The sequence below is a fragment of the Agrobacterium sp. LAD9 genome, from assembly GCF_003031125.1.
GTDB lineage: Bacteria > Pseudomonadota > Alphaproteobacteria > Rhizobiales > Rhizobiaceae > Agrobacterium > Agrobacterium radiobacter.
The window spans coordinates 1-57,671 of record NZ_PHGS01000014.1 but is presented as its reverse complement, the minus strand read 5'-3'; the positions used below and the strand labels follow the sequence as shown (position 1 = coordinate 57,671).

Sequence of the window (57,671 nt, the reverse complement as noted above, 5' to 3'; positions counted from 1 at the left end):
GTTGTCACACTCGGAGTAAGCTTCGTTCTCGGTGGAATGAATTTGTTCATAACGGGCGGCTATCAAGTCGCCGTCGATTACAGTGAGACTGCTTTCCGGTTCATCGGTCAGGGTCGAGTGGGCTGGATCGCTTTTCCCGTCATCATCATGCTTATACTCGCAGCCTTCGGCCATCTGCTGGCGACGAAGACGCGCGCGGGATATTACATCACTGCAGTGGGCGACAATCCGATGGCGGCTTATTATTCCGGTATCAAGGTCTATTTCTGGATCATCACCGCCTTCATTCTGTCTGCTGTTTTTGCCGGTATGGGCGGTGTTTTGCTCACGTCGATCTCCTCCTCGGCACAGCCTGTCGGTGGACAAGGATATCTGCTTGAATCCTTTGCAGCAGTCTATCTGGGCGCGACGATTTACGGAAAGGGCAAACCTCACATTCTTGGAACTTTGATCGGCGTTTTCTTCCTCTACATGCTGAGCGCCGGCATGAATATGCTGGGCATACCCTTCGCAACGCGCCAGCTTGCCAACGGCCTGATTCTGATCCTGGCGGTCGGTGCCAACGCTCTTCTCAACCGTGAAGAAATCCATCTCAAGTTTATCTGAGGGAGCACTGTGATGTCTGCAACGCAGAGCAACGCGATTGTCGAAATTCGGCAATTGACCAAGGACTTCAGCGGAGTTCCAGTTCTAAAAGGTGTCGATCTAAGTTTCGAAAGAGCTGAAGTGCACGGCCTTCTGGGCGAAAACGGAGCTGGAAAATCGACGCTTATCAAAATCTTGACGGGCATTTATTCCCAGACAGCCGGAACAATCATGGTCGACGGGGAGGTGGCGTCCATTCGCGGCCCCATTGATGCCCACGGATATGGTCTGGGCGCGGTCTATCAGGATGCGGAAATGGTCACCGGTCTGACCGTTGCCGAAAACATCCTGCTCGGCAACGAGCCGGGCGGGGTGTTCATCGATCGCCCCGGCATATTCCGCAAGGCACAGGAGATCGTCGATACGATCGGTCTTGATCTGGATGTTCACGAGATGGCGCGCAATCTGACCGCCGCCCAGATGCAGCTCGTCACGCTGGCGATGCTTTTTCACCGGCGATACAAACTCATTATTCTTGATGAACCTACAGCGCGGCTTTCTGGTAACGAGGTCGATCTTCTGTTTACGCTGATTGAGCGGTTCAAGGCGCAAGGCATCACGATCGTCTACATTTCACACAGGTTGGACGAGGTGAAAAAAATCTGCGACCGCGCCACAATCCTTCGTGGCGGGAGAGTTTCTGCGACACTCGGTCGATCAGAGATTACCGAAGAGCGTGTGACCGAACTCATGGTGGATCGGTCGAAGAAAAATCTGGAAGTTCGAAACAAAGGACTGGCCCGGCAAACTGTCGCTCTCGAGGTTCGGAATCTATCCAATGCGCGATTGTCGTCTCTGTCTTTTTCCATTCGTGCTGGAGAAGTGCTGGGCATCACCGGTCCTGTCGGCGGGGGCATGGAGCAGGTCGAAAAAATTCTGGGCGGATTGACCGGCTATGCTGGCGAGGTTCTGGTCTCGGGCGCTCTACGTAAACTTGGTTCGCCCGCTCTTGCACAACAGAGCGGCATCGCTCTCATCCCGGAAGATCGCCGCAAGCAGGCGCTGTTTCCGAACCTGAGCGTCGCGGATAACATCGCGATGCCGGTGCTAAGGCGTTTCGGTCGCCTTTCCTGGGTCCGGTCAGGTCACAAACTGGCGTTTGCACAGGCAACCATGAACCAGCTCAATATCAATCCGCGCGTGCCCGAACGCACAATGAAGTTCTTGTCCGGCGGCAATCAGCAGAAGGCCGTGATCGGGAAATGGATGTCGTCGAAATCCGGTATTTATATCTTCGTCGAGCCGACTTCCGGTGTGGACGTCGGAGCAATCCCGGAGATTTATGCGACGATTCTGGGGCTCTCGGAGCATGGGGCTGCAATCATCGTCATATCGTCCTCGCTCAACGAAATTCTGTCCCTGAGCGAAACCACGATGGTTATCCGCAAAGGGCAGAGGATTTTTGAAGGGCCGACGCGTGACTGCACCTACGATCAGGTGCTCTCGCTTGTCATGTCCGGGCAGGCCATCAGGAAAGCGATCGCATAACAACTATAAAATAAACACAGAGGAGGTGTGTAGCATGACGAAGATTCCACATATTCAAGAGATTTTTGAACACGTTGAATTCAGCCGGCGTTCGTTGATACAGTCGTTGGCACTGGGTGGCGCAGTGCTTGCCGCAGGTGCCGGTGTCGCGTCGATCGCCAGTGCGGAAAACATTCCGGTATCTAGCGGCGGGAAGAAGGTGAAAGTCGGCATTCCTCTGACCTACGGCCCGTTCAACCAGCCTTGGCGGCGCGGCATGGGTACGATGGTAAAGACCGTTCTCGATAATGGCGGCGAAGTGGTCACCATTCGCGGCGAGCCGACAAAACAGAGCGAACTCGACGCTATGCGCCAGCTTCTCGATCGTGGAATCGACGTGCTTTGCATGGGCAATTACGCGACAGAGTCCGAGACCGCTTACATCGCCGAGGACGCTCATCGCCGCGGCATCAAGACGGTTGGATTTCAGGTGACCGTGAAAGATTCTCCGTCTGTTGTCGAAGACACATGGGGCTTGGCCACCGCGCTTGGCTATTTTGTGCAGAATGCGCTGAAACGACAGGGCAATATCGTTCAAACCGCCGAGGATAAGGGCTTTTTCCAACCGTTCGATATGGAAGCAGCCCAACTCGAGATGATGACCAGCTTCGAGCCGCGCATGAAGGTTCTCCCGTTCATGTCGGGCAGCACGTCCGGCAGCGACCAGATATCGAAAGGGCGCGAAAACGTCCTGTCGCTTTTGCAGGCAAACCCGGACCCTGCAAGCATCAATGCCATTATCTCCTGGTGGTGGCCCCTGTCCATCGGTGCGGTTCAGGGTTTGAACCAGATGAACCGCACCAATATCATGATTGCCAATCACTATTTCTCTGAGCAACTGCTGGAGGAAATGGCTCGTCCGGAAACTCCGATCGCATTCAGCACGGATACTCCCTGGGACATTGTCGGTGAAAAAACCGCTCAGTTAGCATTGGCGTTGGGCCGTGGAGAAAACGTCCCTAACGACGTTTTCCGAACGCCGGTTCGTGCCATCACACGCGACCAGGCAGCAGAGACACTGGCGAAGCTTCGCAAGGACGATGCCGACGCGATTGCGATCCTCAAGCAATATGGCGGCTGACGCTGCTTTTCGGGAAGGGCAACCCGCCCTTCTTAACTCTACTCGGGAGGATGGGAATGAGTGTACTGATACCAGTGGACAAAGTGCCTGGGCGGGTTATCGCGACGGGATTGAAATTTCCTGAAGGCCCCACGCTGATGAAAGATGGTTCGATTGCCATCGTGGAAATCGAACGCGAGACGGTGAGCCGGGTCGACATGAACGGACATGTCAGCGTTATCGCAAAGGTGCCGGGCGGCCCCAACGGGCTTGCCGTTGGTCCGGACGGCGCATTTTATGTGTGTAACAACGGCGGGTTCACATGGGAGGAGCGTGACGGCATTCTCCATCCGACAGGCCAGGCGACAAGCTATGCGACCGGGAGCATCGACCGTGTCGATCCAGAAACGGGTGAGGTCATCCGCCTTTATGATCGTTGCGGCGATCATCGTTTGAGCGGACCCAACGATATCGTCTTCGATTCCGCCGGCGGCTTCTATTTCACCGATCTCGGCAAGACCAGAGAAAAAGATCGCGACCACGGAGGTGTTTTCTATGCGCGGGCCGACGGATCGTCTATTTTCGAGATAGCATTTCCCGTACTGACGCCAAATGGCATCGGCCTGTCTCCGGACGAGAAAATACTCTACGTCGCTGACATGGAACCCTCGCGGCTCATTGCCTTCGATATCGTTGAACCCGGAGTCGTCCGTAAGGAATCGTTCCCCTCGCCTTATGGGGGGCGTTGCATTTGCGGTCTCCCTGGTTACCAAGGATTCGATAGCCTTGCGGTGGATGCAGAGGGCAACATCCATGTTGCGGCTACGATGACCGGTGAAGTGGTTGTCATCAGGTCAACCGGGGAGGTCAAACGCCGTGTTGCGTTCGGCGACCCTTTCACCACCAATCTTTGCTTCGGCGGCAGTGACCTGAAAACGGCCTTCGTGACCCTTTCAGGGACCGGTGTGCTCGTTGCGGTAGATTGGGAGGAGGGGGGCTTTCACCTACCCTTCGAAATTTGACCGGAAAAGGGACTCCGCTTAACGAGTCAAGCGTTTACGTTTTCCTTCACGGCGAGCGTGGAGGTCAGCACCCTTTGACTGATCTCCGCGGATGCTCGGTAGAGCGATCTTCCGCTCGGCCCTGTGCCAATGACAACGCATGTGCCTATGCGGCACCATGGGCCCGCAACTTGTCGACTTGCCCACGGATGTTCGGGCCGAGGTCGATAAATTCGCCGCCGTGAACGTCGTTGGCTTCCCAAGGTGTTCTCGCAAGGCAAAGCGGCTAGGCACCGGTTGCGTCTTGACGATCAGCGTCTCGCCGGTCGCCAGGCGCCCGCGCACCAGCCCGCCGTAAGGCGCGACAAAGCGGGCCGCCGCGCCGAGCTGCGTCGCGGCGATGTCGTCGAAGCCATCGGCCGGAACCACCGCCGAAGCAGGCAGCAGCGTATATTCGGCCAGTCGGCCTGGATTTTCTCGCTGTCGGGCCCGATGGACGTAACGCCGACGCAGTTTCCGGCCGGCGTGAATGCGCCTTCCGGCGCATGTGCATGATAGGGCGGCAGCTTACCCTCAACATATGGCTTGATGTAGGACATGAGGGTCGAGGCTTCGAACTTCACGAGAATGCCCCGGGCGAACCTCGGGCACCGGAACGGTGTCGAATGTGAGCTCGCCGCCAAGACGGCTCAGCCGCCACGCTTTCATTGTCGTTGGAATGGAATGAGTCATCACGATCTCCTTTGGCTACCCAAATGATAGCAGCGGAGATGCAGTTTCAATGGACGCCTCGGCTCGAAGCGTCTGCAATGCGTATCCGATCGTCCACGTTTGCGTTGGGGGCGGTATCAGGCCAGCGCTGGCACCCCGTCTTCCCACTCACCGACCCCTTCCCGGCCGACGCTCAGCAAGGCTCCCGGCGTATAACCAGCCTGTTACTTTGCGGATCTGTGCCGAGCGACGGATCGTTGCAGGCCGAAGGCAATACCTTTGATGCTTTGAGATTTGAGCCTAGATCGCATAGTGCATCACATGCTGATTTGGTTGGAATTCTGACGGACCATTGTGGAAGCGCAGGGCGTCATTGCCTGCTCCAACCTGTCCCGCCGTATAGAGCTTCCTGTTCGTGACACGGTCATCGTCGCGTCTCGCCGTAGTTGTGAGTGTCGACTTCCGGAACGTGATATCCGGTCGAACCCCGTTTCTCGACTGCCCTAAAAATGAACTATCTTGCCAGCCACTCGGCAAAGACCTTCGCCAATCTCCTTTGGCTTCCGGTTTTCGGATAGGCAAGATAGTGGCCGATGTAGCGATTGTCTCGACAGGCTCCAGCAAACGTTGGGACCAACCGTCTGCTCTCCAGATCAGGACGCGCCAATACATGAGACTCCAGGGCGATGCCTAGACCATTTGCTGCAGCGTCCAGGGCCATAAAGCTCCGATCGAAGCTCATCGTCGGCACAGGAGGACTTCCGAGGTTGTTCGCTTCGAACCAGTCGATCCATTGAATTCGCTTCAGATCGCTGCGGATCAGTGGGAATCTGAAGATGTCCCGGATGGTCCTCAGCGACGAAGCCATCTCCGGGGAGCAGAGAGGCGACACGATCTCTTCCGCAAGCGGAATCACGATGAGATCCTCTCGGTTATGCGGTTCCCCGTAAATGATATCCACGTCGAAGAGACCGTCGGTGAAGCGTGCATAGGTGGTGCTGGACGCGACCCGCACCTCCACCTCAGGATTTTCCTTCAGGAACGCAGGGAGGCGTGGCGAAAGAATCTTGGCTGCGTAGCTGGGGGCGCAATGAACACGAAGCAAATGCGTCTTGTTGGATGAAATCATCTCAACACCCCGCCGCAATTCCTCGAACGCGTTGGACGCGTGGTTGAGAAGCGTCTGGCCCGCCAGGGTCAATGTGACGTTTCTCGTGTTTCGTTCGAACAGGGCGGTGCCCAGATCTCGCTCCAGCTTGGAGATCGCATGACTTATCGCACTTGGAGAGAGATTCAGCTCCTCCGCTGCGGCCCGGAACGAGCCGAGGCGGGCGGCCGATTCAAATATCCGCATCGTAGAAAGGGAGGTCAGGTGCAGCATCGGATTAGTGAACCAGATTCACCTACCGTTGTAAACTTCGCGTTTGTCGCCTCGGCGGTCTTCGGTCACAAATTCGGCCAGGGATGTCTCGTCCCTTCACGGAAATTGCCAGATGCCGGGAGAGCATCGGGAGGAGATTTTATGCTATTGCAGGGAAAGACTGCGGTCATATCGGGCGCGGCGAGCAAGCGTGGCATTGGCCGCTCCACGGCCGAACTATTCGCTCAGCACGGCGCCAGGGTCGCGATCCTCGATATCGATGCCGGGGCTGCCGACGAGGCTGCGGCCGAGCTTCCGACGCCCGGGCAGGTTCCCCACATCGGGCTTGGCTGCAACGTATCCGACCGGGCTTCCTGTCAGGCTGCCGCGGCTGCCGTCGTGACCGCCTTCGGCTCGGTGAATGTGCTGATCAACAACGCGGGCATCACGCAGCCCGTGAAGACGCTCGAAATTAGCGAGTCCGACTGGCATCGCATCGTCGACGTCAACATGACGGGCGTTCTCTTTCTCAGCCAGGCCTTCATTCCGAACATGCGCCAAAACGGCGGCGGATCGATTGCCTGCATGTCCTCGGTGTCGGCGCAGCGCGGCGGCGGGATCTTCGGCGGCCCGCATTATTCGGCCGCGAAGGCCGGTGTGCTCGGGCTCGCCAAGGCTATGGCGCGCGAGTTCGGTCCTGCCGGCATCCGGGTCAATTCGGTGACGCCAGGTCTGATCCAGACCGACATCACCGCGGGCAAGCTCAGCGACGATGCGCGTGCCGAGATCATCAGGGGAATTCCCCTCAGCCGCCTGGGCGAGGCGCGCGATGTGGCGAATATTTATCTGTTCCTTGCATCGGATCTCTCCGCCTATGTCACCGGAGCCGTGATCGACGTCAATGGCGGCATGCTGATCCATTGACCGTCAAAATTAGGGGAGATCTCTCGTCAATGGTCCAGATTGGTCACAATGTCAGCCTTTCCGAGCGCGCCCGGCGCATACGCCGCCACGCGCTGCGGATGGGGGAGGTGCAGGGCCAGGGCTATATCGCCCAGGCGCTCGGAATTGCTGATGTCCTTGCGGTTTCTTATTTCTATGCGACCAACTTCCGGTCGGAAGACCCTGAATGGGAAGGGCGCGACCGTTTCCTTCTGTCGATCGGGCACTATGCGATCGCCCTCTACGCCGCCTTGATCGAGGCCAAGATCATTCCCGAGGATGAACTGGAGACCTATGGGTTCGACGACAGCCGGCTGCCGATGTCAGGCATGGCGGCGTACACGCCGGGCATGGAGATAACCGGCGGATCGCTCGGTCACGGGCTCGGCATCGCAGTTGGAATGTCGCTCGCACTGAAGCGAAAGAAATCCACCTCATTCGTCTACAACCTTTTCTCGGACGGAGAGCTGGACGAGGGATCGACCTGGGAGGCCGCGATGTCGGCCGGTTCCTACAAGCTGGACAATCTGATCGGTATTGTCGACGTCAACCAGATGCAGGCGGACGGCCCCTCCATGGCCATCCTGAATTTCGAGCCGCTGGGTGCGAAATTCGAAGCTTTCGGCTGGTTCGTCCAGCGCGTCGACGGAAACGACATCGACGCGTTGGTCTCGGCCTTTGACGCGGCGCGCCACCACAGGGGCGAACAGCCGCGCATCATCATCTGCGACACGAAGATGGCCAAGGGCGTGCCTTTCCTGGAGGCGCGTGAGCGCAACCATTTCCTGCGGGTCGAGCCGCACGAATGGGCGGAAGCGATCGGGATCATCGATGCGGGAGTGGTGGCATGAGGCGCTCGAAATATGTCCGGCCGGAACATCTGACCCATGGCGGAGACCGCCCGCGCCTCACGACGTCAGCAATGATTGCGTCGATCGCGGGAGCGGACCAGCCGACGAAGCCCGCGCCGTTCGGCCATGCGCTAGCGGACATCGCCTCGCATGACGAGAGGATCCTCGGTCTTTCCGCCGATCTGGCCAAGTACACCGATCTACATGTCTTCAGGGCGGCCCATCCGGACCGTTTCTACCAGATGGGCATGGCCGAGCAGCTCCTCATGATGTCGGCCGCCGGCATGGCGCGCGAGGGCTTCCAGCCGTGGGTAACGACCTATGCCGTGTTCGCTTCGCGGCGGGCCTATGATTTCGTCTGCCTGGCGATTGCGGAAGAGATGCTGGACGTGAAGATCGTCTGCGCGCTTCCAGGCCTGACGACCGGATACGGCCCGAGCCATCAGGCGACCGAGGACATAGCCATGTTCCGTGGGATGCCGAACCTGACGATCGTCGATCCTTGTGACGCCAGCGAGATCGAACAGGCGGTGCCGGTTTTGTCGGCGCACAGAGGGCCGGTTTATATGCGTCTCCTGCGGGGCAACGTGCCGGTCATTCTGGACGAATACGGCTACAGGTTCGAACTCGGCAAGGCCAAGCTCATCCGCGATGGCAAGGATACCCTGATCATTTCATCAGGCCTCATGACGATGCGCGCGCTCGAAGCCGCCAAACATCTGCAAAAGGACGGCGTGGACGTCGGCGTGCTGCATGTGCCGACCATCAAGCCGCTCGACGAGGAGACCATTCTGGCCGAGTGCCGCAAGCAGAACCGGCTGGTCGTGGTCGCGGAAAATCATATACTGATCGGCGGTCTGGGCGAGGCGGTCGCCGCGACGCTCATGCGTTCCGGCGTCCGGCCGGCTGCCTTTCGGCAGATTGCGCTTCCCGACGAATTCCTCGAGGCCGGAGCCCTGCCGACCTTGCACGAGCGATATGGATTGTCGACGGCAAAGGTGGAGGCGGCGGTCAAGTCTTGGCTGAATGAATAAGCCCTGAGTGCCCGTTAGGGAGAGGCGGGCGGAACAACTGGCGTGAGCACACTACGGAGGAGAATATGAGCTTGCATATCAATCGGCGTGGATTTCTTACTGTTGCGGCAGGTGCTTTGGCCGCGCCCGCTCTGGTGGCCGGCGTGCGGCCGGCCCGGGCCGCGACAACCCTCACTCTCGGTCACGGCGCGGCCCCCGGCAATCCTCGAACGATTGCCGCTGCAAAATTCGCGGAACTTGTGGTGGAAAAGACGTCCGGCCGGGTGAAGATCAATGTCGCCGGCGCGGAGACGCTCGGCAGCGACTCCGCGATGCTGACCAGTCTTCGCACGGGGGCGCTCGATTTCACCGCCAACAGCCAGGGCGCAACATCGGCCCTGGTTCCGGAACTGGCGGCTCTCGGGCTTCCCTTCCTGTTTCCCGATACGGAAAAAGCGATGAAGGTGTTGAGCGGTCCGGTCGGTGCCGAGCTGAGCAAGCGGTTTGAGGCCGTCGGCGTCGTTCCGCTCGACTGGTGGGACAACGGCATTCGTCACCTCACCAATTCCAAGCGCAAAATTACAGCGCCCGGCGATCTGAAGGGGCTCAAGATCCGAACCCCCGCCGATCCGATGACGATCGACATCTTTCAGGCGCTTGGTGCAGGTACGGAACAGATCGCCTTCGGGGAACTCTATATCGCCCTGCAGCAAGGCGTCGTGGACGGCCAGGAAAACCCGCTCACCAATATCGAAAGCTCGAAATTGTTCGAGGTCAACAAGTACATCAGCCTGACGGCCCATAAATGGGAGTCGACCCCGTTCCTCATGTCCAAGATCGCCCAGGCCCGGCTCGGAGCCGATCTCGAGGCTGTCAAGGCCGCCGCCAAGGAAGCGGGCGATCTGCAGCGCAAACTCTCCGCGGAAAAGGATGGGCAGGTTCTCGGCAACTTCAGGAAGAGCGCAGCCGTCGAAGTGGTGGAAGTCGACCGGGCGGCCTTTGTGAAGGCGACCGCCTCTGTGGCCGAAAACTGGAAGAAGAAGCCGTTCGGCGATTTCGTCAGCAAGATCGAAGCGGAAGCAAGGGCCTGATCCCTGTCCATTGAACGGAGGCTTCCATGCAAAGCTTGCTGCAGGGCGTCGACATGGTGTCGCGCGCAATAGTCATCCTGTCCCGTTTCGTCGTCATCGCCAGCGGCATTGCGCTGACGGTGGTGACGACGGCCAATGTCGTCGCCCGCTACGCATCGCAGAGCGGAGGTTTTTCCTTCGCCCAGGAGCTGCCGATGCTGATGTTCCCCTGGTTCATCCTGGCGGGCATCGTCCTTGCAGCCCATGCCGGCGGGCACATGGCGGTCGAGTGGCTCTATGACAAGCTTGGCGGTGGCATGCGGCTCTCGGCCTTCGTCCTGGCGAATGCCATCAGCATCCTCGCCTTCCTCATCCTCGCCTATCAGTCGATCGTAGTGGCCGTGATTGCGGGCATGGAACAGAGCCCCGTCCTGCGGCTGCCGAACAGCATTGGCTACTATGCGCTCGCCGTGGGTGCCTTCCTGGTGTCGATCGTCACCGCCGCTGCGACCGTCCGCGTGCTCCGGTTCGGTTGGGAAGCCCGGATCGAGATCAAGACCGAGGAGATGCCCCTGTGACGCTGATCATGATCATCTCCTTTTGCATTCTGATGGTGTTGGCGGTGCCGGTCGGTTACGGGCTGATCATCGCCGCCGGCCTCGGCATTCTCTTCAATGGATACGTGCCGTTGTCCGTGGTCGCCCAGCAGGTCTACGATCAGACCCAGTCGTTTCCGATGCTCGCCCTGCCATTCTTCATGCTGGCGGGGACGCTGATGCTTGGCGGCGAACTCGGCAAGCAGCTGCTGGAGCTCGCCTCCCGCGCGATGCAGCGGTGGCGCGGAGGGCCGCTCTCGACGACCGTAGTCTCTTCCGTCGTCTTCGGTGGCGTTTCCGGATCCGCCGTAGCCAATGCCAGTGCGCTCGGTTCGGTGCTGATCCCATGGCAGAAGCGGCAGGGATTTCCGCCGGCGCTCTGTGCGGCCAACAACGCGACTTCCGCGGTCATCGACGTTTTGATCCCTCCGTCGATCCCGATGATCCTCTACTCCCTGATCAGTGGGGTCAGCGTCGCCAACCTGTTCATTTCGGGCATCCTGCCGGGCATCATCATGGCAGTGAGCTTCATCTTCGTCTGCTGGTTCATCTCGGTCCGCAGGGGATATGCCGCCGAGGCGGTCAAGATTCGCAAGCGCGATCTGGCAAGGCTTGCGATCCAGAGCCTTCCCGCGATCCTCCTGCCGATCCTGATTATTCTCCTCCTTCGTTTCGGGTTCGCGACGCCCACCGAAGTCGCCGTGCTGTCGGTCGTCTATTCGCTAATGCTCAGCCTGTTCTTCTATCGCGATCTCACCTGGAAACGCTTTTGTGAAAATCTTGTGGAAGCGGGAGTAGCCACCGGCGTCGTCATGCTGGTCATCATGGGCAGCGCCGCAGTCGGCTGGGTTCTCACCTTCGACCAGGCGCCGCAGCAGATGGCGGAATGGGTCGCCGCCAATATTTCCAGCCCGGTCGTCATCATCTTGATGATGAACATCCTGATGCTGATCGTCGGCATGCCACTCGACATGCCGCCTGCCATCCTGTTGCTTGGCCCGATCTTCGTGCCGCTGGCCGATGCGATCGAGCTCGACCGGGTGCAGCTCGGTCTGATGATGGTCATCAACCTCGGCATCGGGCTCTACACGCCGCCGATCGGCACGACGCTGTTCATTTCATCGTCAATCGCCAGAGCGCCGCTCGGAGCGACCACACGTGAACTCTGGCCGTTCTTCGGCATGGCGATGCTGCTGCTGCTTGCGGTGAGTTTCATCCCGGCACTGACGGTCTACTAGGGAGGGGGAGGCGATGGAAGAAGGCCGGCAGTTTGTCGCAAGGGTCAAGGGGCTGACTAAGTCCTACGGCGCCAGCTCGGTTCTCAAAGGCGTGGATTTCTCGGTCGCGCGCGGCGAGGTTCATGCGCTGCTCGGTGGCAACGGCGCCGGAAAATCGACGATGATCCGCATCATCACCGGGTTCGCCGGGAAGGATGGTGGCGACATCGAGTTCAGGGATGCGGTGGGCAATGCGCTGAGCGAGGCTGCGGGCAGGTCGAAAGTGGCCGTCGTCCACTAGGAATTGGCGCTTCTGCCGCATCTGACGGTCCCGAGAACATCGTCCTGCCGCGCTTTCCGAACGGTCTGCGCCTGTTTGACAGCAAGCGATTGTGGCGGCAGTCATCATGACGCCCTGGCGATCATCGACCGGGAATTTGCGGACAGTTCGCTCCACGAACTGGTCGGCAATCTCAGCCTCCACCAAGGGGAGATGGTCGAGATCGCAAGAGCGCTTTCCTCCGGCGCCGAGCTGATCCTTCTCGACGAACCGACCGCCAACCTTACGGCGCACGAGACAGAGCGATGATTCTCGGTGCTGAGACGCTGATATCCGGACGGCGCTTATGATGTATGTGCAAGCGTCGGCATCCCTCATGTGAATGTCGGTCTTCCGGGACCAAAGCTTGCCAGGCGCATTCCGGATTCCGAAGCAACCACTTCGCCGATACGGCGGATCCGCTATGTCGGCATGTCTCGGCCTTCGAACAGGGAAAAGGGCGTCGCAGGTCGGCAACATGTCTCGGAGGCTGATGTTCGTTCGCAAGTCGATCTTGCTCTTTTCTTGTCGTTCCAGGCGAGCAGCAATCCGCAAGCGATGATAATCACCATTCCAACTGCCTTTGCCAAATCGGGGCCCCCTTGCGAAACCGATTGGAAGCCTTGAACGACTGGCCTGAACTTTGACGCAGGGAGTTCGCCGAACCATTTGGGGGCCGACTTCACAGTACGGTTTAAAAGTAATCTTTTTTTCAACCATCTGGCCATGATCTTTCCGCAGCGGCGGCGGATCGCTATTCTTGATGACTAGAACTGATAGAACATGAGAAGTGCCTGAACGCGGTTGCGTGTACAGGTAAAGCCGAGGTACTCATTCAAGTGAAAATCGATCAACAAACGACGCGGGCTATGAACCGTCGGCTGATACTGAACCTGATCAGGCGCGAGGAGCAGCTCAGTCGGGCGGATATAGCGGCGGCGACCGGTTTGAGTCCGGCGGCGGTGACATTCGTGGTCAGCGATCTGATTGCTGAAGGCTATCTCATCGAAGGTGAAACGATACCCGGTGGTGGGGGAAGAAGGCCTATCCCACTGGAAATCAATTACGCCGGACACCTCGCCATAGGCATCAAGATGAATGTCGGCAGTCTGGAGTGCGTGTTGACCGATCTTTCCACCGCGACGCTTTCCTCTCTGACGATCGAATTCAAAGACCCTTCGCTGCAGTGCGTTCTGGATGCCGCTGAAAAAGCGGTGACACGATTGCAGCGGTTGGCGCCGGAAGGGGCTGGGCTGCTGACCGGAGTAGGTTTTTCCATGCCGGGCACGATAGACGCCGATAGAGGTATCTGCATCAAAAGCCATCGCTTTTTCTGGGAGAATGTGCCGTTTGCCAGCATGTTGCAGGAGCGTGTTAATGTTCCGGTCTGGATGGAGGATGACACGTTGGCCTTTGCGCTGGCGCAGCATCTTTTCGGTCTTGGGCGGCAGCACCGGGTGTTTACGGCCGTGGCCATCGGTGTCGGCATTGGCTGCGCGACGGTGGTGGACGGCAAGGTGCAGCGTGGCGCGCATGGGCATGCAGGCAAGATCGGGCATTCGATGCATAAGATTGACGGACCCTTGTGCGAATGCGGGCGCCATGGCTGTCTTCAGGCCTTTTACTCCGAGCCTGCCATTGTCGAACGCTGGCGTGAGGCAAGGGGCATGGGCAAGGATGACGGCGTGGATCGTTACGCGATGAAAGAAGCCGCGCTGCAGGGTGATCCTATTGCCAGAAACATTCTGCAGGAAGCAGGTGCTGCCATTGGCCTGCATCTGGCGCGCATGGTCGATATTGTCGATCCCGAAATAATCATTGTCGGCGGTGAAGCTGTAAGTTTCGGTGACCTGCTGTTCGATCCGATGCGAAGGGCGCTTGAGCTCAATTGCTTCACGCCGCCACCTGCCCTGGTGCCCGATGAGAGAGATAATTTCTGGAGCAGCGGGGCGGCGGCCTTGGCAACGCAAGGCCTGTTCAATTTCGAGATGACGACGCCTGCCTTTCCCGCATAACAAAGCGGCGAAGGTGCTTGTGACACCTTCGCCGCTCGTTTCGGGGGTTTTACACCCCCTCTGGCAGAAACCTTATTGCCTTGGATTAGCCAAGTTCGATGACAAGGCAACCATAGCCTTCGATTGCATGCTCGCCGGAAACATTGCTTCCTGTCAGCAAATTCTTACCTGATGCGAGGTTTGTCAGCTTTTGTTCGGTCTCAAGCGTATTGAGAACGAAAAGGAGCTTGCGATCCTCTGCTGTACGCATCACCACTTCCACACCGGCTGGCAAATCCGCAATCAGCGGCTCGACACCGGCTTTTGCCAGCACGAGGTCATCCAGCGCATCCACCAGATCATCGGTGAGGTAGGTTGCAAGGTAGATGACCTGACCCTTGCCGACCTTGCGCAGCGTGGCTGCCGCACGGTCCTTGGCAAAGCGGTTCGACCATGTGGCGATGGTTTCGACATCGCTGTCTAGTTCCAGCAGCTCGTAAAGATGCTCTGCCTCGATGGTGCGTCCGCCTATGTCGATCGTATATTTGCGGAAGGCCGAGGAAGAGGGAAGGATATGTGGGGGGACGTAATATCCGTCTTCCACGCCCTTTTTCTGGAACAGGCCGTCTCCATCCTTCGCCGTGATGCGACCAAACTCTTCCACCCGAACGCCGCAGAGTTTGGCAAGCGCACCACCCGGAGCCAGCTCCCGGATGATGTGGTTGTTGATGTCGCGTGTGCCGGTCATGGCACCGACGATCAGGGTGCCGCCGCCCTCGACGAAGGCTTCCACCCTGGCGGTCCATTCCTGGTTCCACATGACCCAATGTGGAATATAAAGCGCCTTCAGACGGGAAAGATCGTCTTCCGGGTGGATGAAGCCGCAGGAAATTCCGCGCTCATAGCAATGGCGATGCAGCAATGTCGCATCGTCCTGAGGCGACGGCAGGCCTATCGGATAGGTCTTGTGGGCCTCCTCGTTGTCGAAATCGGCACCGGCAATGCCGAGATCCATATGCACGGAGGTGCCCAGGAGCTTGCTTTTGATCTTGTGAATATCGCTGGCGAACTGTTTGGCTTCGTCAAAGCGGCGGCGGCCGACGTCGTCATGGTCAATCAACCCCATCCAGTAGATTTCGGCACCGAAATGGGCGGGACGCCAGCGGAAGAACATCAGGCCATCGGCCCCGCGCGATACGGATGACAGCGCCATGCGCCGCATCTCGCCTGGCTCCGGCGTCATGGTGGTGAAGGCTGGCTGGCTGCCCATGCCTGACGCCTGTTCCGGCACGATGAAGTTGCCGGTATAGCTGCGGCAAAGATCGAGCTTCAGTGCCTGGGTTGCCCCATGCCCGCCATTGCGGCGGAACTCGTCGTAAAGCATCGGATAGATATCAAAGCCGATGAAATCGAGGTCTTGACCGAACTCGCCCCGGAAGTCGATATCGGTCAAATTGCCCAGATTGTGGAAGATGAACCAGTCGGGATTCGTGGCACGCAGAATTTCAACCTGATCGCGCTGGAATGCTGCCGTCGCCGACGCCAGGAAACGGTGATAGTCCTGCACGTGGCCGGGGCTGAGATAGGAAGGCGCCATCGGAAAAGGCAGAACGACCTGATCGAAATTATCGTAGGACGTCGCCCAGAAATGGCCGCCCCAGGCGAAATTCAGCGCGTCGATGCTCTCATACTTGTTGCGCAGGAAGTTGCGGAAGGCGAGCGTCGCTGAATCGGAGAAGGATTCCGACTCCGTGGTGTTCAACTCATTGTCCGTCTGCCAGCCGATGACGTAGGGATTGTCTCTGTAATGTTCGGCCATCGCCCTGGTGATGCGGCGGCTGTGATGGCGCAGCACCGGACTTGTGGTATCGCCGTGCTGACGCGATCCGTGGCTTGCCCGACGGCCTTTGCGATCCACGCGCAGAATCTCAGGGTAGTTCAACGTCATCCAGCGCGGTGGTGTGGCGGTGGGCGTGCACAGGATGGTATGGATGCCTGTCTTGCCCAGACCTTCGATGGCGCGGTCGAACAGATCGAAATCGAACTTGCCCTCATAGGGCTCCCAGATGTGCCAGGCAAACTCCCCCATGCGCACGGCATTGAACCCGGCTTCTTTCATTCGATCGGCGTCGCGCTGCCAATAGCTTTCATCGACATGCTCTGGATAGTGCGGCACGCCCAGCAAAAAATCGTCAAGGTTAAGGGTGCGCCATGCGGAGAGCGGCGCGGGATTGGTCCGTTCCATCTTGGAAACTCCGGGTTTTATTACTTTTGGGTCACAGGCTTGGGAGGTGTGAGCGTGGTGCCGTCGGGGCCGAACAGGTAGCAATCTTCAAGCGCGAAGCCGACGCGGATGGACGATCCGGCAGAGAAGGGTACGACCTTGCCAAGCTGGATCGTGACATTGTGCGTGCCAGTATCGGAGCCGACAGCCATCAGCGGTGAAGCATCGGCATGCACAATGGTTTCGCGGCCCAGATGCTCGACAAGTCGCACTTTCGCGTCAAAGCCGATGAGTGAAGCCACATCGTCTTGTGTCTGCAGCCGTTCCGGCCGCACACCCAACGTCACCTTTTCACCTGACTTCAACGAAGCGCCGGTAGCCATGGGAACGCGCAACTCTTCAAGCCCGTCAAAGGCAAGAGTTGCGACATTCTGCTCGGAGCGCACAACCTTGCCTTCGAAAAAGTTCATCCGAGGCGCGCCAAGAAAACCCGCAACGAAATGGTTTTTCGGGTTGGCGTAGAGTTCCAGCGGAGAACCAACCTGTTCAATCTCGCCCTTGTTGAGCACGACGATGCGGCTGGCCATGGTCATGGCTTCCACCTGATCGTGGGTCACGTAGATCATCGTCGAGCCGAGTTCGGCATGCAATGTGGACAGTTCCACCCGCATCTGTGTGCGAAGCGCCGCGTCAAGGTTGGACAACGGTTCATCGAACAGGAACACATCCGGAGAACGGGTGATCGCCCGGCCGATTGCGACACGCTGGCGCTGTCCGCCGGACAATTGCTTTGGCAGTTTGTCCAATTGTTCAGTGATGCGCAAAATACCTGCGGCACGTTTGACCGCAGCATCGATTTCGGCCTTGGGCCATTTTGCCATGCGCAGGCCGAAACCCATGTTTTCGGCAACGGTCATGTGCGGATAAAGAGCGTAGGACTGGAACACCATGGCTATGCCTCGATCGCCCGGTTCTTCCTTGGTTACATCCCGGCCATTGATCATCAATTTGCCGGACGAGATAGTCTCCAGACCAGCAATGGTCTTTAGCAGCGTAGACTTGCCGCAGCCGGAGGGGCCGACCATGACGATGAACTCGCCCTTTTCGATGGTCAGGTTGATGTTCTTCAAGGCGTGGAAGCTGGTGTAATGCTTCTGGACGTTGAGGATTTCGACGCTGCTCATGTCAGTCGTATCCTTGCTGTTCGGTGAGAGTTAGTTGGTGCGGCGTGCGGAAGCGGTCATCCTTTGACCGCTCCCATGGTCAGGCCGGAAACGAAATGTTTCTGCATCATGAAGAACATGACGACGGGCGGCACGGCGACGAAGATCGTTGCGGCTGATACGATATTCCACGCAGAGACCCATTCACCCTTGAGGTTGGAAAGACCCGCCGTTACCGGCTTGACGGCATCGCTCTGCGTCAACACCAGCGCCCAGAAATAATCGTTCCAGATGAAGGTGAAGGTCAGGATGGCAAGGGCTGCCAATGCGGGTCGCACAAGTGGCACGACGATGTGGATCAGCGTTTGCCAAGGTGATGCACCCTCTGCACGCGCTGCCTGAAAAAGCTCATCCGGGAGGGCAGCGATGAAGTTGCGCATGAAGAGCGTTGCAAAGCCGGTCTGGAAAGCGATGTGGAACACGATCAGCGCCCAGTAAGTATCATAGAGGCCCGACCAGACCATCAGATCACGGATAGGGATCATCATGACCTGCTGCGGCAGAAAGTTACCACCGACGAACAGCGTGAACAGCACCATCGAACCACGGAAACGGTAGCGCGACAGCACGAAACCGGTCAACGTGGAGAAAACCAGTACCATGATGACTGAAGGGATGGTAATGATCATGCTGTTGGCGAAGTAGCGCAGCATCTTCGTCTGCTGGAAGACGGCGACATAGTTGTCTGTCAGGCTGAATTTTGTCGGCCAGCCCCAGTAGTTGCCCGCCATCACATCATCGAACGACCGGAACGAGGTCATGATCACCGCAAACAGCGGCAGCAGCCAGAGCGCCAGAATCACGCAGACCATTGTCATATAGACTATGCGGGAAACGGGTTTGTTTTCGGGAATAGGACGTGGATACATCAGATCACGCTCCCTTCTCGGCCTTGATGAGGCCGCGCAGATACCATGCGATGAAAATGGACATGATGAGGAAAAGAACCGTCGCAATTGCTGCGCCATAACCGAAACGATAGGAGAAGATCGATTGCTCGTACATCTGGTAGGCAAGCACGGTGGAGGAGCCGAACGGACCGCCAGCAGTCATCACCGAAATCGCATCGAAGGAACGCAGCGCGCCGACCACGGTAATGGCGACAGCGATGAAGGCGACCTGTGTTAACTGCGGTAGCACGATGTGCCGCAGCATCGGCCAACCGCGTGCGCCATCGACCCGACCGGCACCGATCATTTCTTCATCGAGATTGTTGAGGCCGGCCAGGAACAGCACCATGCAGAACGCGACCTGAGGCCAGAGTGCCGCGATGACAACGGCGAAGGTCACGAGATTTTCGTCCGAGAGGAGCGCCGGTGCGGTTGCTCCGAACGCCTGGTAGATGATGGCCAGCAGGCCGAATGTCGGATCGTAGAACCAGCCGAAAATCACACCGACCGTTACCGCTGCCAGCACAAGCGGCATGAAGAACAGCGACTTGACGATGCGCATGCCGGCAATCTTCTGGTTTACCAGCAGGGCGATCGCCAGACCCATGGGCGGTGCCAGCAGGAACATGATCAGCCAGATCGCATTGTTCTTCAAAGAGACGTAAAATTGCGGATCGTCGATCAGCTCTGCGTAGTTGGTTAGGCCAACCCACGTTTTGGCGCCCATTCCGTCCCATTCATGAAAGGAAATCCAGAACGTTTCTATCGACGACGCGATGATGACAATCAGAAAAAGGATAAGGCCTGGCGCAAGAAGCAGCGCAGGCGTCAGCCAGTTGCGATGGCGGCGCCACCAAATAGACATGAGACCATCCTGTCGATGATGAGGGAGGCGTCGCCGCCTCCCGTTGGTGTGGTTCAGCGTAGGCCGTTAGCCGTGGATGCGTTGGCGTGTCCGCTCGACCTGCTGCAGAATCTGGTCACGGCGTTCCGGCTTGACCATGAATTCTTGAAACCCCTTCAGGCCGGCCAGTGCAAGGTCCGGATCGCTGTCGCGGTCGTAATATTGGGCCGTACCTTTGACCTTCTTCATTTCCTCGACCGCCATCTTCAAGATCGGATCGTTCCCTATCGTGCAGTCGCTGCGAGCCGGGACGTTGCCTTCCGGAGACAGGTAGGCGCTGAGGTTTTCCGGCTTGTAGAAGAAGGCGAGGAATTCGCGCGCCAGCTCCTTGTTCTTCGAACCCGACGGCAGGTGGATCGAATCCACCGAAAAATCTTCGAACTGATCCAAGCCCGGCTTGATGGCTGGGAACGGCGCGAAGCGGACATGCTGGAGGTCTTCAGGCGGGAAGGCGTATTTGATGAAGTTGCCGAGATCCATCATCGCGGCCTTTTTCTGCACCAAGGATGCGGCTGCCGGATCCCAGGCAAAGGAGGTGCCGTTCGGCGTAAAGAAATCCGCCTTGATGAGCTGTTCCCACTTGTCGAAAACGTCCTTCAGGGACGGATCGGTGTATTTAACCTTACCTGCCATCAGGTCCATGTGGTGCTGAAGTCCGTTGATACGCAGGTTCATATGGTCGAACCAGCCGCCGCAGGGCCATTGGTCCTTGGTGCCCATGCTCATCGGAATGATGCCGGCTTTTTTGGACTGTTCCGCCAGCGTGAACAAGTCATCGAATGTCTTCGGAACGGTAAGGCCGAACTGGTCGAATGTATCCTGACGATAATAGAGACCCCAGAGAATACCACCTGTCGGCAGACCGTATTGCTTGCCATTGACGGTCACGGAACCAAGCGTCGCTCCAAGAACGTCGGCGTAATTTTCGCGCTGGACCAGATCGGAGATGTCGTCGAACAGGCCCTTTTCAACGAAGCTGCGCATACGGCTGCCGGAAAACCAGAAGCAGATATCGGGTGGGCTGGCGACGAGATAGTTGCGAATTGCCGTCTTATGGGCCTCATGGTCCATGTTGTTAACCGTGACAGTCGTACCGGACGCTTGGCCGAAGGCTTTGGCGATATTCTCCAATGCTTTGCGCTGCTCGGCATTGCCACGGTTCGAAATGATGGTCAGTTGTTTGCTTTGCGCAATGGCTGGCGTGCAGAGCGCAGCAGTGACAATAGCGACGCCGGTGTTCTGAAGAAAGCGACGACGAGACGTCGGCAGAAACTGCAATGTTGAATTCATATGTGATCTCCTCCTGCCAGGGTCCCAAGACCTGACGCAAAGTGAAAAAACCAAAGAATTTACCCGACGTCAATAATTTATTTAATAAATTAAATAATGTCTGGGCAAGCTTGATTGTTTGAGGGCAGCTGCTGCTCCCTGATGTAAGCCAGCACATCACCCAACCGTTTGTTCTTGGTGATCGCCGCGAGTTCAAATGTGGAGGTTGTGTGACACTCCGTTTGGAGGATGGCGACAGGTGGACTGGGGCAGCTTCACCACCTCGTGACGTCGGTAGTCCGACTGAAAATCTCGAACTGTGTCTTGCTAAGCGCGAATTGGATTGTCGCGCGACAAATGCAACAATTTATCAATTGACGCGCGCTAATTGATGTTATTTATTCTGGCCGCCCTTGTCAGGGTATTGGGAGAGATGGGTGTGGAGGAGTGGCACATGCCGCAAGACGCAGTTTTAACGAAACTTGACGCACGTTATTGGAAGTTGGCGATTGCCGGCGGGATGGCATCGTATTTGGACTCTGCCGCTATTATCTCGGTGGGCATCAGCCTTGCGATTTGGAAAAATGCATTCGGGATGGATCCTTGGGCAATCGGCTTTCTCAGTGCCTCACTTACATTGAGTATCGCGATCGGAGCGCTGGTCGGCGGACGTATTGCTGACGTCCTCGGCCGCAGGTTGGTTTTCAACGTAGATATTGCGCTCTATATTGTCGGCGTGGTTATTATCGTTTTGGCTACCAGCCAAAACATGCTTATTGCCGGGGTGGTCATCACCGGCCTTGCAGCAGGGGCAGATCTGCCGACATCGATTGCCGTCATTTCCGAACGTGCGCCGAGGGGTGGACTAGGCAGGATGGTTGCCTTCACACAGGTCATGTGGACGATCGGCATCGTTGTCGCAACGCTGATCGGCTTTCTGGTCGCGCATCTCGATATGCTGGGGGTGAAAATCCTGTTCCTACACCTGATCATTGTGGCAGTGCCGACGCTGCTAGTTCGCATTTTCAGCAAATCGTTCCGCGAACTGGAGGAAGAAACGAAAAGCCGAAACAGTGCGGACGAGAACGACGTTGCGGTTCCGTTGAGAACGCTCCTGACCACGCGGAAATATTTAAACGGGATCATTATCACTGCCGCATTCTATATTTTTTATGGTCTCGTCGCCAATACTTTCGGCCAGTTCAAGACCTACTTCCTCGTAACCGTCGGGGAAGCGACGCAAGCAACCGCCACTGGCTTTTCCTTCGCCGCGACGCTTGTCGGCCTTGCCTGCGCATCACTCTTTACCCGTTCGGCCGATAGCCGTTGGCGCAATTTTTTGTTTTATTTCGGAGCGGTGCTGCTTGTTGTTAGCCTGTCTGTGGCTGCCCTCTCGGGCGGCAAGATCCTGTGGATCATGCTTGTCGTCCTCATCCTCTATAACCTGAGCAACCCGTTTGCCGGAGAAGCGATTTACAAGGTCTGGACGCAGGAGGCTTTTCCGGTCAACGCACGCGCCACTGTACAAGGGATTACTTACGCAATCGCCCGCTTTGTATTTGCCGGGTTCGCGCTTGTTACGCCGACGATTATCGCCTGGAGCCCATCCGGTCTTTTTTGGATGCTGGTGAGTCTTGCGATTGTATCCGCATTGATCGGCTCGCTGATCATCCGTGCCAGTGCGCGGGTTTCGACCAAAGTGGCGCTGACAGCGGCAGAGCAGACGCTGTGAGTGACCATCGCTAAACAGCGCATCACAACCATTGGAAGCACGGATCTGGCAACCTCCGTGCTTCCTGTTTTTGAAGGACTTTTGGGAACACCCAGACAACCACAAGCAGATATTCTCGGATGAAGAACAAAAGCGACTATGACACACCAACTATGGCTGGCAGTGCCTCCATAGGCATCGAGCAAGAGGTGAAAGTTCACAAATCGAACCGACATCGTAAGAATGACGATTTGATGGTTGTGCAACCCGACCCGTTTGAAGGCTGTCATTTCATATCTCCGCGATTGGAGCATGGTCCGGCATCCGGTGCGCCGCGGTTATGGACCCTATTCAGGCTCACCAAGGATGTGCGTACAGCCGTTCTGTCGATTACAGCGCTTGGAGTTTTGAAGGCAAGCATTAACGGCGTGCCTGTCAGTGGAGATGTGCTGGCACCGGGATGGACCGACTACCGTTTCCGACTCTTGTATTCGCAGTACGATGTCACGTCGTTGCTGAAACGGGGCGACAATTTAATTGATGTCCTTTTGGGCAACGGCTGGTATCGCGGACAATTGGGGCGCCCCTCGCGTCGCGATTTTTATGGGGAGCGTCTGGGTCTGCTTGCCTGTCTGCATATTACATTCGTGGATGGGCAGAACCTTACGATTGGAAGTGATGACACATGGCAGGCATCATCCACGTCGATTGCCGCGGATGATCTCTATGACGGCTGTGTTGTCGATTATAGGCGCGAGGAGCGCATTCTTGGTACGGAAATCATCGAGATAGACAAACACATTCTCGAAAAACAATCGTTCCCGGGCATCGCCATAACTGAAACCCTTGAGCCCTGCGATATCAGCAGGCGTCATGACGGGTCGATCATTGTTGATTTCGGGCAGAACATTGCCGGTTGGGTACAGCTGCAGATACACAACCCCGTGCGCGATCAGAAAATCACAGTCCGGCACGCGGAGGTTCTCGAGCATGGTTTCCTGTCGCTGAGGCCGCTCAGGTCGGCAAAGGCTACGGATGTTTACTGTCTGTCGGGGCCGGAAAATACCAAGCTTGAACCCATCTTCACATTTCATGGATTTCGATACATCAGTATCGAGGGACTGAACGAGGCTGATCTGGAATTCGCTCGAGCGTTTGTCGTTGGCTCGCACATGCGGCGAACCGGATGGTTTTCATGCTCGGCATCATTGCTCAATAAGCTCCATGAAAATGTAGTCTGGAGCATGCGAGGCAATTTTGTGGGTATTCCGACCGATTGTCCGCAGCGCGATGAACGGCTGGGTTGGACTGCCGATATTCAGATATTCGCGCCGACGGCAACCTTCTTGTTCGATTGCACCAACCTGCTCGAATCCTGGCTTCGCGATCTCGCAGTTGGTCAATTGCCCGATGGTTCGGTGCCTGTCATCATTCCGGATATTTATCGGCGTGAATCCGTTGCGACTGCAGGCTGGGGCGATGCTGCGGCTGTCGTGCCTTGGGTCTTGTATCGTCAAACCGGACGAACAGACATTTTGCTGCGCCAGTTTGACAGCATGCTTCGCTGGATAGAACGAGCATTAAGTGCCGCCGGACCGGATTTGATTTGGAGCGGCGGGCATCAATATGGAGATTGGCTCGATCCGACCGCGCCACCGGATGATCCGGCCGCTGCCATGACCGATCGCGATATGGTCGCAACCGCCTGCCTATATAGGACGCTCGGGATCGTTGCCGATATCGCGGACGTCTTGGAGCAGTACAATGAGACGAAACGGCTTTCAAGCCTGAAGGATCGTCTGTTTGAACGCTTCCAAGCGGTTTTTGTTACCTCGGATGGTCGCCTGATATCGGAAAGCCAGGCAGCATACGCGATAGCGATCTCCTATGGTTTGCTGCATCCGCGTCAGAAGCAGGTCGCCGGTGATCGCCTGGCGGACCTTGTCCGAAAAGCAGCCTTCACGATTGGTACAGGCTTTCTTGGCACACCTGTCATTCTTGATGCGTTGACGATTACCGGACACCATCATGTCGCCATGCGGCTTATATGTCAAACCGAATGCCCCTCATGGCTTTTCCCGGTGACGATGGGTGCAACGACCATGTGGGAACGATGGGACAGCATGCTTCCCGATGGAAAGGTCAACCCGGGAGAGATGACGAGTTTCAATCACTATGCATTCGGCGCAGTCGCCGATTGGATGCACCGTCATTTGGCTGGCCTTCGTATGGAGTCCGTCGGCTGGAGAAGTTTTTCTGTTACACCAGCCTTGTGGAGCGGGCTTGAATTTGCCGAGGCCCGGTTCGCTAGTCCTTCGGGAATGATAGAGGCGCGCTGGAAGTATCGTGACAACCATCTTGATGTTGTCGTTATAGTGCCGGATGGCGTTACAGCAGAGGTTTGCTTACCGGGGGAAACCATCGAATTCTCCGCAGGCAGGCATAGGTTGTCTCGGATAGTGCCCCCGCCCATCGAAGCAGGCTTGGGACTGCAGCCGATGACCACACGTCAGGCGATCGATCACGAACTTGTATGGAACAGGGTCAAAGGTGCCGTCGGGCATTTCCGGCCTAACTGGGATGAGAAGACGCTGGCGCGGGTCGCCTGGTCATACTTCGATATGCCCCTTGCCGACCTTTCTCGTTGTGTCGGTCTTTCTATTCCGACGACGGACGAAGCCGCCCTGCGCCGGATGCTAGAGGAGATTCAACAGACATGTTCCTAGCTAAGGAACAAGCCAGTCGCGTGAACTTTTAGTTTCGACAATTTTCTTTATGTGGCATGTCAATATCTCAGCCTGAATCCGCCGGGCTTCAGCTAGAGAGATTGTGAGGTAGGCAGTAATGACCGGTAGACGAGTGCCAGGCGCCAACATGGCGACGGTCGCACGCCTTGTCGGAGTTTCGCGTGCGACAGTGTCGAATGTTTTCAATCATCCTGACCGCGTGCATCCTGACACGATTGCTGCGGTCAATGATGCGATCGACCAACTTAAATTTGTCCGAAATGGAGTGGCGAGAACGCTAGCGGCCGGGCGAGCCAACAATATCGGCATTATTGTTTCTGGTTTTGATCATTCCTATTCATCCGAGGTTATTGTCAGCGCGCAGGAGCGGGCTATGGCAGCGGGCATGCATGTGGTGATTACTTGCAGCAGTCATGACGTGGCACTACAGGACGAGCATTTGCGATACTTACATGGCGAAGGCGTTGCGGCCGTTATTCTGGTGCCGATGCCCAACTCTGATGCTTCCATTCGTCGGGCAATTGACCGAGGAACGCGGCTTGTGCTCGTCGACTATGATGGCGAACCCCTGAAATGTCCGAGTGTACGAATAGACAATATCGCCACCGGTCGCTTGGCTGTAACTCACCTCCTGGAGCGCGGAAAGAAACGCCTTCACTTTGTCGGACCAGACGGCCATCGGCTTGTGGTTCAGGACCGATATTCGGGCGCAATCGAGGCGGCGGGATCCGCTAAGGTGACTGTCTCCACTGTAGCGGGCATTTCCAAGGAGGCTGCGACCGCCTGCGGCAGGGAGATCGCCCGTCTTGCTAAGGACGGATTGATAGACGGAATTGTCGCCGCAACGGATGTGATGGGTATGGCGGTAGTTTTGGGGCTGAAGGAGGCTGGACTAAGAGTGCCAGAAGATGTTTCCGTTGTGGGTTGCGACTATAATGCCTTTGCGTGGAACGGAAATGTATCACTGACGAGTATCGATCTGATGAGCGCTATGGTCGGTGCGACCGCCACCCAACTTGCACTCGATTGGATAAACGGTGCTGCTCAGGTACCAGGCAACATCATTCTGCAGCCTCGTCTCGTAAGACGCGAAAGCTAAGGAGCTTTGAAAATACTCCACACGGCTGGAGAGGATTCTTCCTTTGCAGGTCTCACGCAGACATCCGCCGGAGATGGCTTGGTTGGTAAGCCCGCGCCTTCGTGAAGATTTTTCGTAATATGCTCGCCCTCAGCTGATCTTCATGTCGCCTCACGGGAAGACCACAGCCAACGTGGATATCGCCGTGACGCCGATCGGCAATGAGGTCTGCATGATCTTATTGGTCGCGCCGGCCTGGCCAATATGTCGTATATGTCGATGAATTTAGGAACGGTGTCGCATTTACGAACATCTTCCTTCCGGATGGCAAATCAACCAGCGCTCGCGGTACTCTCATCGAGATCAAGTAACACTCATCCTTTCGATCCGGCGAAGCGTATCCCCCGCGCTTCGCTCCATTCCTCGCCAGCGGCTAGTACAGGTTCGCGCTAGACCCAAAATCAGATCACTCGTCAACTCGAAACAACACGATCCGTTAAACCGGAAGCCACCGCACATGGCATGATGTTCCAAACCGAAAATAGACGGATGGTAAATCTCCCTTTGTGCAATCAAAACAGGTCGGCGTCGAGCGCCATGATGTCGGCGGCGCCGGCGCGGATGGCGGCATCCAGCGCTGCGGTCTGCGGCAGCAGTCGGGCCGCAAAGAAACGGGCAAGCGCCAGCTTGCGCTGCTTCAGCGGTGTCGTTGCATCGGTTGCGGCCTTTTCGGCCATGCGCACCCAGAGCCATCCGAAGCTCACCAGCGCGAAGAAGCGCAGGTAGTCGGTGGCGCTCGCTCCTGTTTCCACCGGGTCGGCGCCTTTGGCCAGCAGGTCTTCCGTCAGCTCCTCGAGCAGGGAAAGGGCCTCGACGACCGAGGCCTTCACGGCTTCGAGTTCGGCCGAGCCCGAAGTTGCCGAGAGATCGCTGCGCACCAGCGCGAAGAAACCGCGCGCGACATCGCCGTTTTCCATCGGCAGTTTGCGGCCGACGAGGTCCATTGCCTGCACGCCGTTGGTGCCTTCGTAGATCTGGGCGATGCGGGCATCGCGCACATACTGCTCCATGCCCCATTCGCGGATATAGCCGTGGCCGCCGAAAACCTGCTGCGACTGGACGGCGATCTCGAAACCGAAATCGGTGAAGGCGGCCTTCACCACCGGCGTCAACAGCGCGACGAGGCCATCCGCCCTGCGGCGGGTTTCCTCGTCGGGATGGCGGTCGGCGATGTCCATCTGCAGCGCGGTCCAGACGGCGAGCGCGCGGCCGGCTTCGGTCAGCGACCGGCCGGTCAGGAGCATCTTGCGCACGTCGGCATGCTCGATAATCGCCACGGGGCCGCGCGCGCCGTCGGCGGAACGGCCCTGGAGGCGTTCGCGGGCATAGGTAACGGCCTTCTGGTTGGCGGCTTCGCCGATGCCGAGGCCCTGGATGCCGACGAACAGGCGTTCGGCATTCATCATCGTGAACATGGCGTTGAGGCCGCGGCCGGGTTCGCCGACCAGCCAGCCGATGGCGCCATCATAGTTCATCACGCAGGTCGGCTGGGCGTGGATGCCCATCTTGTGCTCCAGCGAGCCGACCGATATGCGGTTACGGTCTCCGAGCGAGCCATCTTCCTTGACAAGGAACTTGGGCGACAGGAACAGGCTGATGCCCTTCACGCCCTTCGGCGCGTTTGGCAAGCGTGCGAGCACCAGGTGGACAATGTTGCCGCCGAAATCATGGTCGCCGGAGGAGATGAAGATCTTGGTGCCCTTGATGGCGTAGGAGCCGTCCCCGACGGGTTCGGCGCGGGTGGTGAGGAGGCCAAGATCGGTGCCGGCAGAGGATTCCGTGAGCGCCATTGCGCCCGTCCATTCGCCCGTAATCATCTTCGGCAGATACTTCTGCTTCAGTTCGTCGCTCGCATGATGGGCAATCGCCTCGACGGCTCCGCGGGTCAGACCCGTAAACAGGCCGAAGGAGAGGTTGGCGGAAGACAGCATCTCGTCGAGCAGGATCTGCAATACGCGCGGCAGGCCCTGTCCGCCGAATTCCGGATCACCCGACAGGCCGCACCAGCCAGCCTCGACGAAGGCCTTGTAGGCAGCCGCGACACCCTTCGGCGTTGTTACCAGCCCGTTTTCCAGCCTGCAGCCTTCCTCGTCGCCAGGACGGTTGAGCGGTTCGAGGACCTCGGCGCAGAACTTGCCGCCCTCCTCGAGAGCGCTTGCTGCGAGTTCCGTATTGATCTCTTCAAAGCCGGGAAGGGCTGCCATCTGCGCGTCGAAGTCGAAGACCTCGCCGAGCAGGAAGGAGATGTCGTCGACGGGAGGGGTATAGCCAGCCATGGGGTTTCCTTGCCTCTTTTTGTTCAATTGCGCAGCGGCTTGCCCGTCGCCAGCATGTGTTTGACGCGGTCCACGGTTGCGGGTGTTGCAAGCAGGTCGATGAAGGCCTCGCGCTCCAGCGCGATCACATCGTCTTCCGTGAGCGGTTTCAGCGGATCGGCGGAGGGACCGCCCGTCAGCACGTTGGCAAGCGCGCGCCCGACCACGCCGTCATGCACGGTGGCGCGGCCGGCGAGCGCTTCGCTTTCGATAATGTTGTGGATCGCCGAAGCACCCGACGGGCCGGACATGGCGATCGCCGGCGGCTCTGGCGCGACATAGGTTTCAGCGAGCGCCAGAGCCTTTGCCTTGGCGTCGGCGATCAGCCGGCTGCGGTTCATGGTGATGCCGTCGGTGGCCTTCAGGTAGCCAAGGTTGCGGGCGTCGAAGGCGCTGGCCGAAACCCTGGCGGGCGCGATCAGGTTGAAAGCAGCAATCGCGGGTGCGACCGGCCCATGCAGTGCTGCGGTGGAAGCCGAGAAGCGCAGCATCAATTCCTTGCAGCCTCCCCAGCCTGGCACGACACCGATGCGGGTCTCGACGAGACCGATGGAAAGCTCCGCATGGGCCTGGATCGCATCGCAATGCAGCAGGATCTCGCAGCCGCCGCCGAGCGCCAGCCCCGCAGCCGCGCCGACGACCGGGAAGGGGGCGTATTTGACTGCCTTGAAGGTGTGGTGGCCATGGTCGATGAAGGCGCGGACAGCCTCGCGGTCACCCTTCTCCAACGTCTCAAGGAGGACGCGCAGGTCTGCGCCGGCGCTGAACACGGGAGAATCGCTGCCGATGACCAGCGCCTTGAACGCTCTAGCGGTTCGTTCGACCGCCTTGTTGATGGCGTCGAGCAGGGCGGGACTATAGGTGTTCATCTTGGTGCGGAATTCGAGGCAGGCGACGCCGTCGCCAAGATCCCAGAGGCTTGCCGCACCCCAGTCTTCCACCGGCTTGCCGGCGAGCTTGAGGTCGGAAAGGAGCAATACGCCATCACCCTTGGCGATGGGCTCAACGGTGCCGTCAGGCAGGAGGCTGGCGCGCTTGCCGCCGACGACCGAATATAAACCGCCGTTTTGGGCTGCAAGCGAGAGGTAAGCGGGCACGGCAACACCGCGCGCTTCGAGCCGCGCCTTCAGCCAGCCGGCGCCAAGCCGGTCGATCAGTTCGAACGGACCCTGCTTCCAGCCGTAGCCGGTGCGCATCGCTTCGTCCACGGCATCCGGCGTGTCGGCAATCTCCGGCACGAGGGAGGCGGCATAGGCGAGTGTCTTCTCCATGACCACCGCAGCATAGCGACCGCCGAAGCCCGCATGTTCCATCAGCGCGCGGGGATCGCCGCCGGACGCATCCAGGCTTTCGGAGGAAACCGCCTTCTGCGGCCGGTAGTCACCGGTCCTAAGATCGGTCACGTCGCGGGATTTGCGGTCGGGCGACAGCCGCACGAAGCCGGCGCCGCTTTTGCGCCCAAGGCGGTTTTCAGCGACCATGCGGGCGATCAGCGCCGGTTCGGCGTCGTAGTCCTTCACCGCGTCGCCGGGCGGCGTTGCATTCTGCAGGCTGCGCAGGATTGTGGGCATGAGGTCGATGCCGACGAGGTCCAGTAGCCCGAAGATGCCGGTGGAGGGAATGCCGAAGGGTTTGCCGATGATGGCGTCGGCTTCCTCGACATCGAGGCCAAGCTTAATCGCCTCGTTTTGCGCCACCACCATCCAGTAATTGCCGATGCGGTTGCCGATAAAGCCGGGCGTATCCTTGCAGATAACGACACTCTTGCCGAGGCCGTGATCCGCGAAGTCACGGATCGTCGCGGTCACTTCAGGCCTGGTCTCCGTGCCCAATACGAGTTCGAGGAGCCGCATGATACGCGGCGGATTGAAGAAATGGGTGATGAGGAAGTCGGTAGCGAAACGCTCCGGCAGCGCCTCGACCAGAGAATGCAGTGGGATTGTCGAGGTGTTGGAAGAGACGATCGAGCTTTTCTTCCGAACGCCGTCGATGGCGCGGTAGAGCGTCTGCTTGATCTCCAGCTTTTCCGCTACCGCCTCGACGATCCAGTCGGCATCGGCGATCAGTGCGAGGTCGTCCTTCGTCGATCCGGTGCGGATTCTCTGCGCAAAGGCGGGGTCCATGAAGCCATTGGCCTTTAGCTGGCGGGCGACGCCGCCATCGGCGAATCTCTTCTCAACATCAAGCAGCACCACGTCGAGCCCTGCATTGGCGAGATGGGCGGCGATGCCCGAACCCATGACGCCTGCGCCGATGACGGCTGCTTTCCTGATTTCAGCCATGATTATGCGGCCTCCAGAACCATGGCGATGCCCTGACCGCCGCCGATGCATTGGGTGGCGAGCGCATGGCGTCCGCCTTCGCGCTTCAGCAGCAGGGAGGCCTTGCCGACGAGGCGGGCGCCGGTCGCACCCAGCGGATGGCCGAGCGCGATGGCGCCGCCGTCACGGTTGAGGCGGGTGGGATCGATGTCGAGGTCGCGGCAGCAGGAGAGCACCTGCACGGCGAAGGCCTCGTTCATCTCGATCACGTCGATGTCGGCTGCCGAAATGCCGGCGCGCTTCAGCGCCTTGCGGCTGGCCTCAACCGGGCCGATGCCCATGATTTCAGGTGCGCAACCGGAAATGGCGTATCCCGAGATGCGGGCGAGCGGTGCAAGATTATGGCGCTTGACGAAGCCTTCCGAGCAGACAAGCGTCGCGGATGCGCCGTCGGTGAGTGGCGAGGAATTGCCTGCTGTCACCGAGCCGACGGCCTTGAAGGCGGTCTTGAGGCCGGCGAGCTTTTCGGCATCCGTTTCACGCGGGCAACCGTCGACGGCAACATCGCCGATCGGGGCGATTTCGGCGGCCAGCCGGCCATCGGCGCGGGCGGCGAGCGCCTTCTTCTGGCTCTCCAGCGAATAGGCGTCCTGTTCCTCGCGCGAGATGCCGTAGCGGTCGGCAAGGTTTTCTGCCGTCAGCCCCATGTTGAGGAAGGCGATGCGCCGGGCATCGCTCCAGGCCGGGTTCGGCATGGGGTTGAAGCCCATCATCGGCACGCGGCTCATGCTTTCCACACCGCCCGCGATGAAGGCGTCACCCGCGCCCATCGCGATTGCGCCGGCGGCCATCTGGATCGCCTGCATGGAGGAACCGCACCAGCGGTTGACGACGGAGCCGCCGACCGATTGCGGCAGACCGGCGATCAGGGCCGCACAGCGGGCGATATTGAGGCCCTGTTCGCCCTCGGGAAAGGCGCAGCCGAGGTTCACGTCCTCGATTTCGGCAGCGTCGATGCCGGAGCGGTCGACCAGCGCCTTGATGACGCCTGCGGCGAGGTCATCGGGACGAACGCCGGCAATCGCGCCGCGATAGGCGGGTGCAAAGGGGCTGCGCAGGTAATCGACGATATAGATTGCGGTCATGTTCTTCTTCCTGTTCGGAACGGGCGTCACATGTTGGGATAGTTCGGGCCACCGCTGCCTTCGGGCGGGACCCAGGTGATGTTCTGCGAGGGATCCTTGATGTCGCAGGTCTTGCAGTGCACGCAGTTCTGCGCGTTGATCACGAAACGCGGGTCGGTCTTTGCCTGTTCGTCGTCATAGACGACCTCATAGACCCCCGCGGGACAGTAGAGCCGCGCCGATTCGCCATAGAGCGGCAGGTTGTGTTTGATGGGGATGGCTGGGTCGGCAAGTCTTAAATGAACCGGCTGGTCCTCGGCATGGTTGGTGTTCGACAGAAATACCGAAGACGGCTTGTCGAAGGTCAAAACGCCATCCGGCTTCGGGTAGCGGATCGGCGTTACCTCGGAGAGCGGCTTCAGGCTCTGAAAATCTGCCTTCTTGTGCGCGAGCGTGCCGAAGGGCGAGACGCCGAAGAGTGTCTGCAGCCACATGTCGATGCCGCCAAGGCTAACACCGAGCACGGTCCCGAACCTCGACCACAGCGGCTTGACGTTACGAACGGGCTTCAAATCCCGCCCGATCGCCGAACCGCGCCAGCCGGCCTCATAGTCGTCGAGCGTATCGTTGGCGCGGCCGCTGGTTAGCCCGTCGAACACAGCATCCGCTGCCTGCATGCCGGAATGGATGGCGTTGTGCGAGCCCTTGATGCGCGGAACGTTCATGAAGCCTGCTGCGCAGCCAGCGAGTACCCCGCCGGGGAAGGCGAGCTGTGGCACCGACTGGTAGCCGCCCTCGGTCAGGGCGCGCGCGCCATAGGCGATGCGTTTGCCGCCCTCGAAGGTGTCGCGGATCAGCGGATGGGTCTTGAAACGCTGGAACTCGTCGAAGGGCGAGAGCGTCGGGTTCCTGTAGTCGAGATGCAAGACGAAACCGACGGTCACGAGATGATCGTCGAAATGATAGAGGAATGAGCCGCCACCGGTCCTCATGTCGAGCGGCCAGCCGAACGAGTGCTGCACCAGTCCTTTTCGAAACTTCTCCGGTCTGACCTGCCAGAGTTCCTTGATGCCGATGCCGAATTTCTGCACCGAGCGGCCCTCGGTCAGGTTGAAGCGGGCGAGGAGCTGCCTGGTCAGGCTGCCACGCGCACCCTCGGCGAATACGGTGTATTTCGCCCGAAGCTCCATGCCGGGGGTGAAATCATCCTTCGGCTCGCCGTTGCGGCCGATCCCCATGTCGCCGGTGGCGATGCCGGCGACCGCGCCGTTGTCATCGTAAAGCACTTCGGTTGCCGCAAAGCCCGGATAGATCTCGACGCCGAGGGCTTCGGCCTGCGCGCCGAGATAGCGGGCGACATTGCCAAGCGACCCGATGAAGTTGCCGTGATTGCTCATCAGCGGCGGCATCAGCGCATTGGGCAGGCGGAAAGAGCCGGCGGGACCGAGCACATGGAAGCGGTCATCGGTGACTTCGGTGGTGAGCGGGCGGGCAGGGTCGGTCCGCCAGTCTGGCAGCAGCGCATCGAGGCCGGAAGGGTCGATCACCGCGCCCGACAGGATATGCGCGCCGACTTCCGAACCCTTTTCCACGACGACGACGGAGATTTCCGCACCCGCTTGCGCCGCGCGCTGTTTGAGGCGGATCGCGGTGGCAAGACCGGCCGGCCCCGCGCCGACGATCACCACGTCGAAGTCCATCGCCTCCCTGATTGTCTCGCTCAACCTCTCCTCCTTCAGTTGATGTTGGAATGTGTATCAAACGATTGTTACACTCCGCAAGTGGAAAATTTTCCGGACGTTTGCCGGGCCTGGAGAGCGGAGCCAAGGGATTTGGGGAAACTGCTTGTTTGCGCTATGAGCGTTGGAAGGGTTGCTCGGTTATGACGAAAGCACGACGGTAGGGGGCTGCTTGAAATGGTACGTACTACGAAAAGCACGCTTGCAGGCGCATTGCAGGACAGCGGGATGACCGATAGACATCGCGATATCTTAGAGGCTGCCGCCGCCCTATTTGCCGAGCGTGGCTATGCGGCAACATCGGTGCGCGATATCGGCGAGCAAGTAGGACTGCTCGGCGGCTCGCTCTATCACTATATCAAATCGAAGGAAGCGCTGTTTGTCTGCATCCATGACATTGCCCTGCAGGTGGCTGAAGACCGCATCCGTGCGGCCGTCGCGCCGCTTTCCGACCCGTGGGCACGGCTGGAAGCGGCCTGCGTCACCATGATGGAAATCCAGCTGGATCCTAATTCTCTGACTATGCCGCTGATGAACGACTTTGCGTCGGCTCCGGCCGAGATTCGCGAACGTCTTGTAGAGAAGCGCGACGCCTTCGAGCTGGTGTTTCGCGACTTGGTTGCCGCCCTGCCGCTCGACCCCGCGCTGGACCGCAGCGTCTATCGGCTGCTGCTCCTGACTCTGCTCAACAATATCTCTGGTTGGTATCGTCCCGGCCGCATGAGCGCCGACGAGATTGGCCGTCAGATCTTGAAGATCTTCCGCCACGACGATATCTGACGGAGCGTTTACGCAGCGGGCACCGCTTCCTGATGAGATGGGATTCGTAGACCCAGCAATTTGCCTCTGCTTCAAAACGTTGATCAAAGGCGCGATGCCTGTCATCTCTGCGATCTCATCGTGATTCTTGTGGCCGGTTCGTCGGATTTGTTCCGCTATCTCTACGAGGTCGTGGGTGTTGTATCGACTGGGATCGACACGGTTGCGATGGCTGCAGCAACAGATGCGATGCCTGCTATAACGAATGTGGCCGATAGCGATGACGTGATCATCATTCCGGCAATGGCCGATCCCAAGGGAAAGCCTGCGACATTGAGACTCATCGAGATCGCCATAACGCGGCCCAGCTGATGCGGATTGGTACGCCTTTGGCGCAAAGTCAGGAGAGAGACCTCGATCGGTCCTGACATAACGCCCGCGATCATCAGGCCAATGGCAAGCCCACCGAATCCAAATTCAGCGGCAACCGGCCACGCGGCTAGCGCAGTGACAACCATTCCGGCGGCCATGATGTGTCGCTCGCGGCCATTTGTCTTCAGATGACCAGCAACAAGCGCTCCAACGCCACCACCAATACCCATTGTCGTCCACAACAGCCCGGTTATCGAACTGCCAATATCCGCAGCGTAGTGAGCGGATACGAAAACAGGGATAACCACGGTGAGGGCTCCCCAGGTGACTTGATAAAGGGAATAGGAGATGGCGAGGCCTCGCAGCGTCGGCTGTTGCGCCACCATCTGAATGCCTTCGATAGTTTGTTGGACGAAAGATGCCTGCTTGGAGGCTACTCCCGGAAGGCACCGTACGCGGTAAAGGGAGAGCCCGGCGCTCGCATAGGCCAATGCAATCACCAACATGGCGCCCTCAGGTTCTAGCCATGCTGCGAGACCCCCCGCCATCGCCGGCCCCACGACATCGACGATGGCGTAGACCATTGTATCCAGCGCATTGGCGCGATCGAGCGCCTGGGATGGAACTAGCCGTGGTAGCAGGGTTCGCGTTCCCGCGGCGCCTAAAGGGCCTGCAAGTGAAAACAGCACCGCCAGAATGAACAGAACTGGAAGACTGGCCCACCCGGCCCAACCAGCAACACCGATCGCAGCGATGAAGATGGCACTGGCGATCATATCGATCCTGACAGCAACTGTCGGCCCAAGACGATCCAGCAGCACGCCGGCAACAGGGCTAAAAAGCAGGCCAGGAACTATCGCCGCAAACATGAACCATCCGGCCAATGCTGGCGACGAAAACCGCGTCAGGACGAACAGCACCAATGTCAGGACAACCATCCGCCCGGCGAGACGAGACAGGATCGCAGCAAAAATCAAAGGGGATAAGCCGGGAATCCTCAAAAGATCGCGATATGAGTTTTGCTGTTCCACCATGACCTATGTTACTTCGCTGGAGAAGTGTCCAGTGACAACGAATGACGTTATTGCTCCAAGGCTGCCGCGGTCGCCAACGGGAACCCGAGTGTGTTCAGTCCTCTCGTTCCGCCACCACTGCCGAAGTTTCGCAAATCGTGAGGCGGCACCGTCATTGTGTGACGACGTCGCAAACATGAAGAAGCTAACGAAACTGTCGCAAAGCAAGCCCTGTGTCATTACTGACAACAGTGAGACGCAGGCTAGTCGGCTACCCATTTGGCCTCGATATTATCCTCGTAGTTCCGAATTCAGCTTCGCTGGTAAGGCTCGATGCAGATGGCCAAAAACAAAACTCGCGCCCAAGGCGGCAAGTGCGAGAGGAAATAGGCAGGACCAAGCGAAAATTGATGCTCCCGCTGCAAAAACAGGACCGGCGAAAGCGGTACCGACAGTCGCTCCAACAACAGCAATGACCAGACTTCGTGACATTAATGAACCGTCGGGGTCATTTTCGGTCAGGGCGCCAGTCAAGAAGGGCGTCACTATAAAAAAACCTATATTGATGAAAATTTGAGTGGTAGTGAATACCGCGACGGTTAGGTCGTTAAATAGAAAATAGATTGAAACGGCCATGATCGAGAAGCCGATCATTACGAATGGTAGGCGTTTTGCTTTGTCGTGGGTGGTCGCTGGAACGACCGCGCCAAGGAAGCCTGCAAGCGAAGCAATTGCGAGATAAAGTCCTACTTCTGTAGCGTTGAGGCCGGCCCTTTCTCCGACATAGCCGCACACGGCCCATTGGGCCGCTTGCACCATGTAGATGAGAAAGATCACGGCCAGCGCCACAACGATCTGTCTCCCGGCCAGTTTTGTATTATCCGCGGCAGCAGCCGTAACTATTTTGTGCTTAAAAATCAACAGGAACAAAGGCGCTACTATAGCTGTGAATCCCGAAAGTACGAGGAAAATAGGTGCATTGTTTTGTTGTTGTGGGATCACCGAAGCCACGAACAAAAGCAGGCCCATGGCCAGCCCCCCGATGAGATTGATGCCTCCCCAGAGTCGCTCGGCGTTGGCCCGTGATGCCAAACTCATGCAAACCAGACTAAAAATAGCCCCTTCGCCCAAACCCGTCACAAAACGCGCACCGGCAAGCGGCAACGGAACTTGTAGATAGAAACTACTGACGTCTCCGGCGAGCACTGCCAACAGGCTGGCCACCGCCAACATTTTAGTGGGTTTGAGTGCAAGCTTGGGGGAAAAAATGCCATAGATCGCAATTCCCGCCAGCTCGGCGCTGGCAACGATTGTCGCCAGTGCCTCGTCATAACCCGCGAGCTTGCTCATCGAGAGAACGACAATAGGCATTATTGTCGTACCGCTGAGCGCCACCGCATAGGCGGCGCTCAGACCTAAAATCCATGCAATCATAGAACCTCCCAAACGAGCTGGGGCGACGGTATCCGTTCGCCAGCTAGCAAAGAAGACTATGATCCCATTGGCTTCCTGCAAGTGATATTCTGGCCTCTTTAGTATCATCTACGGCCAATCTGCAGCTTGCTGAGTACGCAAGATTGAGAAACAATGCCCAAAGGGACATTACACAACTTTCCGGCACTATCATCGATGCAAGGAGGACATATTGGGAGATAGTTGAACCTTAAGGTGAGATCAATGGATGAGGTATTCGCAAGTTTGAACCGACTTGGGTTATGCCTTGGTCATGATGCGTGTGGAGGAGCACATGAAGTTCAGCATGAAAGCAATTGATCCACGTTACGTAACCGCCGACATTCCCACCTTTCTATTTCGCAGCTTGGCGGCAACGCTCTCAGATTTCGGGATTGAAGCTCAAAAGCTTTTGGTTGGACTGGGCATTACACTGGATGACCTCGACGATCCCGCCTGTCGAATCTCGTTCCGACAGGGACGGCTGGCTATCCTTCGCGCCTTGAAATTGACACGGGGAAACGCGCTTGGACTTGAGACGGGTCTTCGACAGAAAATTACCTCGGTCGGCGTTGTCGGTTATGCGATGCTGACGGCAGCAACCGTTGGGGATGCCGTCGAACTTGCCCTTGAGCTGCAGAAGGATCTGGGAAGCATGTTAACGCTTGACACTCGGCGAAGTCTTGAAGGCGGAGTGGTGACTGCCGCCAGCCGGTTTCATGACCCGGACATCTACGTTTTTCTCGTTGAAGAGGCTTTCGCAAGTTGCATGGGAATAGCGACCAGCCTTATTGGTCAGGAATTTAAACCCCTCCGCGTTGACCTTGCCTATTCTGCTCCTGCTTATGCCGATGTCTATGGCAAAGTGTTCGGCTGTCCGGTTCGTTTCGATCAAATGGAGAATGCATTCGTTTACGATGCCTCTTGGTACCAACGTCAGTTGGCCACCGCCGATCCCTTCAGTCATCGGCAATCAATGGACTTTATTGCGGCCAGCCGAGCGCGCATGCGCGAAGCCGCCGAGATCATCGAATCCGTCGAACGGGTCCTGCGGCACAAGCTTCAGGAGAGCAATCATATCGTGGAGGTTGCGCGTGAACTCGGCATGAGCGAACGGACGCTAAGGCGCAGGCTTGATGAAAACGGGACTTCATTCCAGTCCGTTCTCGACGGACTGCGAAAGAACAGGGCATTAGAACTGCTTGCCAATCCCAAAGTTTCGGTCGAGCAGATCGCTTTTGCCGTGGGTTTTACGGATCCACACAATTTCCGTCGCGCTTTTCGTCGCTGGACAGGCTCAACCCCCGGCGTGCTACGGGATGACATGAGAGGTGCGTGACCGGAAAAGACCCCTAATAGGACGGATCTACCGCTTATCCGCTCCCCTCGGCCTCGGCTACATTAAAAAAAACTCGGAAAGAGTTGGGGAACCGCCGGCACGTCGTCTGGCAACGCGGATGTTAATAAAATGGCAATGTCCGATCACGGGAAATCAGCAATTGATCTTGGCACCGTATGCGAGGCCGAATGGTCGGTTTCCAGCTGGACGCCGGTATGGTTTGCCGGCAAGCGTTCGGCATGCGCACGCTTGATCTCAAGCGTGCCGTCCAACGGGGAGGGGCGTCGTCTTGGTGTGCGCCACAGGCAAGGTTAAGCACGTGCCGTGATCGGCTCGCACACGTGTAAATCGTAATCCCAAACAATCCTCGGATTTGGCGCCACGCACACCTCTGGTGGCGAACGATGGAGCATGCATTGAGAATAGATGGCATAGCACAGGAGGTTCTCATGGGCAGGACAAAACCGGCCACCACCCTTTCACAGATACCCGAGCGCGCGGGTATTCCCTTCGTCGGCCACGCCCTAAGCGTTCCGCGAGACGACCGGCTGGTGGACTTCCTGCTTGCAGAAGCCGAAACGCTCGGCCCGATTTTTCGATTGCGTATTTTTAATGACGAAATGATCTTGGTTTCTGGATCGGACCTCGTCGCAGAGCTGTCCGATAACGACCGTTTCGTGAAAAGCATCCCTCCCGAGCTTGAACAGCTTAGGGCTATCGGAGGCGATGGGTTATTCACCGCCTATAATGAGGAACCGAACTGGCGCAGGGCTCACAACATCCTGATGCCAGCATTCACACGCGATGCCATGCGTGGTTATCACTTGATGATGGTATCGGCCGCTCGTAACCTGATCGGCTATTGGCATCGTCGAGCCCAAAGCAGGCTTCCCGTTGACGTGTCGCAAGACATGACGCGCTTGACCTTCGACACTATCGGCGCATGCGGCTTCGGATATAATTTCGATTCATTCGGCACGGACGAATTGCATCCGTTCGTCGCCTCCATGGCACGCGCCCTTGTACATGCCCAACAGGCTAGCGGGCTACCAAAGTTCGTCGACAGACTGCGTTTCAAAAGTAACAAGACCTTCGCGAGCGATATCGCATCGATGCAAGACCTCATCACCTCACTCATCGAGCGTCGACGCGCCGAAGATCCTGGCCGCGCCGACGATTTGCTTGGCCGCATGCTTAACACGGCAGATCCAAGCACTGGTGAACTGCTCGATGCCGCGAATATTCGCAACCAGGTCGTCACGTTCCTCATCGCCGGCCACGAGACCACTGGGGCAGCGCTGTCCTTTGCGCTTTATTATCTTACAAAACATCCTGCCGTGCTTGCCCAGGCACAACGGGAGGTCGACGGGTTATGGGGCGCCGACGACGACATCAATCCCACATTCGAGGATGTGGGCAGATTGACTTACGTGCAGCAGATCCTTGAAGAAGCGCTTCGGCTTTGGCCAACCGCGCCGGGATATGCGGTCACCCCGATCAACGAGACGTTGGTCGGCGGCCGGTATAGATTCCGTCCCGGCGACATGATTACGATTTTCACGCCAGCTTTGCACCGGCAGCCTGAATGGGGCGCCAATGTCCACAGTTTTGACCCCGATCGATTCTCTCCGGAAGCGGCGGCAGCGCGTCCAGGACATATATATAAACCATTCGGCAACGGTGAACGCGCCTGTATCGGCCGGCAGTTCGCGCTACACGAGGCCACGTTGGTACTTGGAATGCTGATCCACAAGTTTCATCTGAATGATCGCGCAAACTATCAGTTGAAGATTGGCATGACGCTGACGATCAAGCCAGACGGCTTCATGCTCTGCCCGGAGCCCAGAAGACCCGACGAGCGCAGGACCTCATCGGTCGCTGTTGCCTCAACCTCGCCGCGGCGGGCAAAGACGATAACAGCTAATGGCACTTATTCGACGCTTGCCGTTTTCCACGGTTCGAACCTTGGGACATCCGCAGGCCTTGCGCGCGACCTAGCGGCGACAGCAGCAGACCATGGATTGCGGACCTCTGTCGCTCCACTAAACGATGCCGTCGGCAAACTCGGTGATCTTCCCGCCGGAACCTTGGTCGTGATCATCGCGTCCTCGTACAATGGGCGACCCACAGATGATGCGGATCAGTTCTTGGAGTGGGCCAAAGACTTACAGCCAGGTTCTCTTCAGGGATTGTCCTATGCAATTCTCGGCGTCGGCGATCGGACATATTCTGCGACCTACCAGCGTATTCCGACCTTGATCGATGAACGGCTTTCCTCTGCCGCCGGCGTGAGGATCATAGACCGCGGTGCCTTGGATGTTGGGGGAAGTTTCGTCGCCGGTCTGGAAGTCTGGTCGGATAATCTGTGGGAGGCGATCGGAGGAGGTAACGCCGCGCCGCTCGCCACGGAGGCTGCTAATGACGACGCTGCCAAGATCATTCTCCAGCCGGCTGCAAGTCTCCAGGCCGAGCGAGCGCAACAGCACGGCATGATGGAGATGACCGTGATCGAAACGCGTGAACTCGTCGATCTTTCGCATCCACTTGGTCGATCCAAATACTTCCTGCGGGTCAAATTGCCACTCGGCGCCAGCTACCAAACCGGCGATCATCTTGCAGTGTTGCCAAGCAACCATCGTGATCTGGTCGAGCGCGTCGGTGTCCGGTTCGGGCTCGAATTGGACAGCCCGGTGCATGTGCGTGCTTCCCGATGTTTACGGCTTTTCTTGCCTGAAGACCGCCCGGTCACAACCCGCGAAATCCTTTCAGATTACGTTGAATTGCAGGAACCGGTCACCCGGGAAGATATTGGTATCCTCGCTCAACATTGCCCTTGCCCGCCCGAGCGCAAACCTCTCGAAGAACTTGCGAGCCTGGAACCCGCGGCATTCGATCAATCGGTCAACGCAATGCGCACCAGCATTCTAGATTTACTCGAACGCTACCGTTCGATTGATCTGCCGTTCGAGGTGTTCCTGGCGCGGTTACCGCCGATCGGTCCGAGACGATATTCGATCTCATCGTCGAATGTCGTCGCACCGTCGAGCGTGGATTTGATGGTGTCTGTCGTTGACGCACCGCACAGAGACACCGGCAATTCACAAGGGCACAACAGGTACCGTGGGGTTGCGTCCAGCCAACTGGCGCAGCTGAATGCGGGGGCCACTATACTGGCCCGGACTGTTCCGTGCAGCGATGCCTTTCGACTTCCGGTCGATCATACGGCCATCTTGATCGGTGCCGGCACAGGATTGGCCCCATTCCGCGGGATGATTGGCGATCGTGTCGCGCATGGGATGTCTGCGCCCCTTATCCTTTATTTCGGCTGCGACCATCCTGATGTCGACTATCTACACCGCGAGGAGCTTGAGAGAGCAGAGCAGACGGGCGCGGTAGTACTGCGACCCACGTATGCGTTTGCGCCACTAAACGACCACAGGTTCGTGCAGGACCGTATGATCGCCGAAGGAGCTGAACTCTGGTCACTGATTGAGGAGGGCGCGGATATACGGGTGTGCGGCGACGCCACACGGTTGGGTGCCGGGGTCGAGGCCGCCCTTCTTGCGATCTACCATCTGCATTCTGACGCAATCCACGACGGAGCGGACGATCCTGCGCGGCAATGGTTGGAGAACCTGAAGAACACCGGCCAGTATGTCTGTGACGTCTGGTGACTGCCGCTTGACGCTTTTGAAAGGAAACGACCGTGTCCAATACGCCCGCACTGCTTGCCGCTGCCCAGCCCATCGACGATTTTGTCGATGTCGTGATTGTCGGCGCTGGCTTGTCTGGAATCGGTGCTGCCTGTCATCTCATGCGGGAGCGACCGCAAAGCACCTTTGCAGTGCTCGAGGCCCGCACCGACTTGGGGGGTACCTGGGATCTCTTCCGTTATCCTGGAATTAGGTCAGATTCCGACATGTTTACACTCGGCTATTCGTTTCGCCCTTGGCAAGATCGCCGTGCGATCGCCGATGGTCCGTCGATCTTGGAATATCTCCGTGAGACCGCAGCGGAATATGGCATTGACCAGCGAATACGCTACGGCCACCGAGTCCTTGCAGCCGAATGGAAGAGCGGCGACGCCCGATGGATTGTGACCGTCGAGATGACACAGGGGAACGGCACTGTTGTTACCACACGGATCGGTTGCCGGTGGTTATCGGTTTGCGCTGGCTATTACCGCTACGATCAAGGACATCGTCCCCACTTTGAGGGCGAGGAAACGTTCAGCGGCGAGATCGTTTCACCGCAAACTTGGCCCGAAGATCTTGATTGGACCGGCAAACAGGTAACCGTGATCGGAAGTGGGGCGACCGCAATAACGCTAGTTCCGACGCTCGCCAAAAAGGCTCGGCACGTAACGATGCTGCAGCGCACACCGAGCTACATCGTGTCTGTGCCGGCAGAGGATTCGCTGGTAAAGTTTCTTGAAAAAGTGTCGGCTCCAGCCACTGTGACAAGCCGCCTCATGTTCTGGAAGAACGTGCTGTCCAATATTTTGTCTTACGAGACAGCCCGTCGCTTCCCGCGCTTTACACGGCGTCTGATCCACAAGGAGACCGAGCGTGAACTTGGCAGATACCTGGACGTCGGCAAGCATTTCAATCCGCCTTACAACCCTTGGGACCAGCGCGTGTGCGCAGTCCCCGACGGGGACCTATTTGAGGCGATCCGAAATGGCAGAGCCGAGATCATCACCGACACCATCAATCGCTTCGTCTCCAACGGCATAGAAACGAAAAGTGGCAAGGTTATCGAGTCGGACATCGTCGTGGCAGCGACCGGTTTGCAAATGGCGCCCCTCGGCGGCATGTCTCTCTCTGTCGATGGGCGGGCGGTGTCCCTGCCTGACAGCCTTGTTTACAAAGGCATGATGCTGTCTCACGTTCCCAATTTTAACTTGGTTATCGGCTATACCAACAACTCTTGGACGCTCAAGGCGGACCTCGTCAGCAAGAGCATTGCGCAGTTGATTTCCTATCTTGACAAGCGTGGTTTCGACTATGTCAAGCCGCACCCTCCTGCGAATGCGGGTACTATCCCGTTCGTTGACCTGCATTCTGGATATGTTCAACGCGCGATCACCGCATTTCCGAAGCAGGGAACCCGTACACCGTGGCGGCTACATCAGAACTATCTGTTCGATTTGCGGCTTTTCCGAAACAATTTTGACAAGGATCCAGCGCTCGAGTTCTACCTTAGTACGGCGTCTCGAAAATCTGGACATGTGACTTCAAACGGAAAGGTCCGTTCTATGCCCGACTTCGACTTTTCAGGAACCGCAATCGTCACCGGTGCTGCCGGTGGCATTGGACGCGCCCTCGCCAAGCAGCTCGCTGAAAGGGGATCAGATATTGTCCTCGTCGACCGAGACGTGGAGGGGTTACACTCAGCCATTGCGGAACTTAAAGCTGCCCATCCCCACTCCGAATTTACCTCCTATGTCGCAGATTTGACCAATCGCGAGGAGGTCCGCAATCTTGGCGAAACTCTCAGCCAAAATCACCCCAGCACCCGCCTATTGGTAAACAATGCAGGCGTTGCGCTCAGTGGGGCTTTCGAACAGTCGTCCAAGGAGGATTTCGATTGGCTTTTGGCCGTCAATCTTTTGGCGCCGATCGATCTTGTTCGGACGCTCCTACCGGTTCTTCAGAGCAATCAAAGTCCACACATCGTTAATATCTCGAGTGTTTTTGGGCTCATTGCCCCTGCAGGCAATGTCGCTTATGCGACGAGCAAATTCGGGTTGCGGGGCTTTACCGAGGCGCTGCGTGCCGAGCTTGCACCCAGTGGGATAGGTGTGACCTGCGTCCACCCGGGCGGGATCAAGACGAATATCTCTCTCGGCGCGCGTATTGGTTCGGTGATGACTTCAGAGGAGCGAGCCGCTGCCGAGAAGTCCAATGTCGAATTCGACAAAGTCCTTACCATTACCGCAGAAACGGCCGCACAGGCCATAGTCGCTGGCATCGCCCATCGGCGGCGGCGCGTTCTGATCGGTGCAAGCGCGAAGATCCCAGACATTCTCGCCCGATTATTTCCCGCACACTACCACCGTATAGTGGACATTCTGGAGTCGACGCTCGGATGGCTTTCTTCACTCGGCCAACGACGCAACCGTTCGGTTTCGAACTCAGCAGAAAGGATTGCACGATGAGCACTTCATTAAGACCAACACCAGCGTCGGATCTTGAGCCATTGCTTGCTGGTCTCGTAGCAACCGATCGAAACACCGTCAGTCCGCAGCAGCAGCGCAGCGAATACGTTGCGTTTGTGGAGATGTTTCGCGGCGATGAGCCGTCTTTCCGAGGGACAATTACCGACGAGGTGCTCGCAACTGGCCCTCACGGGCATTCGGTACCTGTACGGCGCTATCGGCCAGATGGCGAGGCCAGACCGGGCCATGTGCTTGTCTACTTTCACGGCGGCGGATGGGTACTTGGCAGCCCTGATACTCACGACCGGTTCACCCGCGCAATCGCCGACAGACTACGCCTTCAAGTAATCTCCGTCGACTATCGGCTCGCACCCGAGTGCCCCTTTCCAGCAGCTTTCGAAGACTGTGAGCGTGTCGTCGCTCACGCCGCAAAAGACGCCCACTGGCTCGCCATAGGTGGCGATAGCGCAGGCGGCAATCTCGCGGCGGCCGTCAGTGCTCATCGAACTGGCGCGGGCTGCCCTGTCGACGCGCAGATCCTGATATATCCGGGCCTTGATGTTCCTGGCCCCAACCCGGACACGAACCGCGAAGGACTAGGTCTGGATCGCAGTGATATCGATTATTTCTGGGCGTCCTATCGGGGCGAACATCAAATCGATGCGCGGCTTGCTCCGTTGATCACAACAGACCCCATAGCAGCGCCGCCGACATTGGTGACGACGGCCGGTTGCGACCCTCTGCAAGCCGATGGGGTTAAATACGCCCAGAGGCTCATCGCTGCTGGCGTGGCGACCACATATCTTCCTTTCCCAGGCTTGATCCACGGATGGTTGGAACTGGCCGAACAGGTGCCAAGCGCCCGAGAGGCGCGCGATGTTTTGATCGAGGCGATCAGAACGCTCCACGAGAGCACTTCAAGCGCAAAAAAGGGCGCCGTGTAACCATGACAACTCTTCGTTGTCGGCAGGACAAGGTGGTCGCAAATGAGGTGTCTGTCTGGGTTCAAATGGGCACGGCTTCAGCGCAGATGAGCCGACATCGGCAACCGAGTCCTGCGCCGACGTCCTTTAATGATGATGCGAATCCCAGACGGTGCACGAGTTGATCCCAATAGCAGTATCATCCTCGCCCACCTCAAGCTTGAGGTGCCGTATCGTACGCAAAAAAATGAAAGAGAGACACATGAGCTTCGCCTCGCCGTTTCCCGACGTTGACATTCCCGCACTGAGCATTTTTGACTATCTCTTCGGTTCCATTGAAGAGGCCGATCTCGGGCGTCCTGCACTGGTGAACGGCTCGTCGGGGGCGGTTACTACATACAGCGATCTGATCGATCAAATAGATCGTATCGCAGGAGCGTTTGTATCCCGTGGTCTCCGTCCAGGCGACGTGGTGGGCCTCCTCTCGCCAAACATCCCTGAATTCGCGGCGGTTTTTCATGGTATCTTGCGTGCCGGCGGAACTGCTACCACGATCAACACCCTCTATACAGCCGAGGATATCGCCAAGCAGCTATCTAGTTCTGGCGCACAGTTCCTTATTACCGTTACATCGCTCCTGCCCCAGGCTAAGCACGCCATCGATAGCACAGACATTCAAAACGATCGGCTCTTTGTGATAGACGGGACCGAGGGCTATGCCAATCTGCAGACCCTACTTGGCCAAGGCGAGCGAGCGCCAGCGCTGTCTGTCGATCCAGCGACGCATATTGCTGTTCTGCCTTACTCATCTGGCACAACGGGCTTGCCGAAAGGCGTCATCCTCACGCACCGGAATCTCGTCGCGAATGTTGCGCAAATGGAACTGCGTTTCGGCATAACGCCGGACGACGCCTTGCTTGCGATTCTACCATTCTTTCATATCTATGGATTGACGGTTCTGCTGAATATAGCGCTTAAGCTGCGCGCCAAGTTGGTCACAATGGCTAAGTTCGACGTTCTCGAACTCTTGCGGGTCGTTCAGGATCACAGTCTCACTTATCTTCTGATCGCGCCGCCCGTCGCCGTGGTGCTGGCGAAACACCCAGCCGTCGACCAATACGACTTGTCCAGCGTTCATACCGTATTCTCCGGTGCCGCAGCGCTCGACGAGGAACTGGGACGTGCGGTCGCCACGCGGCTTAATGCCCGGGTCCGCCAAGGTTATGGGATGAGCGAACTCAGTCCGGTCAGCCATGCTATACCGTTTGATCGTGACGACATTCCGCTGAGCTCTGTTGGACTACCGATCGCCAATACCGTAAACAGGTTGATTGATCCGCAGACCGGCACCGAGATTGGAGTGCCGGCAACCGGAATGAGTGCGCCTGGTGAGCTGTGGGTGAAGGGACCGAACGTCATGCTCGGATACCTTAACAACCCGCACGCCACCAAAGGCACGATTGATGCTGACGGCTACTTACACACGGGCGATATAGCGACGGTTGATGCCCAAGGTGCCGTCTACATTATTGACCGGCTTAAAGAACTCATAAAGTACAAGGGCTACCAGGTTCCACCGGCAGAACTCGAAGCGCTGCTACTCACCCATCCACAGATTGCAGATGCAGCGGTGATCGGCGTCATCGATGCCGACAGCGGCGAAGAGATCCCGAAGGCTTTTGTTGTCCGTCAAACCGGTGCCGCCCTCACCGAAGCTGAGGTGATGACCTTTATCGCCGCCAAGGTCGCACCGCATAAGAAAATTCGTGCCGTGGAGTTTATCAACGCGATACCGAAGTCCTCCTCCGGCAAAATACTCCGCAAAGATTTGCGGGCTAGATAGTGTTGAGAGGTTGCTTTTCTGGCACGCGGGCGGCTGCGGAGAGAAAACAGCGGGCGCAGGTCGTCAAGCAACAAAGTCCGGATTGAAACACTATACCAAGATCGCAAAGGTCCGCTCGAGCGGCTGGCCTTGAATGAAATTGACGAGGGAAGCATGGATAAGAGGAATTTTTACATCAACGGTCTGTGGACCAATCCCGCTCATCCGCGCGACGCGTCGGTCGAAAACCCTGCGACCGGCGATGTCATTGCAACGATCAGTCTTGGATCGGCTGAAGACGTTGATTGTGCTGTGAAAGCAGCAACGACTGCGTTCCCAGGTTGGGCCAACACGCCGATTGGCGAGCGCCGTCGATTGGTGGAACGGTTGCAGGAGATTTACGCGTCACGTTTTGAGGAAATGGCGTCGATCATATCGGTTGAGTTAGGGGCCCCGATCACGATGAGCCGTGAACAACAGGCAGCCGTTGGTGTTGGACATGCTCAGGCGTTTCTCGATGCACTGGATCGTTTCCAATGGGAGGAGACGCTTACCAACGGAGATTTGCTTTTTCGCGAGGCGATCGGCGTTGTCGGGCTCATAACGCCTTGGAATTGGCCGATGAACCAGATTGCTCTTAAGGTTCTTCCAGCGCTTTTGACGGGCTGCACCTGCGTCCTAAAACCATCTGAGGTGACGCCGCTGTCGGCAATGCTCTACGCCGAAATGATCGATGAAGCCGGTTTCCCCAATGGTGTTTTCAATCTCGTAAACGGCAATGGCGCGGACGTTGGCGCGGCGATCTCACGTCACCCGAACATCTCGATGGTCTCCTTCACAGGCTCGACACGTGCGGGGACGGCAGTATTGCACGATGCCGCGGCAACGGTGAAGCGTGTAACGCTCGAATTGGGCGGAAAAAATCCCAACTTGGTCTTTGCGGACTGCAATGTCGAAGAACAAGTGGCGTCGTCGGTGTTCGAGCTTTTCAACAATAGCGGCCAAAGTTGCGACGCGCCAACGCGGATGCTTGTCGAAAAGAGCGTCTATAGTCGAGCGGTCGAGGTGGCAGCGAACGCCGCAAACGCTCAAACAATCGGAGACCCATTGTTCGAAGGTCCACACATCGGCCCGCTTTCATCAAAAACTCAATGGCAACGGGTACAGTCGCTCATTGAGGCGGGCCTGCAGGACGGCGCGCGTCTTGTTGCGGGCGGTGCCGGAAAGCCTGACGGTTTGGCGACAGGCCACTATGTTCGTCCGACCGTTTTTGCAGACGTAGAACCGTCGATGCGGATTTATCGCGAAGAGATTTTTGGTCCGGTTCTGACGATAACTCCGTTCGAAACCGAAGCGGAAGGGATCGCTATGGCCAATGACACCGCCTATGGTCTTGCCGCCTACATCCAGTCGGGGGATCCTATCCGTGTTCAGCGCGTCGCGCGTCAGTTGCGGGCCGGGATGATCCATGTAAATGGCGCACCGCATCGCTATGGCAGCCCATTTGGCGGATACGGACAATCCGGCAATGGACGCGAGGGTGGGTTGTTGGGTCTCGAGGATTTCACAGAGGTCAAGACCCTGCATTTTCCTGACGCTTAAGCTCTCCTGATCAAGAAAATCAGGATACCTTTGGCAGAATTCCGACCAGTCGTTGGACTGCCGGTTAAGAGGAAAGCGCTTCCATTTTTCGGAAATTACCAAACGTATAGCAGCAGAAGTCTTCCTGATCGGGGGAGATGACTTCAATCATTTGAACGAGCGAAGAAGCAAACTTATCCACGGAGAGAAGCATGAAAGCCGTCGTCTATGAGGAATTTGGCGCTAGCCCGTTCATCCAAACCGTACCCGACCCAACCCCGCCTCCTGATGGGGTGGTCGTCAAACTCGAAGCGACAGGACTGTGCCGCAGCGACTGGCATGCATGGATGGGCCATGATCCGGGGATTCGTCTACCACATGTACCTGGGCATGAGCTTGCCGGCACAGTCGCGGCCATCGGATCCCGTGTCACCCGTTGGCGCGAAGGCGATCGTGTTACTGTTCCTTTCGCCTCGGGTTGTGGGCGCTGCTTCGAATGTACATCGGGTAACCACCAGGTTTGCGAGCATCAATTCCAACCCGGCTTTACGGCTTGGGGCTCGTTTGCCGAATTTGTCGCCCTGGATTTTGCCGACACCAACCTCGTCTCACTTCCCGAGACCATGGAAATGGCGACTGCCGCCAGTCTGGGATGCCGCTTCGTGACGTCTTTCAGGGCCGTTGTCGACCAGGGTCGTGTTACTGCCGGTGAGTGGGTTAGCGTCCATGGCTGCGGTGGTGTCGGCCTATCGGCGGTCATGATCGCAACCGCGATCGGTGCCAATGTGATCGCGGTTGATCTGACTGACGAAAAGCTTCAATACGCGAAAAAACTCGGTGCCGTGGCGACGATAAACGCTTCGAACATCCCGAATGTGGCGGAGGCAATCATGGACATCACCAAGGGCGGCGCACATGTGTCAATCGACGCGCTTGGCCATCCAACAACCTGTGTCAATTCGATTTCGTGCCTGCGCCGACGCGGTCGGCACGTGCAGGTCGGTTTAATGCTTGGAGATCACACAAGAGCCGCGATCCCGATGGATGAGGTGATTTTTAAGGAACTCGAAATTCGCGGGAGCCTCGGCATGCAGGCTTTTCGCTATCAGGCGATGATGGAGATGATCACTTCGGGAAAACTGAAACCGGAGCTACTTGTCGGCCGTACGCTCAGCCTTGGTGCAGCGCCTGAGGCGTTGATGGGGATGAGCGGGTTCGAGGGAATCGGTATAGGCGTTGTGACGAGTTTCTAGAGCTTGTGTCTTGCGGCTTGCGCGGATAGCCAATGACGGTGGGTCGGACGAAACCAAGCGCGTGGAATGACCGATTGAGACCCCAATTTGTCCTCTGTGTCCATTGTTGGTGTAGGACTTCGTCATATTCTTGTATCGACGATGTTGGGAGGCGTCCGGATAAGCCACAGCAAATAAATGGGCACCGTGTTTGATGGCGTTCGTCTAGATAGGTGATGGCGACACGGGCAATCGTCCAAGCTCTAATATCAATTGAAAAAAAGCGCCTGATGTCCGTATCGACCGATCATCGGTTGTTCGGTCAGCAGTGAATAAAATATATGTGGGAACGATCTTATGAACATTATATTCTCGGGGACGAGATGGACCCCCGTACTTCTTGTGGCATTTTTCTGTTCCGGTTTACCGGCCTGGGCCGGGGGATTCTCCCGCGGAGAGGCTAACACCGATGTTCTCTTCGATGATAGTCGCTTCAGTTCCGAAGCGTCCGTTGTCTACGTCTCACCAAGTCGAAACTATACAACGCTTATGGGCCAATCCGTCGATGATAAATCCTACTCGGATTCCTTTGCGATTCCAAGTTTATCCATTGGTGCAAGGATCAGCGACAATCTGGGCTGTGAGCTCACCGTTACTCAGCCTTTCGGGGGAGCGGCTACCTATAGTGAAGCGGCGCAGAATGCCGAATTTGCGACGGCGGCCGCCCTTGGCGAACCGTTTCCCAACCCGACGAAGACGATGAAGTTTTCGGCCGATGAGTATGGTGCCGCATGTGCAGTAAGGGTTAATGCCGGTCCAGGCCGCCTGTACGCGATCGGGGGCCTGTTTTGGGAGACGTTCGACTACAAAGAAAATACGTGGATCGGTGCTGTTCACCTGAAAGACGACGGACAACTCGGTTATCGCATCGGTATAGGGTACGACATTCCAGACTATGCGCTGCGTGTGCAGCTGTTTTATCGCTCACAGGTAGAGCACGAAGCCAGTGGCACTTACACGCCATCGGAACTTGCCATCCTCGATGGAATAACTGACACTCTTCCTGCTCGCGGCTCGGGAACCTTGCCGCAATCGCTGAAACTCTACGCCCAAACGGGTGTAGCGCCTGGCTGGCTTATCTATGGCTCGGCCACATGGACGGATTGGAGCGTCTTGCGAGACTTTAGCTACGACGTGATTGGGCTGGGCACGGCACACAAAGTCTTCAACTATACGGACGGATACACGCTGCAGCTGGGCGTCGGTCACGAGTTTACCGATCAGCTTTCAGGAACGATAAACATCACGTGGGACGAGGGCGTCGGCTCGGGCGCCGATATAACGACCGATACATGGACCCTCGGTATCGGCTCTCAATATAAGGGCGACTTTGGTACCGTCTCGCTTGGAGCCGGCGTATCATACCTGACAGCCGGTTCGCAGCACGTCTCCTCGGGCGCGACTTATGAGGCGAGGGCTGATGCCGACTGGGCGATCAGCGGTGGCCTCTCCTATATCCTGAAATTCTAGGCGGCGTGGACGAATTGGTTGACGCGGGGCGATTGGCTTGATTCAAGGCTTCCTTTTGGAGGCGAGCTTGAGCCGGGGCGATTTGAGTGAAGCAGAATGGCGCGTTTTGAAGGATTTACTGCCGATTGAGGCAGCAAACCGAGGGCGAGGCCGACGACCCGAACAGAACCGGTCTATCGTCAACGGGATACTTTGGCGGTTTCGGTGCGGCACCCCTTGGCGTGATGTTCCGCCCAAATACGGCAACTGGAATACGATCTACCGGCGGTTTCGGCGTTGGAGCAAGGCCGGAGTCTGGGAGGCCGTTTCGGTTACGCTCGCTGAGATCATGGCCGACAGCGGCCACTACGGCATCGACAGCACCACGGTTCGCGCCCATGTTTCGGCGGCGGGCGGAAAAGGGGGACTCATCGACGAGCTCTTGGCCGCTCGCGGGGCGGGTTCACCAGTAAGCTTCACTGCCTGGCTGATGCCCGAGGACGGCCACTCGCCTTCCACCTGACGGTTGGCGAAGCGGCGGATTGCAAGGCGTTTGACACCCTGATCGCCTTGCCGGAGCGGTCTCCAAAAGCGCTGTTGGCGGACAAGGGTTACGATGCCGACGCCATCCGCGCGGACCTGGCGAGCCGCAACAGCAAGGCTGTCATTCCGGGGCGATCAAACCGTCGGGTGAAGATTGAACATGACCGCGTGCTCTACAAACAACGCAACGGCATCGAGCGCATGTTCGGTTCGTTGAAAATCAACCGCGCAATTGCCACCCGCTACGATCAACTCGCCAACAGCTTCATGGGCATGGTCCATATCGCAACGGCCAGATACTGGCTCAAATTCGTCCACGCCGCCCAGGTTAATGTGGAAAATTCGGTTCTTACCCACTTAGCGGGAGTGTGGATGGATGTGCTACTACCAATAGCGCCAGGGTGGTTTCCCAGACCGGTTACGCTTATGATTTGGCAACGACTTTTGGAAACCAGCTCGCGGGTGCTTATCAAAGGGAACGAGGTTCACAAGTTTAGTTTGGACCTCGCATCCGTCGCGTGAGTTTTCCAGAACATTGGCCACCGGCCGCTTAGCTTGATAGCATAAACTCAAGGTAGCTCGGTAACTGCCATTTCCGGTCTCACTTCACGAGGAAAAATGGGTCCGGTACCGTGTGCTGGTTTGCATTGTTCCAGAAGTTTTGAAGTACGAAGCCGTATTCCGACAGATTGTGGTTGAACGGCGCCAACATGGCGTTTGCGGTGGGCTTCTTCCAATCAGCCTGTAGTTCGCAAGCCAACGCGAAGGTTGTAACCAGTTCCGCTCCAGCATTAGCCATACGTGATATGGCGGCATCCGCCTCATATCGGCTCCAGGCGCCACAGGCGTCTACCACTGGAAATACCTTGTAACCATCGTTCAACATCGAAAGTGTTGGAAATGTGCAGCAGGTGCCGATGGTCACCGCGGCAATAATAATGTGCTTGCGATCGGTCGACGCGACCAGATCCTCCAGCGCTTTGCGAAAGGTTGGGTCCTCATAGGCGTTGATTATCCCGGTGCGGCGGTAAATAGGTTGATCGGGGAACAGTTCTTTAATTTCGGGCAGAGTGTCGCCGTTCTGCCATTGGGCATTCGAAGAGGTGATCAACGTCGGAATACCGAGTGCCTTCGCCGCACGAGCAAGCCCAACTACATTGCTCTTGTATTCGGCAAGTGAAGCGAAATCGCGCACCCCTGCCATTAAGCCGATCTGGTGGTCGACGAGCAGCACGATGCTGTTATCCGGTGTCGGCTTGTCGTGAACAAAGCGACCAGCAGCGCGAGCCTCTCCGGCAGGCACCCGATTGGGCATCGACGTATCGGTTACTGCGCTGACGATGTCTGCGGCGCGCGAAGAAGACTCTGACATATACGCTATCCTTTTGCTAAATTAAGTGGTTCAGCGGCGACTGACGCTGTTACCAGACCTTCGGATTGAATAGTGCAATAGGCTCATATATCAAAACTAGATGCGCGATTTGCACCATAATGGTTTGGATTTCAAAACAATGGATAAATTTCTCGAGTTAACTGTGTTCTCCACTGTTGCGACCGAAGGCAGTTTTACGCGCGCGGCCGAGATATTGCAGATGTCTCGGCCGTCAGTATCGCGACAGGTCGCCGCTCTGGAGGAGCGTCTAAACACGAGATTGCTGCATCGTTCGACGCGCCGTGTCACGCTTACGATGGAAGGCAAGGCCTTCGATGAACGCTGCAAAGAAGCGCTGGCCATCGTGCAGGATGCCGAATGTGAGATATCAGGAAACACAAAATCCCCCAATGGGCTTCTGAAATTGACGATCCCCTCATCTTTTGGACTCTACTATTTGGCCCCGGTCTGGTCGGAGTTCATCTCCACCTATCCAAACGTAACGCTCGATGTCGATCTCTCGGATCGGCCTGTGGACTTGGGTGGGGAGGGGTACGACGCGGGTCTGCGCATCGGCGAAAGGCACACACCTGATTTGGTACGAAAGAAGCTGGCGACGATAAAACAGGTTCTATGCGCTTCACCACAATACATTTCACGCAATGGAATGCCACAGCATCCAAACGACCTTGTAAGGCATTTCACTGCCGCTGCGGGCCGAGCTGCCACCGATAGATCATGGCAATTCACTAACGGCAACAAAACCTTTTCAGTCGATATCAAGCCGAGAATTTGCGCATCCAGTGGAGAGATTTGTCGCGCAGCTGCGATCCGTCACCAGACAATCATCCTGGAGCCGGAATTTCTCGTCGACCGTGACTTGCGGGAAGGATCATTGATCAACATCCTACCAGACTATCCCGCCCCCGAACTTTCCGTTTATGTGGTGTATCCATCTCGGAAGCACGTCTCCCCAAAAGTTCGGGCTTTTATTGCGTTCATGTCGAATGCGTTCTCGATTGGATTGTCAACGTTTCTAACAAATCCGACCTCATCGGTCTAAATGTCGATGAGAAGGTTTTTTGTTCGCGGTGTGCCTTTGATTAACGGCGTCGGGATTGAACCGCTCATCCGATATCGTAGCTCGCCGGGGGAGTGTTTAGGCCGCAACATCGTCAGGTAACCGACATCAGCGTATACTCCCTGCCGGCGTCTTCCCTCTATTTCCATTCACTCGAGTAAGCTTTCGCCACGAGTAAACGTAGCCGGCAGCGGCTTGAACGTCAGGAGGAGCCGTCGATTTTTTTGCAATGTGAATGTGGGTCCCGTAACCCGAATCCGCTCGTCTGCGGCTATGTTTTCTTCCGAGAGGAATTCCAGAGCGGCCGAGCCGATCTGATCGAAGGCGTCAACGGCGTCGGTTGATGACTGACAACCGGAATATCGATATATCATATCTGACGAGAGAAACGTCGCGCGGCACGGACAAACCAAGCTTGGTGAGACCGGATAGCGTGTCAATTCAATGGCCGTGTTGTCATTCATGGCGAATATCGCCGTAGGTCGCTACGAAGTTGCATGAGCACCAACGCAGCGTCCGCTCCGGAGTCGGTGCCGAACGTCGAGGGAACGACATAGGCCGAATCGAGCTCAATGCCTTGGGGGCTATGATCAGCTTTCCGCAATAGCTCTTAGCTTTGGCTTTCAGCGGACGATATCATGCCTAAAGCGTGTCGTGATCTTTCAGATTCGCTTTCCACGCTTTAAGTTCTTGTTTTGTCGCATGTCGTTGTCGCAAAACCGCGGCACACTTTTGCGCGACAAGTTTTGGGGTTCAATCCCAACTGACCATCTTTCCTTGTCCTTTGGCGGCAGAGGCTACGACGCCGGCGATCTGGTCGATGTCGTCTGCACCGAGTGTGAGTCCGCCAAGACCAATTGCTATGTGATTACCAGTCGAGTGAACGCAATACTCGCTGCCGCGCCCCACCAGTATCTGATTTTCTGCCAGGGCAAGCGCAGCTTGCCTTTCGTCGTTTACCGGGACCCACAGAATGAGGCCGTCGCCGCCGATCAGCCCTTTGATCCCGCGCTGATCGAGTGCCCGACGGAGTGTGGAGCGTCGCCTCGCATATTCGCGCCGCGCTTGCTCCACCTCGCTTCGCGCCGAGGGATCCGTAAGCATATGGTGAAGGGCACCCTGAAGAATTCGGCTGGTCATTCCGAGGCCGAAAGACCGTCTTTCTCGTATACGGACCATATGTTCCCTGCCGCCGCCGATGACGCTCGCCCTGAGGTCAAAACCATAGGCTCTACAGAACGAACGTACCAACACAGTCCGCTGCTCGAATCTGGCGCCCAGACTTGGCGTGGCCCCACTGCTCAGTGGACCGAGCGGGTCGTCTTCGATGATCGCGACGTCCGGATATAGCTGCAGCACGCTGGCCAACTCCTCAAGTCGCGCATCCGTGACCGATAGTCCAAGGGGCATCTGATCTCGCGGCTGATAGATAAACGCGACTGCTCCGGCATCCAGCGCGCGCTTCAGTTCAGAGACTTTCGGGCCGTGGTCATCCCAGGAGACCCCTATCGGGTTTGACCCAAGGCGATGCAGGATCTGCAGCGATCGTGGCGACGTCGGCTGCTCTACGGCCACAGCATCGCCGGGCCTGGTCAGGCCCGCCACGGAGAGAAGAATACTTTCTGAGCTTCCCCCTCCCACAAGCCACTCTTGCGCCTTGAAAGGCCATTCTTCGGCCATCTTCTGTCGTAGTGGCTCGATGATGTAGTCCAGATCCGTATCGTGGAGTTTGGGCACACGCAGACCTGCCATCAATGCGAGGCTTAGGTCAGGCTGGAGCTTCAGGTCGGGGGAGGCGCCAGAAACATCGATCAATGTCGTCGGAGCGTGCTCGACTGCAGCTTCAGTCAGCCTACCAGTGCGCTCGATCACGTACGAACCGCCCCTGCGGTGAGTAGTCACATATCCTGCTAAACGGAGTTTGCTCCAGGCGCCAGCTATCGTGCTTGGGCTGACATTGAACCAACGCGCAGTATCCCGGACAGTGGGCAATTTGTCTCCGGGCTTTAGGCTGCCCGCTTTAATAGCGCTGACAACTATATCTGAGATGGCCGAGGGTGTGCTCTGCAAATTCTGCAAAATAAGCCAGTCGGGTTTCTGCACTTGTTGTCCTCCAATTCACCTCGGGGCGTCAACGAGCCCGCTTCTTTTTGCACAATACATACGCCTGCGTTTGTCCACGAGGAAGTGTCGGTCAAATTTACGGCGATACAAATATGTTTTTCTAAAATTCGAACAATAAAAAGAATGTTTATATGTTCACTTTTTTAGTTTCGACTCTACTGTTTCGGACACCGCTGTGATGACACGTGCAGGCGACCATCTTAAACATACAGAGGAATTCACGATGACATTACGCATCAATGATGCCGCTCCGGACTTTGGCGCGGACACCACCCAGGGAGTCATGCAGTTCCACGACTGGATCGGTGACGGTTGGGCGGTCCTGTTTTCGCATCCGAAAAATTTCACGCCCGTCTGCACGACGGAACTTGGCGCGATGGGCGGCCTGCAGCCGGAATTCGAAAAGCGCGGCGTGAAGATCATCGGCATTTCGGTCGATCCGGTCGAAAGCCATGAAAAATGGAAGAACGACATTCGCACCGCGACCGGTTTCAACGTTGCTTATCCGCTGATCGGCGACAAGGACCTGAAGGTCGCA

Annotated in this window: 41 protein-coding genes and 2 pseudogenes (1 of these 43 running past the window's edge); 28 read left to right on the top strand and 15 right to left on the bottom strand. The window is 57.5% G+C overall.

The genetic code is table 11. From position 1 onward, the window contains the following. The 5 genes from DA915_RS15505 to DA915_RS15485 all read left to right on the top strand — a co-directional run. Positions 1-606, top strand: the 3' portion of a protein-coding gene (locus DA915_RS15505) for an ABC transporter permease (protein ID WP_244600739.1). The gene continues 312 nt to the left of window position 1, outside the view; 606 of the gene's 918 nt are visible here — the last part of the coding sequence; the start codon falls outside the window, past its left edge; its stop codon occupies positions 604-606. A 12-nt stretch (positions 607-618) separates the two neighbouring features. Continuing rightward, positions 619-2,133, top strand: a complete 1,515-nt coding sequence (locus DA915_RS15500; RefSeq protein ID WP_107676494.1) for a sugar ABC transporter ATP-binding protein — start codon at positions 619-621, stop codon at positions 2,131-2,133. A gap of 34 nt (positions 2,134-2,167) precedes the next feature. Next, complete coding sequence (locus DA915_RS15495) at positions 2,168-3,253, top strand: sugar ABC transporter substrate-binding protein (protein WP_244600738.1); 1,086 nt, start codon at positions 2,168-2,170, stop codon at positions 3,251-3,253. 56 nt (positions 3,254-3,309) lie between these two features. Next, a complete protein-coding gene (locus DA915_RS15490) occupies positions 3,310-4,254 on the top strand; it encodes an SMP-30/gluconolactonase/LRE family protein (protein ID WP_107676493.1) in 945 nt (314 codons plus the stop codon). Positions 4,255-4,530: 276 nt separating this feature from the next. Beyond that, positions 4,531-4,788 (top strand): hypothetical protein, encoded by a 258-nt coding sequence (locus DA915_RS15485; RefSeq protein ID WP_107676492.1) that lies wholly within the window; start codon positions 4,531-4,533, stop codon positions 4,786-4,788. A gap of 670 nt (positions 4,789-5,458) precedes the next feature. On the opposite strand, the gene DA915_RS15480 is transcribed toward DA915_RS15485, so the two are convergent. Further along, entirely contained in the window at positions 5,459-6,325 is an 867-nt protein-coding gene (locus tag DA915_RS15480) for a LysR substrate-binding domain-containing protein (RefSeq protein ID WP_107676491.1), read from the bottom strand. A 141-nt stretch (positions 6,326-6,466) separates the two neighbouring features. Between DA915_RS15480 and DA915_RS15475 the strand changes: the two genes are divergently transcribed. The 8 genes and pseudogenes from DA915_RS15475 (at position 6,467) to DA915_RS15440 (ending at position 14,327) form a co-directional block, all read left to right on the top strand. Then, positions 6,467-7,228 carry an SDR family NAD(P)-dependent oxidoreductase gene (locus DA915_RS15475; RefSeq protein ID WP_107676490.1) on the top strand — a complete coding sequence of 254 codons (762 nt, stop codon included), beginning with the start codon at positions 6,467-6,469 and terminating at the stop codon, positions 7,226-7,228. 29 nt (positions 7,229-7,257) lie between these two features. Next, a complete protein-coding gene (locus tag DA915_RS15470; protein WP_107676489.1) occupies positions 7,258-8,097 on the top strand; it encodes a transketolase in 840 nt (279 codons plus the stop codon). Continuing rightward, entirely contained in the window at positions 8,094-9,131 is a 1,038-nt protein-coding gene (locus DA915_RS15465) for a transketolase family protein (RefSeq protein WP_107676488.1), read from the top strand. The genes DA915_RS15470 and DA915_RS15465 overlap by 4 nt, the downstream gene beginning before the upstream one ends. 65 nt (positions 9,132-9,196) lie before the next feature. Next, a complete protein-coding gene (locus DA915_RS15460; protein WP_107676487.1) occupies positions 9,197-10,201 on the top strand; it encodes a TRAP transporter substrate-binding protein in 1,005 nt (334 codons plus the stop codon). A gap of 26 nt (positions 10,202-10,227) precedes the next feature. After that, entirely contained in the window at positions 10,228-10,758 is a 531-nt protein-coding gene (locus DA915_RS15455; RefSeq protein WP_107676486.1) for a TRAP transporter small permease, read from the top strand. Next, on the top strand, positions 10,755-12,014 hold the full coding sequence (locus DA915_RS15450) for a TRAP transporter large permease subunit (protein ID WP_107676485.1): 1,260 nt from the start codon (positions 10,755-10,757) through the stop codon (positions 12,012-12,014). The genes DA915_RS15455 and DA915_RS15450 overlap by 4 nt, the downstream gene beginning before the upstream one ends. 13 nt (positions 12,015-12,027) lie before the next feature. Continuing rightward, positions 12,028-12,582 (top strand): annotated as a pseudogene (locus DA915_RS29470) (ATP-binding cassette domain-containing protein). A gap of 599 nt (positions 12,583-13,181) precedes the next feature. Beyond that, positions 13,182-14,327, top strand: coding sequence for an ROK family transcriptional regulator (locus tag DA915_RS15440; RefSeq protein ID WP_192886557.1), 1,146 nt, complete (start codon positions 13,182-13,184; stop codon positions 14,325-14,327). Positions 14,328-14,412: 85 nt separating this feature from the next. Here DA915_RS15440 and DA915_RS15435 read toward each other — a convergent pair whose 3' ends face one another. The 5 genes from DA915_RS15435 to DA915_RS15415 all read right to left on the bottom strand — a co-directional run bounded on the left by DA915_RS15435 (position 14,413) and on the right by DA915_RS15415 (position 20,837). Then, entirely contained in the window at positions 14,413-16,551 is a 2,139-nt protein-coding gene (locus tag DA915_RS15435) for a beta-galactosidase (protein WP_107676483.1), read from the bottom strand. A 20-nt stretch (positions 16,552-16,571) separates the two neighbouring features. Beyond that, positions 16,572-17,714 (bottom strand): ABC transporter ATP-binding protein, encoded by a 1,143-nt coding sequence (locus tag DA915_RS15430; RefSeq protein ID WP_107676482.1) that lies wholly within the window; start codon positions 17,712-17,714, stop codon positions 16,572-16,574. 56 nt (positions 17,715-17,770) lie between these two features. After that, complete coding sequence (locus DA915_RS15425) at positions 17,771-18,622, bottom strand: carbohydrate ABC transporter permease (protein WP_107676481.1); 852 nt, start codon at positions 18,620-18,622, stop codon at positions 17,771-17,773. 4 nt (positions 18,623-18,626) lie between these two features. Continuing rightward, complete coding sequence (locus DA915_RS15420; RefSeq protein ID WP_107676480.1) at positions 18,627-19,508, bottom strand: carbohydrate ABC transporter permease; 882 nt, start codon at positions 19,506-19,508, stop codon at positions 18,627-18,629. 66 nt (positions 19,509-19,574) lie between these two features. Next, on the bottom strand, positions 19,575-20,837 hold the full coding sequence (locus tag DA915_RS15415) for an ABC transporter substrate-binding protein (RefSeq protein WP_107676479.1): 1,263 nt from the start codon (positions 20,835-20,837) through the stop codon (positions 19,575-19,577). Between the two features lie 433 nt (positions 20,838-21,270). Here DA915_RS15415 and DA915_RS15410 point away from each other — a divergent pair, with 433 nt between their 5' ends. The 3 genes from DA915_RS15410 to DA915_RS15400 all read left to right on the top strand — a co-directional run bounded on the left by DA915_RS15410 (position 21,271) and on the right by DA915_RS15400 (position 26,373). After that, a complete protein-coding gene (locus DA915_RS15410; RefSeq protein WP_107676478.1) occupies positions 21,271-22,548 on the top strand; it encodes an MFS transporter in 1,278 nt (425 codons plus the stop codon). 119 nt (positions 22,549-22,667) lie between these two features. After that, positions 22,668-25,253: an alpha-L-rhamnosidase gene (locus tag DA915_RS15405; RefSeq protein WP_107676477.1), complete on the top strand. Its 2,586-nt coding sequence runs from the start codon at positions 22,668-22,670 to the stop codon at positions 25,251-25,253. A 148-nt stretch (positions 25,254-25,401) separates the two neighbouring features. Continuing rightward, positions 25,402-26,373 carry a LacI family DNA-binding transcriptional regulator gene (locus DA915_RS15400; RefSeq protein ID WP_192886555.1) on the top strand — a complete coding sequence of 324 codons (972 nt, stop codon included), beginning with the start codon at positions 25,402-25,404 and terminating at the stop codon, positions 26,371-26,373. Positions 26,374-26,924: 551 nt separating this feature from the next. Here DA915_RS15400 and DA915_RS15395 read toward each other — a convergent pair. Genes DA915_RS15395 through DA915_RS15380 form a run of 4 tightly spaced genes read right to left on the bottom strand, consistent with a single transcriptional unit; the run spans position 26,925 to position 33,812 of the window. Further along, positions 26,925-28,688 carry an acyl-CoA dehydrogenase C-terminal domain-containing protein gene (locus DA915_RS15395; protein WP_107676475.1) on the bottom strand — a complete coding sequence of 588 codons (1,764 nt, stop codon included), beginning with the start codon at positions 28,686-28,688 and terminating at the stop codon, positions 26,925-26,927. Positions 28,689-28,711: 23 nt separating this feature from the next. Next, entirely contained in the window at positions 28,712-31,009 is a 2,298-nt protein-coding gene (locus DA915_RS15390) for a 3-hydroxyacyl-CoA dehydrogenase/enoyl-CoA hydratase family protein (protein WP_107676474.1), read from the bottom strand. A gap of 2 nt (positions 31,010-31,011) precedes the next feature. Next, entirely contained in the window at positions 31,012-32,133 is a 1,122-nt protein-coding gene (locus DA915_RS15385; RefSeq protein WP_107676473.1) for a thiolase family protein, read from the bottom strand. A gap of 26 nt (positions 32,134-32,159) precedes the next feature. Then, positions 32,160-33,812, bottom strand: coding sequence for an electron transfer flavoprotein-ubiquinone oxidoreductase (locus DA915_RS15380; protein WP_371412719.1), 1,653 nt, complete (start codon positions 33,810-33,812; stop codon positions 32,160-32,162). 216 nt (positions 33,813-34,028) lie between these two features. Here DA915_RS15380 and DA915_RS15375 point away from each other — a divergent pair, with 216 nt between their 5' ends. Next, on the top strand, positions 34,029-34,631 hold the full coding sequence (locus DA915_RS15375; protein ID WP_107676471.1) for a TetR/AcrR family transcriptional regulator: 603 nt from the start codon (positions 34,029-34,031) through the stop codon (positions 34,629-34,631). A 161-nt stretch (positions 34,632-34,792) separates the two neighbouring features. Here the strand turns inward: DA915_RS15375 and DA915_RS15370 are convergent, their stop codons facing one another. Both DA915_RS15370 and DA915_RS15365 read right to left on the bottom strand, forming a co-directional pair. Continuing rightward, positions 34,793-36,016 (bottom strand): MFS transporter, encoded by a 1,224-nt coding sequence (locus DA915_RS15370; protein WP_244600734.1) that lies wholly within the window; start codon positions 36,014-36,016, stop codon positions 34,793-34,795. Positions 36,017-36,286: 270 nt separating this feature from the next. After that, positions 36,287-37,429, bottom strand: a complete 1,143-nt coding sequence (locus tag DA915_RS15365) for an MFS transporter (protein ID WP_107676621.1) — start codon at positions 37,427-37,429, stop codon at positions 36,287-36,289. Positions 37,430-37,742: 313 nt separating this feature from the next. Here DA915_RS15365 and DA915_RS15360 point away from each other — a divergent pair, with 313 nt between their 5' ends. From DA915_RS15360 to DA915_RS29465, 9 genes and pseudogenes are all read left to right on the top strand, one after another. Continuing rightward, positions 37,743-38,786 carry an AraC family transcriptional regulator gene (locus DA915_RS15360; RefSeq protein WP_244600733.1) on the top strand — a complete coding sequence of 348 codons (1,044 nt, stop codon included), beginning with the start codon at positions 37,743-37,745 and terminating at the stop codon, positions 38,784-38,786. 404 nt (positions 38,787-39,190) lie between these two features. Continuing rightward, positions 39,191-42,460 (top strand): cytochrome P450, encoded by a 3,270-nt coding sequence (locus DA915_RS15355; protein WP_202864246.1) that lies wholly within the window; start codon positions 39,191-39,193, stop codon positions 42,458-42,460. 32 nt (positions 42,461-42,492) lie between these two features. Further along, complete coding sequence (locus DA915_RS29245) at positions 42,493-44,946, top strand: SDR family NAD(P)-dependent oxidoreductase (RefSeq protein WP_107676470.1); 2,454 nt, start codon at positions 42,493-42,495, stop codon at positions 44,944-44,946. Continuing rightward, positions 44,943-45,890 (top strand): alpha/beta hydrolase, encoded by a 948-nt coding sequence (locus DA915_RS15345; protein WP_192886554.1) that lies wholly within the window; start codon positions 44,943-44,945, stop codon positions 45,888-45,890. Before DA915_RS29245 ends, DA915_RS15345 begins: the two co-directional genes overlap by 4 nt. A gap of 241 nt (positions 45,891-46,131) precedes the next feature. Beyond that, positions 46,132-47,712, top strand: coding sequence for an AMP-binding protein (locus DA915_RS15340; protein WP_107676618.1), 1,581 nt, complete (start codon positions 46,132-46,134; stop codon positions 47,710-47,712). 153 nt (positions 47,713-47,865) lie between these two features. Continuing rightward, the gene (locus tag DA915_RS15335; protein WP_107676468.1) at positions 47,866-49,293 is read left to right on the top strand and encodes an aldehyde dehydrogenase family protein; all 1,428 of its coding nucleotides are present in this window, start codon (positions 47,866-47,868) and stop codon (positions 49,291-49,293) included. Positions 49,294-49,484: 191 nt separating this feature from the next. Next, positions 49,485-50,525: a zinc-dependent alcohol dehydrogenase family protein gene (locus DA915_RS15330; RefSeq protein ID WP_107676467.1), complete on the top strand. Its 1,041-nt coding sequence runs from the start codon at positions 49,485-49,487 to the stop codon at positions 50,523-50,525. Positions 50,526-50,861: 336 nt separating this feature from the next. Further along, complete coding sequence (locus tag DA915_RS15325; RefSeq protein ID WP_107676466.1) at positions 50,862-52,034, top strand: OmpP1/FadL family transporter; 1,173 nt, start codon at positions 50,862-50,864, stop codon at positions 52,032-52,034. Positions 52,035-52,071: 37 nt separating this feature from the next. Next, positions 52,072-53,078, top strand: a pseudogene (locus DA915_RS29465) (IS5 family transposase). Positions 53,079-53,157: 79 nt separating this feature from the next. Here the strand turns inward: DA915_RS29465 and DA915_RS15315 are convergent. Continuing rightward, positions 53,158-53,928 carry an isochorismatase family protein gene (locus DA915_RS15315; RefSeq protein ID WP_107676465.1) on the bottom strand — a complete coding sequence of 257 codons (771 nt, stop codon included), beginning with the start codon at positions 53,926-53,928 and terminating at the stop codon, positions 53,158-53,160. A 139-nt stretch (positions 53,929-54,067) separates the two neighbouring features. Between DA915_RS15315 and DA915_RS15310 the strand changes: the two genes are divergently transcribed. Beyond that, positions 54,068-54,991 (top strand): LysR family transcriptional regulator, encoded by a 924-nt coding sequence (locus DA915_RS15310; protein ID WP_192886552.1) that lies wholly within the window; start codon positions 54,068-54,070, stop codon positions 54,989-54,991. A gap of 167 nt (positions 54,992-55,158) precedes the next feature. Here the strand turns inward: DA915_RS15310 and DA915_RS28695 are convergent, their stop codons facing one another. Next, positions 55,159-55,473, bottom strand: a complete 315-nt coding sequence (locus DA915_RS28695; RefSeq protein ID WP_153064564.1) for a hypothetical protein — start codon at positions 55,471-55,473, stop codon at positions 55,159-55,161. A 289-nt stretch (positions 55,474-55,762) separates the two neighbouring features. After that, positions 55,763-57,112 (bottom strand): aminotransferase class I/II-fold pyridoxal phosphate-dependent enzyme, encoded by a 1,350-nt coding sequence (locus DA915_RS15305; RefSeq protein WP_107676463.1) that lies wholly within the window; start codon positions 57,110-57,112, stop codon positions 55,763-55,765. 244 nt (positions 57,113-57,356) lie between these two features. Between DA915_RS15305 and DA915_RS15300 the strand changes: the two genes are divergently transcribed. Next, a partial coding sequence (locus tag DA915_RS15300) for a redoxin domain-containing protein (RefSeq protein ID WP_153064563.1) occupies positions 57,357-57,671 on the top strand: 315 nt, incomplete at its 3' end.

Bases quoted from the DNA above. Each gene is read 5' to 3' on its own strand.
- DA915_RS15500 (WP_107676494.1), top strand. From the start codon at position 619: ATGTCTGCAACGCAGAGCAACGCGATTGTCGAAATTCGGCAATTGACC.
- DA915_RS15495 (WP_244600738.1), top strand. From the start codon at position 2,168: ATGACGAAGATTCCACATATTCAAGAGATTTTTGAACACGTTGAATTC.
- DA915_RS15490 (WP_107676493.1), top strand. From the start codon at position 3,310: ATGAGTGTACTGATACCAGTGGACAAAGTGCCTGGGCGGGTTATCGCG.
- DA915_RS15480 (WP_107676491.1), bottom strand. From the start codon at position 6,325: ATGCTGCACCTGACCTCCCTTTCTACGATGCGGATATTTGAATCGGCC.
- DA915_RS15475 (WP_107676490.1), top strand. From the start codon at position 6,467: ATGCTATTGCAGGGAAAGACTGCGGTCATATCGGGCGCGGCGAGCAAG.
- DA915_RS15470 (WP_107676489.1), top strand. From the start codon at position 7,258: ATGGTCCAGATTGGTCACAATGTCAGCCTTTCCGAGCGCGCCCGGCGC.
- DA915_RS15465 (WP_107676488.1), top strand. From the start codon at position 8,094: ATGAGGCGCTCGAAATATGTCCGGCCGGAACATCTGACCCATGGCGGA.
- DA915_RS15460 (WP_107676487.1), top strand. From the start codon at position 9,197: ATGAGCTTGCATATCAATCGGCGTGGATTTCTTACTGTTGCGGCAGGT.
- DA915_RS15455 (WP_107676486.1), top strand. From the start codon at position 10,228: ATGCAAAGCTTGCTGCAGGGCGTCGACATGGTGTCGCGCGCAATAGTC.
- DA915_RS15440 (WP_192886557.1), top strand. From the start codon at position 13,182: ATGAACCGTCGGCTGATACTGAACCTGATCAGGCGCGAGGAGCAGCTC.
- DA915_RS15435 (WP_107676483.1), bottom strand. From the start codon at position 16,551: ATGGAACGGACCAATCCCGCGCCGCTCTCCGCATGGCGCACCCTTAAC.
- DA915_RS15430 (WP_107676482.1), bottom strand. From the start codon at position 17,714: ATGAGCAGCGTCGAAATCCTCAACGTCCAGAAGCATTACACCAGCTTC.
- DA915_RS15425 (WP_107676481.1), bottom strand. From the start codon at position 18,622: ATGTATCCACGTCCTATTCCCGAAAACAAACCCGTTTCCCGCATAGTC.
- DA915_RS15420 (WP_107676480.1), bottom strand. From the start codon at position 19,508: ATGTCTATTTGGTGGCGCCGCCATCGCAACTGGCTGACGCCTGCGCTG.
- DA915_RS15415 (WP_107676479.1), bottom strand. From the start codon at position 20,837: ATGAATTCAACATTGCAGTTTCTGCCGACGTCTCGTCGTCGCTTTCTT.
- DA915_RS15410 (WP_107676478.1), top strand. From the start codon at position 21,271: ATGCCGCAAGACGCAGTTTTAACGAAACTTGACGCACGTTATTGGAAG.
- DA915_RS15405 (WP_107676477.1), top strand. From the start codon at position 22,668: ATGAAGAACAAAAGCGACTATGACACACCAACTATGGCTGGCAGTGCC.
- DA915_RS15400 (WP_192886555.1), top strand. From the start codon at position 25,402: ATGGCGACGGTCGCACGCCTTGTCGGAGTTTCGCGTGCGACAGTGTCG.
- DA915_RS15395 (WP_107676475.1), bottom strand. From the start codon at position 28,688: ATGGCTGGCTATACCCCTCCCGTCGACGACATCTCCTTCCTGCTCGGC.
- DA915_RS15390 (WP_107676474.1), bottom strand. From the start codon at position 31,009: ATGGCTGAAATCAGGAAAGCAGCCGTCATCGGCGCAGGCGTCATGGGT.
- DA915_RS15385 (WP_107676473.1), bottom strand. From the start codon at position 32,133: ATGACCGCAATCTATATCGTCGATTACCTGCGCAGCCCCTTTGCACCC.
- DA915_RS15380 (WP_371412719.1), bottom strand. From the start codon at position 33,812: ATGGACTTCGACGTGGTGATCGTCGGCGCGGGGCCGGCCGGTCTTGCC.
- DA915_RS15375 (WP_107676471.1), top strand. From the start codon at position 34,029: ATGGTACGTACTACGAAAAGCACGCTTGCAGGCGCATTGCAGGACAGC.
- DA915_RS15370 (WP_244600734.1), bottom strand. From the start codon at position 36,016: ATGGTGGAACAGCAAAACTCATATCGCGATCTTTTGAGGATTCCCGGC.
- DA915_RS15365 (WP_107676621.1), bottom strand. From the start codon at position 37,429: ATGATTGCATGGATTTTAGGTCTGAGCGCCGCCTATGCGGTGGCGCTC.
- DA915_RS15360 (WP_244600733.1), top strand. From the start codon at position 37,743: ATGAAGTTCAGCATGAAAGCAATTGATCCACGTTACGTAACCGCCGAC.
- DA915_RS15355 (WP_202864246.1), top strand. From the start codon at position 39,191: ATGGAGCATGCATTGAGAATAGATGGCATAGCACAGGAGGTTCTCATG.
- DA915_RS15345 (WP_192886554.1), top strand. From the start codon at position 44,943: ATGAGCACTTCATTAAGACCAACACCAGCGTCGGATCTTGAGCCATTG.
- DA915_RS15340 (WP_107676618.1), top strand. From the start codon at position 46,132: ATGAGCTTCGCCTCGCCGTTTCCCGACGTTGACATTCCCGCACTGAGC.
- DA915_RS15335 (WP_107676468.1), top strand. From the start codon at position 47,866: ATGGATAAGAGGAATTTTTACATCAACGGTCTGTGGACCAATCCCGCT.
- DA915_RS15330 (WP_107676467.1), top strand. From the start codon at position 49,485: ATGAAAGCCGTCGTCTATGAGGAATTTGGCGCTAGCCCGTTCATCCAA.
- DA915_RS15325 (WP_107676466.1), top strand. From the start codon at position 50,862: ATGAACATTATATTCTCGGGGACGAGATGGACCCCCGTACTTCTTGTG.
- DA915_RS15315 (WP_107676465.1), bottom strand. From the start codon at position 53,928: ATGTCAGAGTCTTCTTCGCGCGCCGCAGACATCGTCAGCGCAGTAACC.
- DA915_RS15310 (WP_192886552.1), top strand. From the start codon at position 54,068: ATGGATAAATTTCTCGAGTTAACTGTGTTCTCCACTGTTGCGACCGAA.
- DA915_RS28695 (WP_153064564.1), bottom strand. From the start codon at position 55,473: ATGAATGACAACACGGCCATTGAATTGACACGCTATCCGGTCTCACCA.